53 protein-coding genes, 9 tRNA genes and 2 pseudogenes (1 of these 64 running past the window's edge) are annotated in these 57,671 nt (G+C 36.2%); 48 read left to right on the plus strand and 16 right to left on the minus strand.

Features of this window, described 5'->3' with window-relative positions; genetic code table 11:
* Positions 1–48 precede the first annotated feature (48 nt).
* The 9 genes from AAIE21_RS24240 to AAIE21_RS24280 all read left to right on the plus strand — a co-directional run bounded on the left by AAIE21_RS24240 (position 49) and on the right by AAIE21_RS24280 (position 836).
* Positions 49–124, plus strand: a tRNA-Asp gene (locus AAIE21_RS24240).
* A 12-nt stretch (positions 125–136) separates the two neighbouring features.
* Positions 137–212, plus strand: a tRNA-Phe gene (locus AAIE21_RS24245).
* Between the two features lie 11 nt (positions 213–223).
* Positions 224–296, plus strand: a tRNA-Thr gene (locus AAIE21_RS24250).
* 38 nt (positions 297–334) lie between these two features.
* A tRNA-Lys gene (locus AAIE21_RS24255) sits at positions 335–410 on the plus strand.
* Between the two features lie 13 nt (positions 411–423).
* Positions 424–494, plus strand: a tRNA-Gly gene (locus AAIE21_RS24260).
* A gap of 9 nt (positions 495–503) precedes the next feature.
* Positions 504–580: transfer RNA gene (locus AAIE21_RS24265), tRNA-Ile, on the plus strand.
* Between the two features lie 8 nt (positions 581–588).
* Positions 589–663 (plus strand) — tRNA-Asn (locus AAIE21_RS24270).
* Positions 664–667: 4 nt separating this feature from the next.
* Positions 668–758: transfer RNA gene (locus tag AAIE21_RS24275), tRNA-Ser, on the plus strand.
* A 6-nt stretch (positions 759–764) separates the two neighbouring features.
* A tRNA-Glu gene (locus AAIE21_RS24280) sits at positions 765–836 on the plus strand.
* A gap of 42 nt (positions 837–878) precedes the next feature.
* On the opposite strand, the gene AAIE21_RS24285 is transcribed toward AAIE21_RS24280, so the two are convergent.
* Positions 879–1,181 (minus strand): hypothetical protein, encoded by a 303-nt coding sequence (locus AAIE21_RS24285; RefSeq protein ID WP_343269112.1) that lies wholly within the window; start codon positions 1,179–1,181, stop codon positions 879–881.
* A 120-nt stretch (positions 1,182–1,301) separates the two neighbouring features.
* Between AAIE21_RS24285 and AAIE21_RS24290 the strand changes: the two genes are divergently transcribed.
* Together AAIE21_RS24290 and AAIE21_RS24295 are read left to right on the plus strand one after the other, a co-directional pair.
* Complete coding sequence (locus AAIE21_RS24290; protein ID WP_343269113.1) at positions 1,302–2,174, plus strand: RNA polymerase sigma-70 factor; 873 nt, start codon at positions 1,302–1,304, stop codon at positions 2,172–2,174.
* Positions 2,175–2,412: 238 nt separating this feature from the next.
* A complete protein-coding gene (locus AAIE21_RS24295; protein ID WP_343269182.1) occupies positions 2,413–2,856 on the plus strand; it encodes a carboxymuconolactone decarboxylase family protein in 444 nt (147 codons plus the stop codon).
* Positions 2,857–3,168: 312 nt separating this feature from the next.
* On the opposite strand, the gene AAIE21_RS24300 is transcribed toward AAIE21_RS24295, so the two are convergent.
* Together AAIE21_RS24300 and AAIE21_RS24305 are read right to left on the minus strand one after the other, a co-directional pair.
* The gene (locus AAIE21_RS24300; protein WP_343269114.1) at positions 3,169–4,167 is read right to left on the minus strand and encodes an NADP-dependent oxidoreductase; all 999 of its coding nucleotides are present in this window, start codon (positions 4,165–4,167) and stop codon (positions 3,169–3,171) included.
* Between the two features lie 41 nt (positions 4,168–4,208).
* Positions 4,209–4,544 carry an ArsR/SmtB family transcription factor gene (locus tag AAIE21_RS24305; RefSeq protein WP_343269115.1) on the minus strand — a complete coding sequence of 112 codons (336 nt, stop codon included), beginning with the start codon at positions 4,542–4,544 and terminating at the stop codon, positions 4,209–4,211.
* Between the two features lie 657 nt (positions 4,545–5,201).
* On the opposite strand from AAIE21_RS24305, the gene AAIE21_RS24310 reads away from it, so the two are divergent.
* The 7 genes from AAIE21_RS24310 (at position 5,202) to AAIE21_RS24340 (ending at position 15,655) form a co-directional block, all read left to right on the plus strand.
* Positions 5,202–6,146 (plus strand): L-lactate dehydrogenase, encoded by a 945-nt coding sequence (locus AAIE21_RS24310; RefSeq protein WP_343269116.1) that lies wholly within the window; start codon positions 5,202–5,204, stop codon positions 6,144–6,146.
* A gap of 386 nt (positions 6,147–6,532) precedes the next feature.
* Positions 6,533–8,470 carry a 1,4-alpha-glucan branching protein GlgB gene (gene glgB, locus AAIE21_RS24315; protein ID WP_343269117.1) on the plus strand — a complete coding sequence of 646 codons (1,938 nt, stop codon included), beginning with the start codon at positions 6,533–6,535 and terminating at the stop codon, positions 8,468–8,470.
* Positions 8,418–9,548 carry a glucose-1-phosphate adenylyltransferase gene (locus tag AAIE21_RS24320; RefSeq protein ID WP_336450610.1) on the plus strand — a complete coding sequence of 377 codons (1,131 nt, stop codon included), beginning with the start codon at positions 8,418–8,420 and terminating at the stop codon, positions 9,546–9,548. Before glgB ends, AAIE21_RS24320 begins: the two co-directional genes overlap by 53 nt.
* 19 nt (positions 9,549–9,567) lie before the next feature.
* Complete coding sequence (locus tag AAIE21_RS24325) at positions 9,568–10,602, plus strand: GlgC family sugar phosphate nucleotidyltransferase (protein WP_343269118.1); 1,035 nt, start codon at positions 9,568–9,570, stop codon at positions 10,600–10,602.
* A 310-nt stretch (positions 10,603–10,912) separates the two neighbouring features.
* Positions 10,913–12,349 carry a glycogen synthase GlgA gene (gene glgA / locus AAIE21_RS24330; protein ID WP_343269119.1) on the plus strand — a complete coding sequence of 479 codons (1,437 nt, stop codon included), beginning with the start codon at positions 10,913–10,915 and terminating at the stop codon, positions 12,347–12,349.
* Positions 12,350–12,360: 11 nt separating this feature from the next.
* A complete protein-coding gene (locus AAIE21_RS24335; RefSeq protein ID WP_343269120.1) occupies positions 12,361–14,769 on the plus strand; it encodes a glycogen/starch/alpha-glucan phosphorylase in 2,409 nt (802 codons plus the stop codon).
* A gap of 331 nt (positions 14,770–15,100) precedes the next feature.
* A complete protein-coding gene (locus AAIE21_RS24340) occupies positions 15,101–15,655 on the plus strand; it encodes a GNAT family N-acetyltransferase (RefSeq protein ID WP_343269121.1) in 555 nt (184 codons plus the stop codon).
* A 41-nt stretch (positions 15,656–15,696) separates the two neighbouring features.
* Here the strand turns inward: AAIE21_RS24340 and AAIE21_RS24345 are convergent, their stop codons facing one another.
* The 3 genes from AAIE21_RS24345 to AAIE21_RS24355 form a co-directional block, all read right to left on the minus strand.
* On the minus strand, positions 15,697–15,840 hold the full coding sequence (locus AAIE21_RS24345; protein ID WP_343269122.1) for a hypothetical protein: 144 nt from the start codon (positions 15,838–15,840) through the stop codon (positions 15,697–15,699).
* 269 nt (positions 15,841–16,109) lie between these two features.
* Positions 16,110–16,832: a lipase family protein gene (locus AAIE21_RS24350; RefSeq protein WP_343269123.1), complete on the minus strand. Its 723-nt coding sequence runs from the start codon at positions 16,830–16,832 to the stop codon at positions 16,110–16,112.
* Positions 16,833–17,074: 242 nt separating this feature from the next.
* Complete coding sequence (locus AAIE21_RS24355; protein ID WP_343269124.1) at positions 17,075–17,857, minus strand: TIGR00266 family protein; 783 nt, start codon at positions 17,855–17,857, stop codon at positions 17,075–17,077.
* Between the two features lie 344 nt (positions 17,858–18,201).
* On the opposite strand from AAIE21_RS24355, the gene cspD reads away from it, so the two are divergent.
* The 6 genes from cspD to AAIE21_RS24385 all read left to right on the plus strand — a co-directional run bounded on the left by cspD (position 18,202) and on the right by AAIE21_RS24385 (position 23,796).
* Positions 18,202–18,402 (plus strand): cold-shock protein CspD, encoded by a 201-nt coding sequence (cspD, locus tag AAIE21_RS24360; protein ID WP_001193050.1) that lies wholly within the window; start codon positions 18,202–18,204, stop codon positions 18,400–18,402.
* Positions 18,403–18,691: 289 nt separating this feature from the next.
* Positions 18,692–20,290, plus strand: a complete 1,599-nt coding sequence (locus AAIE21_RS24365) for an alpha-glucoside-specific PTS transporter subunit IIBC (RefSeq protein WP_343269125.1) — start codon at positions 18,692–18,694, stop codon at positions 20,288–20,290.
* A gap of 229 nt (positions 20,291–20,519) precedes the next feature.
* A complete protein-coding gene (locus AAIE21_RS24370; RefSeq protein WP_343269183.1) occupies positions 20,520–21,854 on the plus strand; it encodes a 6-phospho-alpha-glucosidase in 1,335 nt (444 codons plus the stop codon).
* Between the two features lie 118 nt (positions 21,855–21,972).
* Positions 21,973–22,752 carry a MurR/RpiR family transcriptional regulator gene (locus AAIE21_RS24375; protein ID WP_343269126.1) on the plus strand — a complete coding sequence of 260 codons (780 nt, stop codon included), beginning with the start codon at positions 21,973–21,975 and terminating at the stop codon, positions 22,750–22,752.
* A gap of 2 nt (positions 22,753–22,754) precedes the next feature.
* Complete coding sequence (locus tag AAIE21_RS24380) at positions 22,755–23,273, plus strand: hypothetical protein (RefSeq protein WP_343269127.1); 519 nt, start codon at positions 22,755–22,757, stop codon at positions 23,271–23,273.
* A gap of 25 nt (positions 23,274–23,298) precedes the next feature.
* Positions 23,299–23,796 carry a PTS sugar transporter subunit IIA gene (locus AAIE21_RS24385; protein ID WP_343269128.1) on the plus strand — a complete coding sequence of 166 codons (498 nt, stop codon included), beginning with the start codon at positions 23,299–23,301 and terminating at the stop codon, positions 23,794–23,796.
* Between the two features lie 48 nt (positions 23,797–23,844).
* Here the strand turns inward: AAIE21_RS24385 and AAIE21_RS24390 are convergent, their stop codons facing one another.
* Both AAIE21_RS24390 and AAIE21_RS24395 read right to left on the minus strand, forming a co-directional pair.
* On the minus strand, positions 23,845–24,576 hold the full coding sequence (locus AAIE21_RS24390; protein ID WP_343269129.1) for a yteA family sporulation protein: 732 nt from the start codon (positions 24,574–24,576) through the stop codon (positions 23,845–23,847).
* 195 nt (positions 24,577–24,771) lie between these two features.
* Positions 24,772–25,725 (minus strand): 1,4-dihydroxy-2-naphthoate polyprenyltransferase, encoded by a 954-nt coding sequence (locus AAIE21_RS24395; RefSeq protein WP_343269130.1) that lies wholly within the window; start codon positions 25,723–25,725, stop codon positions 24,772–24,774.
* Positions 25,726–25,916: 191 nt separating this feature from the next.
* Here AAIE21_RS24395 and AAIE21_RS24400 point away from each other — a divergent pair, with 191 nt between their 5' ends.
* From AAIE21_RS24400 to AAIE21_RS24470, 15 genes and pseudogenes are all read left to right on the plus strand, one after another.
* On the plus strand, positions 25,917–27,311 hold the full coding sequence (locus AAIE21_RS24400; protein ID WP_343269131.1) for an isochorismate synthase: 1,395 nt from the start codon (positions 25,917–25,919) through the stop codon (positions 27,309–27,311).
* Positions 27,308–29,068: a 2-succinyl-5-enolpyruvyl-6-hydroxy-3-cyclohexene-1-carboxylic-acid synthase gene (menD, locus tag AAIE21_RS24405; protein WP_343269132.1), complete on the plus strand. Its 1,761-nt coding sequence runs from the start codon at positions 27,308–27,310 to the stop codon at positions 29,066–29,068. The genes AAIE21_RS24400 and menD overlap by 4 nt, the downstream gene beginning before the upstream one ends.
* Positions 29,059–29,871, plus strand: coding sequence for a 2-succinyl-6-hydroxy-2,4-cyclohexadiene-1-carboxylate synthase (menH, locus tag AAIE21_RS24410; protein ID WP_343269133.1), 813 nt, complete (start codon positions 29,059–29,061; stop codon positions 29,869–29,871). Before menD ends, menH begins: the two co-directional genes overlap by 10 nt.
* A gap of 81 nt (positions 29,872–29,952) precedes the next feature.
* On the plus strand, positions 29,953–30,771 hold the full coding sequence (menB, locus tag AAIE21_RS24415) for a 1,4-dihydroxy-2-naphthoyl-CoA synthase (protein ID WP_000963889.1): 819 nt from the start codon (positions 29,953–29,955) through the stop codon (positions 30,769–30,771).
* Between the two features lie 315 nt (positions 30,772–31,086).
* Positions 31,087–32,532 (plus strand): o-succinylbenzoate--CoA ligase, encoded by a 1,446-nt coding sequence (locus tag AAIE21_RS24420; RefSeq protein WP_343269134.1) that lies wholly within the window; start codon positions 31,087–31,089, stop codon positions 32,530–32,532.
* Complete coding sequence (gene menC, locus AAIE21_RS24425) at positions 32,533–33,639, plus strand: o-succinylbenzoate synthase (protein WP_343269135.1); 1,107 nt, start codon at positions 32,533–32,535, stop codon at positions 33,637–33,639.
* A gap of 104 nt (positions 33,640–33,743) precedes the next feature.
* Entirely contained in the window at positions 33,744–34,442 is a 699-nt protein-coding gene (locus AAIE21_RS24430; RefSeq protein ID WP_343269136.1) for a response regulator transcription factor, read from the plus strand.
* Positions 34,435–35,553 carry a sensor histidine kinase gene (locus AAIE21_RS24435; RefSeq protein WP_343269137.1) on the plus strand — a complete coding sequence of 373 codons (1,119 nt, stop codon included), beginning with the start codon at positions 34,435–34,437 and terminating at the stop codon, positions 35,551–35,553. Before AAIE21_RS24430 ends, AAIE21_RS24435 begins: the two co-directional genes overlap by 8 nt.
* 82 nt (positions 35,554–35,635) lie before the next feature.
* Positions 35,636–36,496, plus strand: a complete 861-nt coding sequence (gene vanY / locus AAIE21_RS24440; protein ID WP_343269138.1) for a VanY-A/VanY-F/VanY-M family D-Ala-D-Ala carboxypeptidase — start codon at positions 35,636–35,638, stop codon at positions 36,494–36,496.
* Between the two features lie 39 nt (positions 36,497–36,535).
* Positions 36,536–36,894: pseudogene (locus AAIE21_RS24445) on the plus strand (enolase C-terminal domain-like protein); the annotation flags it as partial.
* A 4-nt stretch (positions 36,895–36,898) separates the two neighbouring features.
* Positions 36,899–37,180, plus strand: a complete 282-nt coding sequence (locus tag AAIE21_RS24450) for a hypothetical protein (protein ID WP_343269139.1) — start codon at positions 36,899–36,901, stop codon at positions 37,178–37,180.
* Positions 37,181–37,791: 611 nt separating this feature from the next.
* A complete protein-coding gene (locus AAIE21_RS24455) occupies positions 37,792–38,409 on the plus strand; it encodes a DUF47 domain-containing protein (protein WP_343269140.1) in 618 nt (205 codons plus the stop codon).
* A 71-nt stretch (positions 38,410–38,480) separates the two neighbouring features.
* On the plus strand, positions 38,481–39,467 hold the full coding sequence (locus tag AAIE21_RS24460) for an inorganic phosphate transporter (protein WP_343269141.1): 987 nt from the start codon (positions 38,481–38,483) through the stop codon (positions 39,465–39,467).
* A 62-nt stretch (positions 39,468–39,529) separates the two neighbouring features.
* Positions 39,530–39,697 (plus strand): annotated as a pseudogene (locus AAIE21_RS24465) (GntT/GntP/DsdX family permease); the annotation flags it as partial.
* Between the two features lie 195 nt (positions 39,698–39,892).
* Positions 39,893–40,069: a YjcZ family sporulation protein gene (locus tag AAIE21_RS24470; protein WP_343269142.1), complete on the plus strand. Its 177-nt coding sequence runs from the start codon at positions 39,893–39,895 to the stop codon at positions 40,067–40,069.
* Between the two features lie 51 nt (positions 40,070–40,120).
* Here AAIE21_RS24470 and AAIE21_RS24475 read toward each other — a convergent pair whose 3' ends face one another.
* The 5 genes from AAIE21_RS24475 to AAIE21_RS24495 form a co-directional block, all read right to left on the minus strand.
* On the minus strand, positions 40,121–42,097 hold the full coding sequence (locus tag AAIE21_RS24475; RefSeq protein WP_343269143.1) for an FtsX-like permease family protein: 1,977 nt from the start codon (positions 42,095–42,097) through the stop codon (positions 40,121–40,123).
* Positions 42,094–42,846 (minus strand): ABC transporter ATP-binding protein, encoded by a 753-nt coding sequence (locus AAIE21_RS24480; RefSeq protein WP_343269144.1) that lies wholly within the window; start codon positions 42,844–42,846, stop codon positions 42,094–42,096. Before AAIE21_RS24480 ends, AAIE21_RS24475 begins: the two co-directional genes overlap by 4 nt.
* 21 nt (positions 42,847–42,867) lie before the next feature.
* Positions 42,868–44,838 carry an FtsX-like permease family protein gene (locus tag AAIE21_RS24485; protein ID WP_343269145.1) on the minus strand — a complete coding sequence of 657 codons (1,971 nt, stop codon included), beginning with the start codon at positions 44,836–44,838 and terminating at the stop codon, positions 42,868–42,870.
* 94 nt (positions 44,839–44,932) lie between these two features.
* On the minus strand, positions 44,933–45,955 hold the full coding sequence (locus AAIE21_RS24490) for a sensor histidine kinase (RefSeq protein ID WP_343269146.1): 1,023 nt from the start codon (positions 45,953–45,955) through the stop codon (positions 44,933–44,935).
* 2 nt (positions 45,956–45,957) lie between these two features.
* Positions 45,958–46,653 carry a response regulator transcription factor gene (locus AAIE21_RS24495; RefSeq protein ID WP_343269147.1) on the minus strand — a complete coding sequence of 232 codons (696 nt, stop codon included), beginning with the start codon at positions 46,651–46,653 and terminating at the stop codon, positions 45,958–45,960.
* Positions 46,654–46,859: 206 nt separating this feature from the next.
* Between AAIE21_RS24495 and AAIE21_RS24500 the strand changes: the two genes are divergently transcribed.
* The 4 genes from AAIE21_RS24500 (at position 46,860) to AAIE21_RS24515 (ending at position 50,254) form a co-directional block, all read left to right on the plus strand.
* Entirely contained in the window at positions 46,860–47,132 is a 273-nt protein-coding gene (locus AAIE21_RS24500) for an autorepressor SdpR family transcription factor (protein ID WP_097836188.1), read from the plus strand.
* The gene (locus AAIE21_RS24505; RefSeq protein ID WP_343269148.1) at positions 47,129–47,764 is read left to right on the plus strand and encodes an SdpI family protein; all 636 of its coding nucleotides are present in this window, start codon (positions 47,129–47,131) and stop codon (positions 47,762–47,764) included. Before AAIE21_RS24500 ends, AAIE21_RS24505 begins: the two co-directional genes overlap by 4 nt.
* A 209-nt stretch (positions 47,765–47,973) precedes the next feature.
* Positions 47,974–48,690 carry an ABC transporter ATP-binding protein gene (locus AAIE21_RS24510; protein ID WP_336450581.1) on the plus strand — a complete coding sequence of 239 codons (717 nt, stop codon included), beginning with the start codon at positions 47,974–47,976 and terminating at the stop codon, positions 48,688–48,690.
* Positions 48,680–50,254, plus strand: a complete 1,575-nt coding sequence (locus AAIE21_RS24515; RefSeq protein WP_343269149.1) for a putative ABC transporter permease subunit — start codon at positions 48,680–48,682, stop codon at positions 50,252–50,254. The genes AAIE21_RS24510 and AAIE21_RS24515 overlap by 11 nt, the downstream gene beginning before the upstream one ends.
* Before the next feature lie 84 nt (positions 50,255–50,338).
* Here the strand turns inward: AAIE21_RS24515 and AAIE21_RS24520 are convergent, their stop codons facing one another.
* The gene (locus AAIE21_RS24520) at positions 50,339–51,211 is read right to left on the minus strand and encodes an AraC family transcriptional regulator (protein WP_343269150.1); all 873 of its coding nucleotides are present in this window, start codon (positions 51,209–51,211) and stop codon (positions 50,339–50,341) included.
* Positions 51,212–51,710: 499 nt separating this feature from the next.
* Here AAIE21_RS24520 and AAIE21_RS24525 point away from each other — a divergent pair, with 499 nt between their 5' ends.
* From AAIE21_RS24525 to AAIE21_RS24545, 5 genes are all read left to right on the plus strand, one after another.
* Positions 51,711–52,481, plus strand: a complete 771-nt coding sequence (locus AAIE21_RS24525; protein ID WP_343269151.1) for an ABC transporter ATP-binding protein — start codon at positions 51,711–51,713, stop codon at positions 52,479–52,481.
* The gene (locus tag AAIE21_RS24530) at positions 52,468–54,417 is read left to right on the plus strand and encodes an ABC transporter permease (RefSeq protein ID WP_343269152.1); all 1,950 of its coding nucleotides are present in this window, start codon (positions 52,468–52,470) and stop codon (positions 54,415–54,417) included. The genes AAIE21_RS24525 and AAIE21_RS24530 overlap by 14 nt, the downstream gene beginning before the upstream one ends.
* 149 nt (positions 54,418–54,566) lie before the next feature.
* Entirely contained in the window at positions 54,567–55,277 is a 711-nt protein-coding gene (locus AAIE21_RS24535) for a TraX family protein (RefSeq protein WP_343269153.1), read from the plus strand.
* Positions 55,278–55,416: 139 nt separating this feature from the next.
* The gene (locus tag AAIE21_RS24540; protein ID WP_343269154.1) at positions 55,417–55,983 is read left to right on the plus strand and encodes a class I SAM-dependent methyltransferase; all 567 of its coding nucleotides are present in this window, start codon (positions 55,417–55,419) and stop codon (positions 55,981–55,983) included.
* The gene (locus AAIE21_RS24545) at positions 55,983–56,600 is read left to right on the plus strand and encodes a DedA family protein (RefSeq protein ID WP_343269155.1); all 618 of its coding nucleotides are present in this window, start codon (positions 55,983–55,985) and stop codon (positions 56,598–56,600) included. The genes AAIE21_RS24540 and AAIE21_RS24545 overlap by 1 nt, the downstream gene beginning before the upstream one ends.
* Before the next feature lie 360 nt (positions 56,601–56,960).
* On the opposite strand, the gene AAIE21_RS24550 is transcribed toward AAIE21_RS24545, so the two are convergent.
* Together AAIE21_RS24550 and AAIE21_RS24555 are read right to left on the minus strand one after the other, a co-directional pair.
* A complete protein-coding gene (locus AAIE21_RS24550; RefSeq protein ID WP_343269156.1) occupies positions 56,961–57,140 on the minus strand; it encodes a cold-shock protein in 180 nt (59 codons plus the stop codon).
* Between the two features lie 149 nt (positions 57,141–57,289).
* On the minus strand, positions 57,290–57,671 hold the final stretch of the coding sequence (locus AAIE21_RS24555) for a diacylglycerol/lipid kinase family protein (RefSeq protein ID WP_343269157.1). The gene runs 521 nt beyond the window's last position; the window shows 382 of its 903 coding nt (coding positions 522–903); its start codon lies beyond the right edge, outside the window — the gene reads right to left on this strand; the stop codon is at positions 57,290–57,292.

Genomic DNA, 57,671 nt, shown 5'->3' on the forward strand with positions numbered 1-57,671 from the left:
CTCATAACCCGAAGGTCGCAGGTTCAAATCCTGTCCCCGCAACCAAATGGTCCCGTGGTGTAGTGGTTAACATGCCTGCCTGTCACGCAGGAGATCGCCGGTTCGACCCCGGTCGGGACCGCCATTTTTACATAAAGGCTCGGTAGCTCAGTCGGTAGAGCAGAGGACTGAAAATCCTCGTGTCGGCGGTTCGATTCCGTCCCGAGCCACCATTTTTATGCAAGCCGGCTTAGCTCAATTGGTAGAGCAACTGACTTGTAATCAGTAGGTTGGGGGTTCAAGTCCTCTAGCCGGCATCACATTTCACTTTGGTGAGTGCTTGTTTATTATAAATGAGCCATTAGCTCAGTTGGTAGAGCATCTGACTTTTAATCAGAGGGTCGAAGGTTCGAATCCTTCATGGCTCACCATTTTTAGTTTCATGCGGGTGTAGTTTAGTGGTAAAACAAGAGCCTTCCAAGCTCTGGTCGAGAGTTCGATTCTCTTCACCCGCTTTTGATTAGGGGCCTATAGCTCAGCTGGTTAGAGCGCACGCCTGATAAGCGTGAGGTCGATGGTTCGAGTCCATTTAGGCCCACCATGTATTATTCCGCAGTAGCTCAGTGGTAGAGCTATCGGCTGTTAACCGATCGGTCGTAGGTTCGAGTCCTACCTGCGGAGCCATTATAGAGAAGTACCCAAGTGGCTCAAGGGGCTCCCCTGCTAAGGGAGTAGATCGCTAACGCGGTGCGAGGGTTCGAATCCCTTCTTCTCTGCCAGAAATTGGCCCGTTGGTCAAGTGGTTAAGACACCGCCCTTTCACGGCGGTAACACGGGTTCGAATCCCGTACGGGTCATACTTAAAGAGATAGCAGATTCTGCTATCTCTTTTTTCGTTTTTAAGATTCTGAAATTCCATTAGCGACTAATAGTAAAAAAATATAAATGGATAGCAGTATGAAAAATATGCCATTAGATATAACACTGAAGATCATTATACTAGCGTTTTTTGTCTTAATTCCCAAAATTAAAGCGACTATAAATCCAATGTCAATTACAGTTAATAAAACAATGCTAATTCGCAAATCAGTATTTGGGTATAATCTTGAGGTTACAAAAACGAATAGTGTAGCGATAAGTAAAGAAATAGTCCAAAGAATGGGTTTAGCTATTGTTTTGCTTTCCCGCATGTTATTCTCCATAGTATCACCTCTTTCCACTTTCTTAAATTATACAAGCCTTTCGTAACAGAAAGATAATCTTTTAATTATAACAAATCATATATTTTTATATTGAAACACGCTATAGAATGGAGTGATAATATGGATTTTGAAACTTTGTATCGAACATATCAACCTTTAGTTTACTCTGTTGCATATCGCCTGCTTGGCTCTGTTAGTGACGCGGAGGATGTTGCTCAGGATATACTTATTAAAAGTCAACATGTGAACCAAGAATCAATTAAAAATATGAAGGCATATTTAATTAAAATGACGACAAACCATTGTTTGAATATACTACAATCGGCTCAGAAAAAGAGAGAAGTATATACAGGAGAATGGCTTCCTGAGCCGGAAATAGATACGATGAAACTAAATCCTATGGAAACTATAATTCAAAACGAAAGAGTATCCTATGCATTTCTTGTACTGCTAGAGAATTTAACACCTATTGAAAGAGCGGTATTTGTCTTAAGGGAAGCTCTCAGATACGATTATCGAGAAGTAGCGGAGATTCTAAACAAATCAGAGGCAAATTGCCGAAAGATTTACAGCCGTTGCAAAGAGAAGATACAGCATGAAGTGTCAGTACATCCACAACAATCGAGTCATACAGAAAAGATGGTACATACCTTTATTCAAGGTTCAGAAACAGGAAATTTTGAGGCGTTTATTAATTTGTTGAGAGAGGATGTAGCCCTTGTCACTGATGGAGGCGGTAAAGTGCGTGCAGCCATATTTCCGATTTTGGGCAAACAGCGTATCCAGACATTTCTGGAGGCAATTGTTTCAAGGGGATTCTTTCAAGTCGAACTTTTTCCAACTATCATAAATGGTCAAATTGGTATCTTAGCAAGGAATAAAGGCCGTGCAGAAAAAGTCATATGTTTTGAGTGGAATGAAAGTGGAGAATCAATTAGAAGAATCTACATTATAGTCAATCCTGATAAATTAAAGCATATTCCAGTTCTATAGTATTTATTAAAAAGAGATTTTTTAAATCTCTTTTTTACTTTGTCACAAAACAAAAAGCTAATTTGTCTTATAAGTGACAGGATATAAAAGGGATGCTATATATGTTTCTTATTAGAGCTTCTGTCATGAATTAAAATATTTTACGGCAGATAGTGATTTTAAATCATTTATGAAAGACCCTGTTAAATATCCTGGTGTCAAAGTACAAACTAATTTTATTTTATGGAGGGAATATATGATGGAAACAAGATTCTTAATGGGAAAAGTAAATCCAGAAGGTTACAAGGCAATGGCAGGATTAGAAAAATATTTGATGACTACAAGTATTGATGAGATATTGAAAGAGCTAATTAAGATCCGGGCTTCTCAAATCAATGGATGTGCGTATTGCATTGATCTCCATACGAAAGATGCACGAAAACTAGGGGAGACAGAGCAGCGTATTTATGCTCTTAATGCTTGGCGTGAGACACCATTTTTTACGCAGGAAGAACGTGCTGTGCTTGCTTTGACAGAGGCGATTACACTAGTAGCGGAAACGCACGTTCCTGATGAAGTATATGAAGAAGTAAGAAAATACTTTGAAGAAAAACAAATTGCTGAAATCATTATGCAGATTGTCGCTATTAATGCATGGAATCGAATTGGAGTTTCTACCCGTTTAATGCCAGAAGTAAGATAAGGCCTTGCATAAAAAGCTATTCTCGTAGCTTTAGAATAAAGATTGATTGAAAAATTACCTTCACCCCTTATTTAACATCAAATACAAAAACTCCATTTTGAAAAAAAATTGATCAAAATGGAGTTCCTTTTATAACTAAGTACGAGTTTTCTATAAAAAAATTTGAATATTTCAAGGAGCATCATTGAGCTAACTTTTAGGGTAGAGTCAAAATACGGGTTTACAACATTAAGGAAATTTCAATATAAAAATACCAATTACACAGAATTAAATGAAAATGAGCGAAAATAGTAATTTTGCTTCGTTTGATAACTATCTGATTTTTAAAATTATTTTTCCTTTAGCCCTTCCCGACTCCGAATATTCCATCGCCTTTTGAGCATCTTTAAAAGAAAAAACTCTATCAATTATAGGTTTGATTTTACCAGACTCAATAAAGTTTGCAATAATACGTAATTGATCTCCACTTGGCTTCATAAACAAAAACGTATATTGAGCACTATGCTTTTTTTCAAGTGCAGTAAGTTTATTACTTGCTGCTGAAAACAACAACGTTTTAAAAAAACCTGAACCATATTCTTTAGCAAAACGAGCATTCGGTATTCCCGAAATGGAAACAATTTTTCCACCGCTTTTTATAATATCGAATGATTTTTCGAGTATCTTGCCCCCAATTGTATCAAATACTACATCATAATTTTTCAGTATATCTTCAAATTTTTCTGTCTTGTAATTAATAATTTCATCTGCACCAAGAGATTTTACTAAATTCGTACCAGCTTCACTGGTAGTCGTTGCAACAGTGGCACCCATTACTTTTGCCAGTTGAATAGCAAAGGTACCGACACCACCAGCGCCAGCTTGAATCAAAATCTTTTGTCCTTTTTGTAATTGTATTATGTCATGTAAGGCTTGATATGAGGTTAACCCAACCAATGGGATCGAAGCTGCTTCCTCAAAGCTCAAATTTTTAGGTTTTAAGGCTATGTCATTTTCATGAATTGAGATATATTCCGCAAAAGTACCGATGTTACTCTTCCGTGGACGGGCATATATTGCATCACCAACTTTAAAACGAGTCACTTTTGCTCCAACCTTCATCACGACACCAGAAAAGTCATTACCAAGGATAAGGGGCATTTTATATTTAACTAACAATTTCACTTTCCCATCGCGTATCTTAAAATCAATAGGATTAATACTAGCTGCATGAATTTCTGCGAGTACCTCATATTCATTAATTTCAGGTATGGGCATTTCTGCCATACGCATGGGGACTTTCCCATACTTATCAATAACCATTGCTCTCATTTTATATACCTCCAAATAATCTATGTTTATATTCCATAATTTCAATAAAATTTTTGCATTAACTTCTCAATATCCAACACAAGAGTTTTTAATAAACCTAATTTTGTTCGTACATTAATATAATAAAAGTTTTTTGTACCTTCTTTACGCATTAAAATAATACCGGCATCTCGCAAAATCTTAAGATGATGTGACACAGCAGGTCGAGAAAGATGTGTTTGTTCAGTGATTTCCCCTACACGCAATCCTGTTTGACAATCCGTTCCCATTAGAACTAACAAGATAGATTGACGTGTTTCATCACCAATTGCCAATAGTACTTTTTGACAATTAATAAAATCTTCTTTAATAACATTTAGTTGGTCATGTTTATTCATTCAATCAAATACCTCCAATAATCAGTTGAACAGTTTAAGTTGACGAACCATATCACCGAATCCAACAATATACTATTGTTGGATTCGGTGCAATATTGAGAAAGCAAATCGAGACGAATCATATCTTAAAAGTGGAACATCATTAACTTTTAATGTTCAGCAACTTAAAAAAGGAGACTATGTTTGATGATTTGTTCTCCGAAATGAAACAAATTTATTATTTCACTAATCTGATCCGTTAATGTTGCTTTGAAATAAAATTTGATTAAAAGTATTACCCAAATCTATTTTTACGACAAATAAAAAGGAATAAAACAGTACAACTTTTTTATAAACAGTTAATCTTTTTTCAAAATGATTAAACTTTATTTTAAATTCACAACTCTTTCTAGAAACGCTATCGAAAATGTAGTACTACATGAAAATAAGTTTTCACAATCTAAAGAAAAGGTTTACATTGAGATTGATTCCATACCTAGTATGATAACTTTCTCCTATCTGTGAAAAAGTTCACAAATAGGTCATAATTTGTGAATTAATTCACAATGATTCATGCTACAATATGTGTGTAAGGAAGTTAAACAACATTAAATTAGTACTTTAATTAATTACTTAAACAATCATAATAAATGTGAACAATAGAGAGGGGAAATTACCATGAAAAAAGGTATCAATCGGGTAGTATTAGTAGGAACAGGAGCTGTAGGTTGTAGTTATGCTTACTCAATGATCAACCAAGGTGTAGCTGAAGAATTTGTACTTGTAGATGTAAATGAAGCAAAAGCAGAAGGGGAAGCAATGGACTTAAGCCATGCGGTACCATTCTCTCCAGCACCAACAAAAGTTTGGAGCGGTAGTTATGCAGATTGCAAAGATGCAGATCTTGTTGTTATCACTGCTGGATTACCACAAAAACCAGGTGAAACTCGTTTAGACTTAGTTGAGAAAAATACAAAAATCTTTAAGCAAATCGTTCGCGGTATTATGGATAGCGGATTTGATGGTATTTTCCTAATTGCAACTAACCCAGTTGACATCTTAACTTACGTAACTTGGAAAGAATCTGGATTACCAAAAGAGCGCGTAATTGGTTCTGGTACAACTTTAGACTCTGCTCGTTTCCGCTATATGTTAGGTGACTACTTAGATGTAGATCCACGTAACGTTCATGCATACATCGTTGGTGAGCACGGTGATACTGAACTTCCAGTATGGAGCCACGCTACTGTAGGGGTACAAAAACTAGAAACAATCTTAGCGAACAACGAACAGTATAACCAAGATGATTTAGATAAAATCTTCGAAAATGTACGTGATGCAGCTTACCATATCATCGAGCGTAAAGGTGCAACTTACTACGGAATCGGTATGTCACTACTGCGTGTAACTAAAGCGATCTTAAACAATGAGAACAGTGTACTAACTGTATCTGCATACCTTGAAGGCCAATACGGCGAAAAAGACGCTTATGTAGGTGTTCCAGCAGTTATTAACCGCGAAGGTGTACGTGAAATCGTTGAGCTTGAGCTAAATGAAGAAGAAAAAGCGAAATTCGCTCACTCTGTAAAAGTTTTAAAAGAAACAATGGCACCAGTACTTTAATATAACTGATAAATGATTCAGAGGCGGGAAACTGCTTCCAGCTTCTGGATTTTTATATAAAATAATATAAATTCCTTTTCCAGTTTCCCTGTATATCCCCCAAATATACCCCTTTTGCTGGAAAAGGGTTGTTTATAGAAGAAGCACTCTATTTAAAAATAGGGTGCTTTTTATTATATTATTACAAGTAAAATGATTATATAAAAAATAAAACGCTTTCAATGAATATTCGTCAAAATTCGATATATTTTATCAAAAATTAAAATATTACCTTTAATTCCCACGAAAAAACGTATATTTATTTAAAAATGCACAAGGATATTTCAGTTTTTTAGCGAATGTTTATAAAGTAATAAAAATTCTGTCATCTTAGTGAGGTGAACATATTGAGTGTAACAAATTGTATAGAAGAGAGTTTGTATGAATTTCATACAAAGAAGTGTTATGAGAGCTATAACATATTTGGCGCGCATCTTGCAGTAGAGGGTGAAATACAAGGCGTACGATTTACAGTATGGGCTCCTCATGCAAAAGCTTTGAGCGTAGTTGGAGATTTTAATGATTGGGATGTTGAAGGGCATCGGATGATACAAATGACAGAACAGGGTATTTGGTCATTGTTTATACCACATTTGGAGGAAAACGAAATATATAAGTATGCGATTGAAACCAAAGGTGGCGAAACAATTTTAAAAGCAGATCCCTATGCAAATTATGCAGAAGTAAGACCAAATACGGCATCTGTTATTTTTGATATAAGGGGATACGAATGGAACGATAAAAATTGGTTCCGTAAGAAAAAGCGAAAATCAACTTATAAGGAAGCAATGGCAGTTTATGAATTGCATTTTGGATCATGGAAAAAGAAAGAAAATGGCTCGCTGTACTCGTATCGAGAAATGGCAGCGGAACTCATTCCTTATGTGGTGGAACATCAATTTACCCACATTGAAATTATGCCGCTTGTTGAACATCCATATGATCGATCCTGGGGGTATCAGGGAACTGGATATTATGCGGTGACAAGTCGGTTTGGTACACCTCATGATTTCATGTATTTTGTCGATGAATGTCATAAATATGGAATCGGTGTCATTTTAGATTGGGTACCAGGTCATTTTTGTAAGGATGCCCATGGTTTGTATTTATTTGATGGGGCACCAACCTATGAATATAAAGATTTAGACGTGCAGGAGAATGAAGTTTGGGGAACAGTAAATTTTGATTTAGGAAAACAAGAAGTGCGAAATTTTTTGATTTCAAATGCATTGTTTTGGATGAAATATTACCATATTGACGGCTTTCGCGTCGATGCGGTTGCAAATATGTTGTATTGGGAAAAGGAAGGGAAAGAGCAAAGTAATGAATATGCCGTTTCCTTTTTACGAGAGTTAAATGAGGCAGTGTTTGCAGAGGACGAAGAATTTCTGATGACTGCAGAAGATTCGACAGCTTGGCCACTTGTGACTGCGCCAACTTATGAAGGCGGACTAGGGTTTAATTATAAGTGGAATATGGGCTGGATGAATGATGTGCTGAAATATATGGAGTGTGCACCGGAATACCGGAAATATATTCATGAGAAAATGACATTTTCTTTGCTATATGCTTACTCCGAAAATTTCATATTGCCGCTTTCTCACGATGAAGTTGTTCACGGGAAAAAATCATTGTTAAATAAAATGCCGGGAGACTACTGGGAAAAGTTTGCACAGCTTCGTTTATTATACGGGTATTTCTTTACGCACCCCGGGAAGAAATTGCTCTTTATGGGCGGGGAATTCGGCCAGTTTGATGAGTGGAAAGATCTTGAGGATCTAGATTGGAATTTGCATGATTTTGAAATGCATCGTTCTATGCATGATTACTTTAAAGTGCTCATAGCATTGTATAAGCGCTCTAAGCCACTTTGGCAGCTTGATCATTCGCAGGAAGGGTTTCAATGGATTGATGCTGATAATAGAGAACAAAGTATTTTTTCATTTATTCGTAAAGGGGATAAGGATGAGGATATCCTTGTCGTTGTATGTAATTTTACTAACATTGTGTACGAAAACTATAAAGTGGGCGTACCAGAATTCCAATATTATAACGAGATTTTAAATAGTGATGATGTAATATATGGCGGTTCAGGACAGGTGAATAAAAAACGGCTGAAGGTAATAGAGGAGCCGTATCATAACCAGTCTGCTCATGTAGAAATAACAATTCCACCACTTGGGGTATCTATTTTACGACCAGTGAAAACGAGAAAGGGGAGCAAAAAACAAGATGGTTCAAAAGCAGACGTGCGTAGCAATGTTACTAGCAGGAGGAAAGGGTAGCCGTTTAAGTGCCTTAACAAAAAATTTAGCAAAGCCAGCTGTTCCATTTGGCGGCAAATATCGAATCATTGATTTCACTTTAAGTAATTGTGCAAACTCTGGTATTGAAACGGTTGGAATTTTAACGCAGTATCAGCCACTTGAACTTCATAGCTATATTGGAATCGGTAATGCTTGGGATTTAGACCGTGTGAATGGCGGCGTGACTGTATTGCCCCCGTACTCGGAATCTTCAGGAGTGAAATGGTATACAGGAACAGCTAGTGCGATTTATCAAAACTTAAACTACTTGCATCAGTACGATCCTGAATATGTTCTGATTTTATCAGGGGATCATATTTATAAAATGGATTACAGCAAAATGTTAGATTACCATATTGAAAAAGAAGCAGATGTTTCGATTTCTGTTATTGAGGTACCTTGGGACGAAGCAAGTAGATTTGGAATTATGAATACGAATGAAGAGATGGAGATTGTTGAGTTTGAGGAAAAACCACAGTTCCCAAAAAGCAATCTTGCCTCGATGGGAATTTACATTTTTAATTGGGCGATCTTAAAAGAATATTTAGAGATGGATGCAAGAAATCCAGATTCTACGAATGACTTCGGAAAAGATGTTCTTCCTCTTTTACTAGATGAAGGAAAGAAATTAATTGCTTATCCGTTCCAAGGGTATTGGAAAGATGTTGGAACTGTTAAAAGTTTATGGGAAGCCAATATGGACTTGCTTCGTGATGAATCTTTATTGCACCTAAATGATCGTGATTGGCGCGTTTACTCAGTTAACCCCAACGAACCACCACAATTTATAGCTGAGAATGCCAAAGTAGAAGAGTCATTGATAAATGAAGGATGCGTTATTGAGGGAGATGTAAAGCATTCTGTTTTATTCCAAGGTGTAACGGTAGGAGAAGGTAGCCTAGTTATTGATTCCGTTGTTATGCCAGGGGCTCGAATTGGAAAAAATGTTGTGATTGAAAAGGCGATTGTTGGCTCAGGTATGGTAATTGAGGATAATACCGTGATTCGATCAGAAAAAAATGTAGATGAGATTGTATTAATCGCAGAAGGAAAATAGACAAAAGGGGATGAGATACATGGGAGAATCAATGTTAGGAATTATTAATGCAACAGGGAGCTTTCCTTCTTTAAAGAAAGTAACAGAACACCGTTCACTAGCTGCGCTACCATTTGGAGGGCGTTATCGTCTCATTGATTTTATGCTTTCAAATATGGTTAATTCCCATATTCATAGCGTAGCGATTTTTACGAGTCATAAAAATCGTTCCTTGATGGATCATCTTGGATCAGGAAAACAATGGGACTTAGATAGAAAACGCGACGGCTTATTTTTATTTCCTCCGAATTGCCAATGTGATCAAGATGAGTTTGGTTCCTTCGCTCATTTTAGAAGACATATTGATTATTTTCTACGTAGTAGACAAGAGTATGTTGTCATTACAAATAGTCACCTTGTCACAGCAATAAATTTTCAAGCAGTGTTAGAGAGACATATACATACGGAAGCAGATATTACGGAAGTGTGCCATGAAGGAGTTCCCTTGCAAACCTATGTGCTTAAGAAACAGTTATTATTAGAGTTATTTGAAACGTATAAAGATATGGAGCATTATAGTTTATTTGATGTTGTTAGAGAAAAGCGGGGAGAATCATTGTACATTGGCACATATGAACATACGGGATATGTAGCGGTGATCGATTCGATTGAAAGTTATTATAAACATAGTTTAGAAATTTTGCAGCCTTCGATTTGGAAACAGTTATTTACGAAAGAAGCACCGATTTTTACAAAAGTAAAAGATGAACCACCAACACGTTATATGAAAGATGCTAAGGTGAAAAATACAATGATTGCAAATGGAAGTATTATTGCAGGGAAAGTTGAGAATAGTGTTGTATTTCGTTCGGTTAAGGTTGGAAAAGGTTCGGTAATTCGAAATAGTATTATTATGCAAAAGAGCCAAATTGGAGATAACTGTATATTAGACGGTGTTATTATTGATAAAGATGTTAAGATTGAGGATGGTGTAGTTTTAACAGGAACACCTGATAATCCATATGTTGTGGAAAAGGGGAGTATCCAAAGTCAAAATGTTACTAGTTATTCTTGAAAGCTCAATATAAATGAAAATATGGATTAAAACCTTCTTTTTTAGGTGGAAGAGAGGATCCAGCGATGGATAGAAGCGGTCAGAGCCTTTTGTGGCCCCATGCCGAGTTAAAACCAAAAGGAGAAAGTAAGTAGAAGTCTTCTTTTTCTCTCATAGCCGTAATTTCTATGTAGGAAAATCGAAATAGAGCTATATAGCCAGTGGACTGGGATTCACTGGCTCATCATGATATAAATTTAAAATCCGAAGGGAGGAAGCTGTAAGAAGGGCGGCTCAAGGTGTACACGCTTTTCAGGCAGTGGAACAACACGTGAATATTTTATTTGCAGTATCAGAATGCGTACCGTTTATTAAATCAGGAGGCTTAGCAGATGTTGCGGGTGCACTTCCAAAAGAATTGAAAAAATTAGGGGTAAACGTCCGCATTATACTTCCAAACTACAGTCTTATTCCTAAGCATTTACGAGAAGCATGTACGCTTCATAAGGTAATCAATGTTCAGCTTGGTTGGCGAAACCAATATTGCGGTATTTTAAAAGGGGAGCAAGACGGGATTACGTATTATTTAATCGACAATGAATATTATTTTAAAAGGGATTCTCTATACGGACATTATGATGATGGAGAACGTTTTTCTTTCTTTTCTAAAGCAGTGTTAGAGTGTATGCCGCACTTAGATTTTGAAGTGGATATCCTTCATAGTCACGATTGGCATACAGCGATGGCGAATTTTTTACTACGTGAAAAGTATGGGGACAACCCGTCATATCAACATATTAAAACCGTTTATACGATTCATAATTTGCAGTTCCAAGGTGTATTTCCACGTGAAGTTATGCATGATTTACTGGAGCTTGGCGATGAATATTTTCATAGTGAACAGCTTGAATTTTATGGGAACGTTAACTTTATGAAAGGCGGCATTATCGCTTCAGATCGTATTACAGCGGTTAGTCCGACATATAAGGAAGAGATTCAATACGAATTTTTTGGAGAAAAACTAGATGGTTTGCTGCGTAAATATAATGATAAGCTGAGCGGGATTGTAAATGGTATTGATACGAGTGTATATAATCCAAAAACGGATTCATTTATTACTGCACAGTATGATGCTGAGTCGCTATATGATAAGCAAGACAATAAACGTGCACTGCAGCGTTACTTTGGTTTGCCAGAAAAAGAAGATACGCCAATTATTTCAATGGTAACGCGATTAACAAAGCAAAAAGGTCTTGATTTAGTACGTACTGTCTTTCATGAAATGATGGAAGACGATGTACAATGTATCATTTTAGGGTCAGGGGATTCTGAGTATGAGCAGTTTTTCGAGTGGATGGCATATGAGTATCCAGAAAAAGTGAAAGTGTATGTTGGGTTTAATGAAGAGTTAGCACATCAAGTATATGCAGGCAGTGATTTATTTTTAATGCCATCATTATTTGAACCATGTGGACTTGGACAACTTATCGCACTCTCATATGGTGTAATCCCAATTGTAAGAGAAACGGGAGGATTGAACGATACAGTTCACTCTTATAATGAGAAAACGGAGGCTGGAAATGGCTTCAGTTTTAGAAACTTTAACGCTCATGACATGTTACACACAGTTCGTCGTGCATTGAAGTATTATCATAATAAACCGGTATGGAATCAGCTTGTAAAGCAGGCGATGACAGAAGATTATAGCTGGAAAAAATCTGCTTTTGCATACAAGGAACTATATAAAAGTTTGTTGAAACACTCTTAGGTGGTGAAAAAATGTTTGCTCATGTTGAAAGTTTTAAAGCAGCTTTTTTAGAAAAACTAGAAACGATGTATGGAAAAAGTTTCAAAGATTCTACCAGTCGTGACCAGTATAATACACTCGGTCATATGGTACGTGAGTATATGAATCAACATTGGATTGCAACAAATGAAAGGTACCGGACAGGGAGTCAAAAGCAAGTGTATTACTTATCTATTGAGTTTTTACTTGGCCGTTTGCTCGGTAGTAATTTACTAAATTTAGGAATACATGATGTATGTGAACAAGGTCTTTCAGAGCTTGGAATTTCATTGAAAGAATTAGAAGAAAGTGAAGCGGATGCAGGACTTGGTAACGGAGGACTTGGCCGCCTTGCAGCCTGTTTTCTTGATTCATTGGCATCTTTAAATCTTCCGGGACACGGATGTGGTATTCGTTATAAGCATGGTTTATTTGATCAGAAAATTGTCGATGGGTATCAGGTGGAATTGCCTGAACAGTGGCTTCGTCATGAAAATGTATGGGAAGTAAGAAGGCATGATCAAGCAGTGGAAGTAAGTTACTTTGGACGAGTGGAAGCTGTACAAATCAATGGCCGTTTAGAATTTCGTCATACTGATGCAGAAGTTATTATGGCGGTTCCGTATGATGTTCCAGTCGTTGGGTATGAAACAAATACTGTGAATACACTTCGGCTTTGGAATGCAGAGCCAGTTCCTTTTCCTCAAAATTGCAAAGATATTTTGAAATATAAACGTGAAACAGAAGCGGTATCGGAATTTTTATATCCAGATGATACACATGATGAAGGGAAAATATTACGGTTAAAACAACAGTATTTTCTTGTATCGGCAAGCTTACAAAACATTATTCGCATGCATAGAGAGAGAAATGGAACGCTTCGCAATTTGCATGAGAAAATTGCAATTCACATCAATGATACACACCCAGTCCTTGCGATTCCAGAACTCATGCGTATTTTACTAGATGAAGAAAAACTCTCTTGGGAAGAAGCATGGGATATTACGACTCAGACGATTTCTTATACGAACCATACGACATTGTCAGAAGCGCTTGAGAAATGGCCGATCCACATCTTTAAACCGTTATTACCGCGTATTTACATGATTATTGAAGAAATCAATGAACGCTTTTGTCATGAACTATGGGAGCGATATCCATATGATTGGAAGCGAATTGAAGATATGGCGATTATCGCGCATGATCTTGTAAAAATGGCGCATTTAGCAATTGTCGGGAGTTATAGTGTAAATGGCGTTGCAAAAATTCATACGGAAATTTTAAAACAACGTGAAATGCGATTGTTTTATGAGTTTTACCCGGAGAAATTTAACAATAAGACAAATGGAATCGCGCATAGGCGCTGGCTTCTAAAAGCAAACCCTCAGCTTACAAATCTCATTTCAGAAGCGATTGGAACGGAATGGAAGAAACGCCCTGAAGCGTTACAATTACTGCAGGATTATCGGTATGACACTGCTTTTCAAGATAAGTTACATGAGGTAAAGCAAGAGCGTAAACATATTTTAGCAGAACGAATTCACAACAAAATGGGAATTATCGTTGACCCGAATTCTATTTTTGATGTACAAGTGAAACGATTGCACGCTTACAAAAGGCAATTATTAAACGTGTTACACATTTTATATTTGTACAATCGTTTGAAAGAAGATTCTAGTTTTTCGTTTTATCCGCGCACGTTTATTTTTGGAGCGAAAGCATCGCCAGGCTATTATTATGCGAAAAAGATTATTAAATTAATAAATGAACTTGCTCGAAAGGTAAATGAAGATCCGTATGTAAGTCAATATATGAAAGTTATCTTTCTAGAAAACTATCGTGTTTCCTTAGCGGAAGATATTTTCCCAGCGGCAGATGTAAGTGAACAAATCTCAACGGCGAGTAAAGAAGCATCAGGAACAGGGAATATGAAGTTTATGATGAATGGTGCAATTACGCTCGGAACGCTGGATGGAGCTAATATTGAAATAAGAGAAAGAGTAGGGGATGAAGCCTGTTTTATCTTTGGCTTAACAGCGGAAGAAGTGCTTCATTATTACCAAAACGGTGGTTATCGTGCAAATGATTACTACCACCACAATATGCACATTAAAAAAATTGTGGATCAGTTAACAAATGGCTTTTTCCAAAATGCTGGTGCCGAATTTGAAGCAATTTACGATTCGCTTGTCATTCAAAACGACGAGTACTTTGTCCTTCGTGATTTTAGTCCATATGCAGAGCGTCAAGAAGATGTAGGAAGAGCATATGAAAAAAGAAGAAAGTGGCTCGAGATGTCGATTATCAATATTGCACAATCTGGGCATTTTGCGAGTGATCGAACGATTTTGGAGTATAGTAATGAGATTTGGGGTATTGGTGATAGGGTTAAGCTTTCATGAGTTGAAGATATAAATTAAAAACCTTTCTTTTTAGTTGGGAGAGAGGATCCGGCCTTGTGTAGAAGCGGTCAGATCCTTTTTTAGCCTCATGCCACGTGAAAACAGAAGGAGAAAAAAGAGTGGAGGTCACTTTTGTTCTTCATAGCAGCGACTTATATGCCTAAAAATCAAAATGAATATATAGGAATAATATAGGGTCCCTTGTGAAGATTTGAAGGGGCTTTTGTTTATGGGATTGAAGAATATAAAAATAAGTACGGTATATTTTAGTATGGGATTCTTTTTATTATGAAAAAAAGTGGATAAACCAATTATGGAATGAGGTGGAAGTATGCAAAATAGCTATGAACTTCAGAAATTAGAAACAAAGCGTCTTATACTAACAAAATTAGAAGTTTCTCATTTAGACGATTTGTTTGAAGTTTATTCAGATCCCCAAACGACTACATATGTACCTCGAAATGTACATGAAGATAAAGAAGAGACTCGTAGTTTATTGGAAAAAATGATGGAAACAACAAAGGAAGGTAAATCTTTTGTTTGGTCCGTTATTTTTCAGGAGAACCAAAAAGCGATAGGAACCTGTGGTATTTGGCTATTACCGCACAGTAGTGCTTCTTTAGGAGCAGTTATCAGTCCGTTGTATTGGGGAAAGGGCATTATTGTTGAAGCTTCAGAAGAGCTGATAAAGTTTGGTTTTCAGGAGTTAAGTTTGAATCGTATTGAGGGAAGATGTGATGTGAAAAATATAGCGTCTGAACGAGTGATGCAAAAGTTAAAGATGACCTATGAAGGAATATTGAGACAAAGTGTAAGAATTAATGATGTGTACAGAGATTCTAAGGTATATTCTCTGTTGAAAGAAGAATATAATAGTGCCTGGTAAAATCAAAACAGCTTGGAAGTTTCCAAGCTGTTTTGATTTTTTTAGCTTGCTACTGAAATACAAGGATTCACTGAATAAAGCATACCAGTTCCCCCATACTCCTCTGTAGCAAAGTATGAGAATGTAAAGAAACCTGTAACTGCAAATAATAGAACAAGAAAAAGTGCAAATAAATATTTTAGCATGTATGGTCCCCTCATCCGAAGTTAGTTACATATATAAATCCAAATTAAAAAACGAACATCAAACCATTCTTTTCAGATGGGTGAGAGCATCCGGCCATGCATAGAAGCGGTCAGTGTCTTTTTTAGCCCCATGCCATGTGAAAACAGAAGGAGAAAATGAGTAAAAGTCTCTTTCTGTTCTTCATAGCCATAATTTATATGTTAGAAAATCAAATTGGATTCATATATTATTATAATATACTATCATTCCATTTCCAAATGTTTCCGGTTTAAAAGTGAGAAGTCAGACATGTTTTGTATGTTGCCATGGCGTGATTGTTGGCAATGGATTTTGTGTTTTTCGTAAATGTCAAGTTGTGATGAACATGTGCATATTCCCAATCGTGGTCATTAAAATGCACTTTGCGCGGGGGAAGAAGCGGGACGACATCGAATAAATTAACGAAGCGAAAGCTGCTTGCTACTTGCATTTTATAGTAGTTTCGAAAAGTAATATCGCCAACTTTTGGAGAAGCGAAGTTATAGAGACCGTATTGTGCAAATGCAGTATTAACGCGTGCATCTAAAATGTGCAGTGTGGCAAGGGCTCCGCCTAGACTATGTCCTGTGGCGAGCAATTTTTTATGGGATGGCAAAGATACGAGCATATCCATAATTGTATCACGGCACGATTCATAAATAGAGAGAAAACCGTTATGGACATTTCCACTGTTTAAAGCGTATGGATACGGTTTTTGGTTCATAAGTGAATCAATAAGCCACTCTGGATCCGTTTGTGTTCCCCGAAAGGCAACGATGATAGTATCTTCAGATTCTAATATGAAGCCAAACCATTCTGTTGTTTGAATTACTTTTGCTTGAAAACCTTGTACATATTGAAAATTATCAGGTATTTGAAAAACGCCATTTTGTTTATATTGATCATATGTTAACTCGCAGCAAGAAGCTAACAGTATGGCAGTATCTTTATCAAAAGATAAAGGAGTACGCATCAAGGAAGCCCTCCCTAAGAAGAAGTAATAGTTCAATATATGAGTGGGGATGAGGATTCATTCTTTGAGCGATTTGCAAATAAAGTGCAATGAAAAGTGAATATGTTTTACAAAGTAACACTTGAACCTCCAGTTAAATGAGGCGATGGAGTATTATATGATTCAAAATGGTATGTACAGTCCTACAGCAGAAAAAGATAAATGAAAAAATCGCTACGTTTTATGACGTAGCGATTTGGATTTTACTCTTTTCCATCAAGAAGACGACCAAGTCCTCCTAAAACGCTACCTTCACCGCTGCTTTGAGCGGCAGGGTTTGTAAGACGTGCTGCTAAACGGCTTAATGTTAAGGATTGAAGCCAAACCGTTCCTGGTCCTTCTAACGTCGCGAAGAATAAACCTTCACCGCCAAATAGAGCAGTTTTTACGTTGCCTACGAATTGAATATCGTAGTTAATATCTTTCGTCATCGCAACAAGACACCCTGTATCAATGCGGAGTTTTTCACCAGGCTTAAGCTCACGTTTGTATACTGTGCCACCTGCGTGCATGAAAGCAAGTCCATCACCTTCAAGTTTTTGCATAATGAAGCCTTCACCGCCGAAGAAGCCGCTACCAATTTTTTTTGTGAATTCAATTCCGATAGAAACACCTTTTGCAGCACAAAGGAATGCATCTTTTTGACAAATTACTTTGCCTTGATACTCTCTTAAATCAACTGGGACGATTTTCCCAGGATACGGTGCAGCAAATGATACGTGACGTTTGCCATGACCTGTGTTTGTAAATACAGTCATAAACATACTTTCACCTGTAACGAGACGCTTTCCAGCACCCATTAGTTTTCCGAATAGGCCGCTAGACTTTCCACCCCCGTCACCGAAGATTGTTTCCATTTCAATATAGTCTTCCATCATCATCATCGCGCCAGCTTCTGCGATAACACTTTCCTCTGGATCTAATTCAATTTCAACAAACTGCATATCATCGCCGTATAGTTTATACTCGATTTCATGTGCCTTCATTATTTTCACCTCTTATGTAGTGGATACTAATATTGTATAGAAATTAAAGAGATTAGAAAACTGTAGTTTTGTTAATTTTCAAATAAAAATTATTAGAGAGTCAATTATTTTACATATTTTGTGAAGTTTTAAAAAAAATATGAGGAAAATACTGAAATGAAAGTGTTCTCATTTGACGTTTTTGATAGAGCGTGATATAGTGAAGTCACTATTGAGCTACATAATGTGGTACGGAAATAAAGCGTGTTTAATTCAAGGCATTAGGTCTGAGATACATTCATGTCCTTTATATCCACCTTTTCATGTGGATTCATAGTTTCATTTTTATTTAGGAGGTACATGACATGCAAACAGGTAAAGTTAAATGGTTTAACGGCGAAAAAGGTTTTGGTTTCATCGAAGTTGAAGGTGGAGACGATGTATTCGTTCACTTCTCAGCTATCCAAGGTGAAGGTTTCAAAACTTTAGAAGAAGGTCAAGAAGTTTCTTTCGAAATCGTTGAAGGCAACCGCGGACCACAAGCTGCTAACGTTACAAAAAACTAATTAGCTAGCGAGAAAAGGAACATTCCTATATAAGGGATGTTCCTTTTTTTTGTTTAGGAACCTTTTGGGAATATTCTTACTTCATGGAAAATATCACAGAAAAGGTGATTGAGGGCAAAGTGTATGGGAACCGTTGTTGGGAAAAGAGTTGGTGTGATATAAATTTAATGAAAGCGTTAACAAAGGGAGGGTAGAGCGTTTATATAAACTTTAGTTGAGATAGGAATAGCTACAGCCTTTTTAGAGAAAATGTGAGTTTTATAAAAAGTGAAGCGGGAGGCGTTTTACTATGATGCAAAAAATTCAGCGTTTTGGCGGGGCAATATTCGTACCGGTGTTACTTTTTCCGTTCGCCGGTATTATAGTCGGATTAACCATCTTATTTAAAAATCCAGATATAATGGGTTCCTTAGCGGATCCCAATGGGATGTGGTATAAATTTTGGTATGTCATTGAGGAAGGGGGCTGGGCTGTTTTTAGACAAATGCCATTATTATTTGTAATAGGGATTCCGATTGGTTTAGCGAAAAAGGCACATGCACGTGCTTGTATGGAAGCAATTATTACCTATCTCACTTTCAATTATTTTATTAATGCTATTTTGACATTATGGGGTAGTCATTTCGGGGTGGATTTTGATGCAGAAATTGGAGGGACTAGTGGACTAACAACAATTGCGGGTATTAAAACTTTGGACACGAATATTATAGGTGCTATTTTCATTGCAGCTATTGTTGTTTCTTTACATAATCGTTACTTTGATAAAAAGTTACCAGAGTTTTTAGGGATTTTTCAAGGATCGTCATTTGTTGTCATTATAGCATTTTTCGTTATGCTACCAGTCGCATTACTTACGTCATATGGATGGCCAATGGTACAGCACGGAATTTCATCTTTACAAGTTTTTCTATCTACGTCTGGTATTGTAGGCGTTTGGCTATATACATTTTTAGAACGTATTTTAATTCCAACTGGATTACATCATTTTATTTATGGTCCATTTATTTTTGGCCCTGCAGCAGTAGAAGGAGGAATTACAAAATATTGGGCAGAGCATTTAACAACCTTTGCTACATCTACGCAATCATTAAAAGACATGTTTCCGCAAGGGGGATTTGCTCTACATGGTAACTCGAAAATTTTTGGTATTCCAGGTATAGCGGCTGCTATATATGTAACGGCGAAAGCTAAAAATAAGAAGATGGTATCAGGGTTACTCATTTCTGCTACATTAACATCTGTTATTGCAGGAGTGACGGAGCCAATTGAATTTACATTTTTATTTGTTGCACCTATTTTATTTGCTGTACATGCTTTCTTAGCAGCTACTATGGCAGCGACAATGTATGCATTTGGTGTAGTTGGAAACATGGGAGGCGGTATTATTGAAGTTGCCACTGCTAACTGGATTCCATTGTTTAAATACCATGGATGGACTTTTGTAACACAGTGGGTTATTGGATTTATATTTATGGCTATTTATTTCTTGGTATTCCGTTTCCTAATTTTAAAGCTTGATATCGCTACACCAGGAAGAGAAAAAGAAGAAAATGAGGAAATTAAGCTATATACAAAAGCTGATTATAAAGCTAAAAAGCAGGATCATTCGTTGAGAAAGGAAGAAGTCTCAGGCGATGATCAACAGGCGAAGCGAATTTTAATTGCACTGGGTGGAAAAGAGAATATAGAAGATGTTACAAACTGTGCAACACGTCTTCGCGTAAGTGTAAAGGATGAAACGTTATTAAGTGCGGACAAGGATTTTAAATCCGCGGGTGCGCATGGTATTGTGAGGAATGGTAAAGCGATTCAAGTCATTATTGGATTATCAGTTCCACAAGTGCGAGAGCAATTTGAAAGATTATTGGAAAATGAGAATGCTAGCTAATAGAATCATGTTGAAAAACACCTTCTTTATCATAAAAGAAGGTGTTTTTTTTATTTTAAAATAGTAATTGGAGGTGTGTTACATATGAAATAAACATGCTGGGAAATTTCTTGCGAATTGTGAAAAAGAACAGAAAATGTGATTGAGATCTAGTTATGCTATCTCTATTGTTGGAGAGTTTTTCCCGTGATATAACATAACTGTAAGCGTTAACAATAGTATAGGGGGAATCAAAATGAAAAAGTTTTCTATTGTAATTGCTGGTGGAGGTAGTACTTTTACTCCAGGTATTGTTTTAATGTTGTTAGATCATTTAGATACATTTCCTATTCGTAAATTAAAATTCTATGATAATGATAAAGAGAGACAAGACACTGTAGCTGGTGCTTGTGAAATTATTTTAAAAGAGAAAGCACCTGAAATTGAATTTGTTTCTACAACAGATCCAGAAGAGGCATTTACTGATGTCGATTTCGTTATGGCACACATTCGTGTTGGAAAATATGCGATGCGTGAACTAGATGAGAAAATTCCATTGAAACACGGTGTAGTTGGTCAAGAAACATGTGGACCAGGTGGAATTGCTTACGGCATGCGTTCAATTGGCGGAGTAATTGAATTAATTGACTACATGGAGAAATATTCACCGGATGCTTGGATGCTAAATTATTCAAATCCAGCTGCGATTGTAGCTGAGGCAACACGTCGCTTACGTCCGAACTCTAAAGTATTAAATATTTGTGATATGCCAGTAGGGATTGAAGTACGCATGGCACAAATATTAGGCTTAGAATCTAGAAAAGATTTAAATATTCGTTACTATGGTTTAAATCATTTCGGATGGTGGACAGAAATTCGTGATAAAGACGGTAAAGATTTAATGCCTGGGTTAAAAGAGCATGTTGCTAAATATGGATATGTAGTACAAAGTGGTGGCGATAGTCAGCATGTAGAAGCGAGTTGGAATGATACGTTCTTAAAAGCTCGGGATGTATATGCAACTGATCCTGATACACTACCAAATACGTATTTAAAATATTATTTATACCCAGATTATGTCGTAGAGCATTCTAATTTAGAATATACTCGTGCAAACGAAGTAATGGATGGAAGAGAAAAATTTGTATTTACTGAATGTCAAAAAGTAATTGATAATCAAGCTACGGTAGGATGTGAGTTACATATTGATGAGCACGCTTCTTATATTGTAGATTTAGCTCGTGCGATTGCATATAATACGCATGAAAGAATGTTACTCATTGTAGAAAATAAAGGATCTATTTCTAACTTTGACCATACAGCAATGGTGGAGGTTCCTTGCATCGTCGGAAGCAATGGACCAGAACCATTAGCGATTGGTGAAATTCCACAATTCCAAAAAGGATTGATGGAGCAACAAGTATCAGTTGAGAAGTTAGTCGTAGAAGCTTGGGAGAAAAAATCATATCAAAAATTATGGCAAGCTTTAATATTATCTAAGACAGTTCCAAGTGCTAAAGTGGCAAAAGATATTTTAGATGATTTATTGGAAGTAAACAAAGCTTACTGGCCAGAATTAAGCTAAATGATAGGAACAAAAAGTACATAAGTAAAATTTGTACTTTTTGTTCCATTTTCATAATCAATCTATATTACGAATAATTTCCCTGGTATAATTTTTAGAAAGTTTAGGAGGGAATATTATGAAGATTGAAGAGCTAATTAACGAATACTACAGTAAGTTAAATGAAAATGATCACTATATTTTAAAATATGTTTTAAATAATAAAAGTTCATGTTATGAACTAGGAATAAATGATTTAGCGAGTAAATGCAATGTATCGCGCTCATCTATTTTACGGTTAGCTCAGAAATTGGGGTTTAGTGGATATAGTGAATTTCGTGTGTTTTTAAAATGGCAAGATCAAGAAAAAAGTGAGAAAAATGTAAATTGTATTGAAACGTTTAATAGCGATTTACAAGAAACACTCAAATATGCCCAAAATAGAGATTTTGAAGATATATGTCAGCTTCTAAATAGTGCGAAACGAATATTTGTATATGGTACAGGGACAGCACAATTAAATTGTGCGTTTGAATTACAAAGGATGTTTTTGGCAATTGGTTGTCATCTACATGTGATTCAAGCGAATCGTGAACTTGAAATGGTTTTACCGAATCTGACGAAAGATGATGTTGTCATTATGATTTCGTTATCTGGTGATACACCAACATTATTTTTTACTGTACAAGCTTTAGTAGCTAAAGGTGTACCAATCGTATCTGTAACAAATTTAAATAATAACAAGCTAGCGAGGATGACACCATATAATTTATATGCGAATAGCTCTACGACACGTTTAAGTAATGGAATAAAAATTGATACATTCGCGTCATTTTTTATTATCGCAGAAACTTTGTTTAGACATTATTCCAATTATTGCTCGAATAAGGAGATGCATATACAAGAGACGGAGGAATAAGGATGAAGTTATATAAGCAAGAGTTAAAGCTTAGTTATATAAAAGTAGCTCATGATGGAATCCGTTTTCTACAGATCGCTACTTATTTCTTTTATATAGTTCCTATCCTATTTACCATCTATTTATACATAATGTCATTAGCATCTGGCACCTCGTTCTTTGCTCCGATTGTACAAGAACCAATGGTGACAGTTATGTTTGTAATAGCAATGCTAAATCCATTCTTTGGTGCGTTAATACATGTTACGATACAAGATTTAAAAAAAGCTACATATGTTAAAGAATCATTGGTTGTATTAAGTATGATAGCGACAGCGCAAATATTGATTGGAAATATTTTTGGTAGTGCAATCGTTTGGTTAGGTGTTTATAGACAATGGAAATATAATAGAACGAAATATGAAAGTACTCTGGAATATGCAAGTGATAGAGGAGGATTCTTTAAAATTATAGGTGGCATCCTTCTATTCTCTTTATCTTTAATATGCTTAGTTCTTCTTATAAAAATATCTCTTCATTAGTAGATTATAAAAGGGGATGATACATATGTTTAAAAAACTATTTCAAACAAAAGTTGAAGCAGACGTGGAAAAAGTATATTCACCGCTTAGTGGGGAAACAATTGCATTAAGTGAAGTGCCTGATCCCGTATTTGCTCAGAAGATGATGGGAGATGGTATTGCGATTATCCCAACAAAGGGAGAAATTTATTCACCAGTGGACGGAACGATAGTGCAAATATTTCCATCTAAACACGCGATAGGAATTCAATCCAAAAAAGGATTAGAATTGTTGATCCATATTGGATTAGAGACTGTAGCATTAAATGGAGAAGGTTTTGATGTGTTTGTAGAAGAGGGGCAAGTTGTAAAAGCTGGGGAACATTTGTTGAACTTTGATATAGATTTTCTAGAAAGCCATAATAAAGAAATTGTTACACCTATTATTGTTACAAATATGCTTGAAAAAGTAGAGAGTATAGAACCTGTTATAAGTTCGGAAGTATCACATGGTGATTTAATTGTAAAATGTAGTATGAAATGAAAAGAAGAAAAGGGGCTGATATAATGTTTAAATCAGCTCCTTTTCTTTTTATGCCTTCGAGCCAGACTCATCAGAAGATAATTCTCCTTTATAAGTCCGTGCTTCAAAATCATCTAGCATTTGTTCATATTCCTCATGTTCTTCTGTAGCATAGACTTGCGGGTTCTTGCCATACATATCTGTTCCGATGAAGTTCTCGAAATCTTCTACATAACCACGTGGCTCTTCAGCATCTACATACATTTCATCGAAGTTTTTAGAGTCGCGGCGTTCTAAATCGGATGGCGTTTCTGATGTTCCGTATAAAGCGACGTCTTGCCAAGCATCCTCTGCATCGTATCCTACGGCACTGTCCATATCATATTTGCCAAACGGTGGCTCTACTAATTCTTCTTCAACGGGACGTGCGTCTAGATTTAACTTATTCGTCGTATGTTCAATACAAGTTGTAGCAGTTGGCATTGCTTCTAATCGTTCTAGCGGAATTTCTTCGCCGGAAACTTCACAAACTCCGTATGTGCCAGCTTCGATTTTTTGCAGGGCATGCTTTGTATCTTGCAGTTGCTTATGCCAAAATTCAATAAGTCCAAAGTCTTTTTCGCGTTCATATAATTCGGTAGCCATATCGCCAGGGTGATTGTCATAAGCAGACAATTCTCCCACAGATTCCCGTTCAGAAGCGCGGTCTTCACCCTCATGATTTTGCAGCGTTTGTTCTAGTTCTTGTTTTTGCTTTTCTAACACTGATTTAAAATGATTGATTTGTTGTGGAGTTAACATTGTATCCACCTTCCTACAATTCGGTTTCTTTATGTAGTATGAGCCCGATTACGGGAAATATGAGGAGGAATTTAGGGAGATAGCGGTGTCGCGTTTTGTCGAGTGATCGATATGTTGTGTCGAATCGCTGATATATTCGAAAAACCGCCGATATATTTTGGAAATGAAAAAGGAGCTGCTCAGCAGCTCCTTTTCTTATAGGAAATACCCAAGTAATAGGCCGATTCCCATTAAAAATCCGAAGATTGTATTTGTTTTTGCAGTTGCAATCATTGCAGGTGCCATTTCCATTGGAATGCTTTTGCCGATAAATCCTTTTGTCGCTTTAAATGCTTTCGGTGCACTTAGGAAGACAATTAGCATCCATGGAGATACGATTCCAACAATGATTAGGGAAATCGTCCAAATGTAGGAAACGATAAACATAGAAGCAAGGACACCAATTGCATTTTCACGTCCAACGATAATTGCTAATGTGTTACGGCCGTTTTCTTTGTCTCCATCTAAATCACGAATATTATTGGAAAGTAAAATTGCTCCAATTAAAATCGAATTTGGAATAGATACTAAAATAATTTCTGATGTTACAGTTCCTGTCTGGATGAAAAATGAAATACCAATAATAATAACACCCATAAATAATCCTGCTGTAAACTCACCAAAAGGTGTATAAGCAATTGGAAGTGGACCACCTGTATAAAGGTAAGCAACGGCCATACAAACAAGGCCGATTGCAGCAAGCCACCAACTAGAGTTCATACAAATATAAACGCCTAATAGCATCGCGATACCGAAAAATCCAAATGCTAAGTTCAGTACTGTTTTTGGTTTAATGCCGTCGCGGACAATTGCGCCCCCAATGCCAACTGAACCTTCATGATCTAATCCTCTTTTATAATCAAAGTATTCGTTAAACATGTTTGTTGCTGCTTGAATGAGAAGGCAAGCAAGAAGCATGATAAAGAAAAGAGGGAGATGTATTTGATTAATACCCCCTACTTGCATTGCATAAGCTGTTCCAATAAAAACAGGAACAAAAGCTGCTGTTAATGTATGAGGACGTAATAAACTCCACCAAATGCGCCAGCCTGTTTGCTTACTTGGCTTTGGCGACATAGGAGAGGAATTCGTTTCGACTTTCATTTCCATGTTGAATCCTCCTTGTCACATAATATACACAATTAAGTGTAGGAAAAGCATCATTTAGTGTCAACTTTTATTTTCTAGGAAGAGAAGGTGAATTTCTCAGAAATGCTAAACGTTGACAGGGCTTTCGTTTGAGGTGTATCTTAAAATCAAGCGTATTTATGACTATTTTTCGCCCATAGGGGGGAGACTTTGTGATTCAGACGAAACAAAAAGATTTACAAGAAATACTTACTGCAGCGATTGAATCTGCGACTGATGAAAAAACATTGGTCAGTTTTGTAAAACAAATAGATTGGATGGATCCGCTTCTTTTTTATGCAGCAGGAAAAAGGGTTGCATCCGAAAATAGATGTTATTTTGCAGACCCAGTTCAGCATGTTATATTTGCTGGCATTGGCTCTGTTTTCACTATAGCAAAATCTTCTGACAAGCGCTTTCAAAATGCAAAAGAAGAGTGGAATAAAGTGCAGGAGAAAGCAATTGTTCACAGGGAAGAGTATGAATTTGGAACGGGCCCACTTTTATTTGGTGGCTTTTCCTTTGATCCAGAAAAAGAGCAGATGGATTTATGGAAAGAATTTAAAGATACAACATTATCGTTACCGGCTCTTCTTTTAACAGTTAAAAATGAAAAAGCATGGTTAACTATAAATACATTTATTTCAGCTGGGGACTCTGTACAGATGGTTTATGAAGAAATTGTTTCTTTAGAAGAGAGAATTTTACAAGAATGTAAAGGGCCGCTTACAGAAGAAAAATTAACAGTAACTTCTAAAGTAGAAGTTGATCCAAAGGGTTGGATGAATGCGATTGTAACAGTGCAAGAAGAAATGAAAAAAGGAAGCGTACAGAAGGTTGTATTAGCAAGAGAGCTAAAACTAGTGATGAATCGAAATATTGACTCTGCTCGTGTTTTAGAAGCGCTCCGCATCGGTCAGCCGGATTGTTACGTATTTTCCTTTGATTATAAAGGTGCGTGCTTCTTAGGAGCAACGCCTGAAAGATTAATTCGTAAAGAAGACGAGAAATTTACATCGATGTGTCTTGCCGGCTCAATTGGTCATGGTAACTCTATAGAAGAAAGTAAGCAAAATGGCGAGATGCTTCTTCATGATGAAAAGAATTTAGCAGAGCATGGCTATGTAGTAAATATGATTCGTGGCGTATTAAATGAACATTGTAAGTCTGTTAATATTCCAGAGCGTCCAGGATTATTAACAACAAAAAATTTACTACATTTATATACACCAGTGGAAGCGAAAGGTGATGCATCCCTTCTGACAATGGTAGAAGAACTGCATCCGACGCCAGCTCTTGGCGGCACACCTCGCCACGCGGCGATGAAATTGATTCGTGATGTAGAGTTATTAGACCGTGGATTGTACGGAGCACCAATCGGCTGGATAGATGACAAAGGGAACGGTGAATTTGCAGTAGCATTGCGCTGCGGATTATTAAATGGTGAAAAGGCATCCTTATTTGCCGGTTGCGGTATTGTGATTGATTCTGTTCCGCAGCTTGAATATGAAGAAACAAGTTTGAAGTTTAGACCGATGCTTGGTGCTTTGGAGGAATTAATGAAATGAATAATCATATAGAAGCATTATCATATTATTTAGGCGCGTTTGTGGACGAACTGGCGCGTCTAAATGTATATGATGTTGTTATTAGTCCAGGTTCACGGTCAACGCCGCTAGCCTTGCTAATGGAGCAACATGAACAAATCAAAACGTATTTACATGTAGATGAACGATCTGCTGCCTTTTTCGCGCTTGGTATTGCAAAAGCGAAGAAGCGGCCTGTAGCGATTTTATGTACATCAGGAACAGCGGCAGCAAACTATTATCCAGCAATTTGTGAAGCTTTTCATTCACGTGTACCGCTGCTTGTTTTCACAGCAGATAGACCGCATGAACTAAGAGATGTTGGTGCACCACAGGCAATGAATCAATTGAATTTATATGGTTCTTTTGTGAAACAGTTTATGGAGATGGCACTGCCGGAAGCTAGAGAACCGATGTATCATTATGCCCGTATGACAGCCGGGCGTGCTGTTGCAAGTGCATTGCTTGCGCCAAAGGGACCTGTCCATATTAACTTTCCTCTTCGGGAGCCACTCATTCCTGATTTCTCTTTAGAGAATGTATGGGAAAAAGGTCGTGGTGAGTATACAGGAGCAGTTCATCAAGGAAATATGACGATGACGAGTGAATATGTAAGTTCTCTCACAGAGCGCCTTTTGGGTATGGAAAAGGGGCTTATTGTTTGTGGAGACGATAGTCATCCAGAGGTTGCTGAAGCTATCACGCAGCTTGCTAAGCAAACTGGATATCCGATTGTAGCAGATCCGCTTTCAGGTCTCAGAAGCGGCGCGCATGATAAATCAATGGTAATCGATTGCTACGATACATTTTTACGAAATGAATTGTTAAAGGATACATGGAAGCCAGAAGTAATCATTCGTTTCGGTGGTATGCCTGTATCAAAAGCATTAACGCAATATATAAAGAAACAAGAGGCTGCTGTCCATATCGTTGTAGAGGAATCAGGAAAATGGAGAGATCCAGCCCTTGTAGCGACAGAAGTTGTATGTGCAAGTGATGTCTCGTTCTGTAACGCAATGATAGATAATATGCAAAAGCGAGAAAAGAATGATTGGTACGGGATGTGGAAACATATAAACGATGCAGCGAAGGAACAGCTTCATGAAATCGAAACATATGAAACAGCATTTGAAGGAAAAGTGATTACAGACATCGTGCATGTACTGCCAGAGGAAGCAACTTTATTTGTCAGCAACAGTATGCCAATTCGTGATACAGATACGTTCTTCTTTACAACAGATAAAAGAATCAATGTAATGGCAAACCGTGGTGTGAATGGAATTGATGGGATTATTTCAACAGCTCTAGGAGCAAGTACTGTTTGTGAGCCGCTTGTATTAGTAATCGGTGACTTATCATTTTATCATGATCTAAACGGACTACTAGCAGCAAAATTACATGATTTAAACGTAACAATTGTTGTTGTAAATAATGATGGTGGTGGTATTTTTTCATTCCTGCCACAATATGAGTCAAAAGAACATTTCGAATCATTATTCGGAACGCCACTTGGACTTGATTATGAACATGTTGTCAAAATGTACGGTGGTTCATTTGCGCGTGTAAATGACTGGAAAGTGTTTCGTGAGGAAGTACAAAAAGGAACGACTGAGAAAGGTTTACACGTTGTGGAAATTTGTACGAATCGTGACGAGAACTTAAAGCTGCACCGTGATTTATGGGCAAGTACATCGAAAGTTGTTACGGAAATTTTGCAAGGTGAAGCGGAATGGGAGTAACGCTGCAAGGTGTAACGTATGAATATGAAGTAGCTGGGAGCGGGGAACCACTTCTACTTCTTCATGGTTTTACGGGGAGCATGGAGACGTGGCGTTCGTTTATTCCTTCATGGAGCGAGCGATTTCAAGTTATTGTAGTTGATCTTGTTGGACATGGGAAAACAGAAAGTCCCAAGGAAATGACGTATTATAATATTCAAAATGTGGCACTTCAAATGACGACACTACTCGATCATTTACATATTGAAAAAGCACATATACTTGGCTATTCGATGGGCGGAAGACTAGCGATTACGATGGCATGCCTATATCCAAACCGCGTAAAATCTCTTTTATTAGAGAATTGTACAGCTGGGCTTGAGAAGGAATCGGACCGGAAAGAACGCTGCGCGCGCGATGAACAGCTTGCAGATCGAATTGAATTAGAAGGAATAGAAGCTTTCGTAAATAGGTGGGAAAATATCCCTCTATTTGCAACGCAGAAAAAATTACCACAAGATGTGAAAGAAGCAGTTCGAAAAGAGAGACTTACAAATAACTCAAGAGGACTTGCAAATAGTCTTAGGGGCATGGGAACAGGTGCTCAGCCTTCATGGTGGAATCAACTAGAAGGATTAAAAATGCCTGTCCTATTAATGAATGGAGAGCATGATCAAAAGTTTTTTCAAGTCCTTACAAACATGAAAGAACGCATTCCTCACGCGAAATTTGTCAAAATTGATGGGGCTGGCCATGCAATTCATGTGGAACAACCGCAAAAGTTTGGTACAATAGTAGAGGGATTTCTAAAAACCATACAGTGACACCTTTTTCTTTTGAAGAGAGTGACGCTTATAGAGGGGCTAGTGGACAACCATTAGCATAATAAAAAGGAGGTAAGAGTAATGGCTATTGAATGGGTAAAAGAAGGCAATTACGAGGATATTATTTATTCCACATACAATGGTATCGCAAAGATTTCGATTAACCGCCCTGAAGTACATAATGCATTCCGTCCTAAAACGGTAATGGAGTTAATCAATGCTTTTGCACACGCACGTGATGATGCAAATGTTGGCGTTATCATTTTAACTGGGGAAGGTGGACGTGCATTCTGTTCTGGCGGCGACCAAAAAGTTCGCGGTCATGGCGGATATGTAGGTGAAGACCAAATCCCACGCTTAAACGTATTAGACTTACAACGTTTAATTCGCGCAATCCCTAAACCAGTTATTGCAATGGTAGCAGGTTATGCAATCGGTGGTGGACACGTACTTCATATCGTATGTGACTTAACAATCGCAGCAGACAACGCTGTATTCGGACAAACTGGTCCTAAAGTAGGTAGCTTTGATGGCGGATACGGAGCTGGTTATTTAGCTCGTATGGTAGGTCATAAGAAAGCTCGTGAAATTTGGTACCTATGCCGTCAATACAGTGCACAAGAAGCACTTGATATGGGCTTAGTAAACACAGTTGTACCATTAGATCAATTAGAAGCAGAAACAGTACAATGGGCAGAAGAAATCTTAGCAAACAGCCCAATGGCACTTCGTTTCTTAAAAGCTGCATTCAATGCAGATACAGACGGTTTAGCTGGTATCCAACAACTAGCGGGAGACGCAACGTTATTGTACTACACAACTGACGAAGCAAAAGAAGGCCGCGACGCGTTCAAAGAAAAACGCCGTCCGGACTTCGGACAATTCCCTCGTTTCCCTTGATCAAAAGCGAAGCCGACTGTTTAGACCCGTCGGCTAAGGTTCTTTCGTACAGAAAGTGATTTTTACTTTCTCGTGCGGAAGGTTCTTAGACACAAGGGTCTAGGAGGCGTAGCTGGATGAAATCAAAAGCGAAGGTGGCTTGCTCAGAACAAGAGGGCGTTGGAACTCCTGACGAAGAGGCGTAGTTTGCCTCGCAGGAAGGAGTGAAACGACCGACTGTTCTAGCAACCGCAGCTGGATGAGATCAAAAGCGGAAACAAAAAAGAGACTTGATTCTATATCAAGTCTCTTTCTTTCATGAAAGGAGACTACGTAATGGAGACGATGCCCAATTGGTTAATGCAACGTGCATTTTTAACGTCAGAGCGCACTGCAATTGAAACGAAAGAAGAGAAGATTACATTTTTAGAACTGCATGAAAAAGTAGGATCTGTTTGTGAGCACCTTTCCTATTTACAGATAGAAAAAGGTCAAAAAGTGGCTGTTCTGATGAAAAATGGTACGGAGATGATTACGGTAATTCATGCCCTGTCTTATATAGGGGCAGTAGCTGTACTTCTGAATACACGTCTTTCAAGAGAAGAGCTACTTTGGCAAATGGAAGATGCGGAAGTTGTTTGCTTAGTAACGGACCGAGAATTTGAAACGGAGCAGGTACCTGTCTACATATTTGAAGAAGTAATGAACGGACCTAAGAAAGCAGCAATGATTCAAGATGAGTTTTCCTTAGAAGAGGCGATGACAATTATATATACGTCAGGAACCACTGGGAAGCCGAAAGGGGTTATTTTAACATATGGTAATCACTGGGCGAGTGCTGTTGGATCATCACTGAACTTAGGGCTTCGTGATGACGATTGTTGGTTAGCGTGTATGCCAATGTTTCATGTGGGAGGCCTATCTCTGTTAATGAAGAATATTATGTACGGTATGCGTATTTTACTTGTTCCAAAATATGACCCTGAGTTTATTCATGAGGCAATAAAAACTCGGGGAGTAACAATCATATCGGTCGTTTCTAAGATGTTGACAGACCTATTAGAAAGACTTAGAGAGGGAACATATCCTAACTCTTTACGCTGCATGTTATTAGGCGGAGGGCCAGCACCGAAGCCCCTCTTAGAAACATGTGTAGCAAAAGGGATTCCTGTATATCAAACCTATGGAATGACGGAAACTTCTTCTCAAATTTGTACACTATCAGCTGATTATATGTTAACGAAAGTGGGTTCAGCAGGAAAACCTCTTTTCCCATGCCAACTTCGAATTGAGAAGGAGGGCAAGGTTGTACCGGCGAATGTTGAAGGAGAAATTGTTGTAAAAGGGCCGAATGTAACACAGGGTTACTTTAAGCGTAAAGACGCAACGCGTGAAACGATAACAAATGGATGGCTTCATACTGGTGATCTTGGCTATTTGGATGAAGAAGGGTTTCTATATGTATTAGATCGCCGCAGTGACTTAATTATTTCGGGCGGAGAAAATATTTATCCAGCGCAAATTGAGGAAGTATTGCTTGCGCATCCTATGGTTGCGGAAGCTGGTGTTGTTGGGAAAGCGGATGAACAATGGGGACAAGTACCGGCTGCATTTCTTGTAAAAGCAGGTCATGTAACAGAAGAAGAAATCATTTGTTTTTGTGAAGAAAAATTAGCAAAGTATAAAGTACCAAAAAAAGTGCATTTCTTATCAGAATTACCACGTAATGCTTCGAAAAAATTGTTAAGAAGGGAACTAAGGCAGCTTTTGGAGGAGATGTAGATGAAAATAAAAAAGGCAACACTTTATGTAACGGAAATGCCTCTTGTCATCCCTTTTACCGCAAGCTATGGAACGTATAAAACGCGTGAAAGTATCGTTATTGAACTTGAGGATACAGATGGGTATATCGGGTTTGGGGAAGTCGTTGCTTTTTCAGAACCGTGGTATACGGAAGAAACAGTAACAACAGCGCTTCATATACTTCAAGATTTTTTATTGCCAGATTTATTGAAGGCTGAAGTTATGCACCCAAATGAAATTCCGAGTCTCTTTCAGTATATAAAACGAAACCGTATGGCGAAAGCGGGAATAGAAGGTGCTGTATGGGATTTGTATGCGAAACGTCAAAACAAATCGTTAGCGACTTTACTTGGAGGAACACAGTCAGAAATTGAAGTCGGTGTTGTAATTGGTTTAGATACGATTCCTAATATGTTAAAACAAATTGAAATGTATGCAGAAGAAGGATACCAGCGATTTAAAGTGAAAATCAAGCCGGAACTTGATTATGAGCTATTGAAGGAAATACGAAAAGCATTTCCAAAGATACCGTTAATGGCAGATGCAAATTCAGCGTATACGTTAGCGGATACTGAGCAATTAAAGAGGTTAGATGAGTTTCAGTTAATGATGATTGAACAGCCTTTAGCGGATAACGATTTTCTCGATCATGCTAAGCTTCAAAAGCAAATTGAGACACCTATTTGTTTGGACGAGAGTATTCATAGCTTAGAAGATGCACGAGTAGCGATTACACTTGGAAGCTGCCGCATCGTAAATATTAAACCTGGGCGAGTTAGCGGACTAACTGAATCGATTCAAATTCATGATTATTGCAAGGAACATGCTATTCCTGTTTGGTGCGGTGGTATGGTGGAAATGGGAATTTCACGTGCACAAAATATTGCGTTAGCATCACTCCCGAACTTTACAATTCCAGGTGATATATCAGCTTCGAGTAGACATTGGGAGCAAGATATTATTTCACCTGAAGTGATGCTCAAAGACGGGAAGGTAATGGTTCCGCAACATACTGAATGCAGTTATGAAGTAAATCGTGGAAGATTAGAAGAAATAACGAAGCAACGGATTGTGTATGGAAGATGAAATAGAAAAGGTTACTCTTGAGAGTAGCCTTTTCTTATTGTACAAATAGGGTAGACTAGTTTAAAATCGAGCGTGTGAAAATGGAATGATGTAGGGGGGATAAAATGAAGCGTATTTCAATTTTGATAGCTGATGATGAGGCTGAAATTGCGGATTTAATTACAATACATTTAGAAAAAGAGGGCTATCATATTATTAAAGTAGCTGATGGAGAAGAAGCTATTCGTGTTATTCACTCTCAACCAATTGATTTAGTAATTTTGGATATTATGATGCCTAAAATGGACGGGTATGAAGTAACGCGGCAAATTCGCGCGCAATATTATATGCCTATCATTTTCTTAAGTGCGAAAACATCTGATTTTGATAAGGTGACTGGGCTCGTAATAGGTGCAGATGATTATATGACGAAGCCGTTCACTCCGATTGAATTAGTTGCTCGTGTAAATGCACAATTACGCCGATTTTTCATGTTAAATCAACCGAGGAAAGAGGAAAGTAAATCAATTTTAGAAATTGGTGGGGTCGTTATTTATCCAGAGCAACGGAATGTGAGTGTGTACGGAGAACGAATTGAATTAACTCCAAAAGAGTTTGATATTTTATATTTATTAGCGAGTCATCCGAAGAAAGTTTACAGTGTGGAAAATATCTTTCAACAAGTGTGGGCAGAAGATTATTATGAAGGTGGAAACACGGTTATGGTACATATTCGCACCTTACGAAAAAAGCTTGGAGAAGATAAAAGGAAGAATAAATTAATAAAAACTGTTTGGGGGGTCGGCTATACATTCAATGGCTAAAATCATAAGAAGCTTTCGTTCAAAAATGATAGCACTATTTGCTTTAAGCATTATACTAGCTGGTAGTGTGACGTATATAATTTATAAAGGGTTGCAGCTTTATTATAAAACTATGGTTCGTTATGAAGATCCTTTAGCACAATTTCGGTCAACAATAAGAGATATTGGAGATATTAATTTCTTTTTAATTATATTTACTCCTTTATCTATTTTGTTTTTTTTCTTTCTCACCAGACCGTATTCAAAGTATTTCAGTGAAATTTCTAATGGAATTCATCATCTTGCTAATGGTGATTTTACAAATCGAGTGCATGTTTCATCCAATGATGAGTTTAGAGATATCGCACACGAAATCAATCTAGCGAGTGAAAAGTTAAAAGAAGCTGTTGAAAGAGGCGATTTTGCAGAAAGCAGTAAAGATCAGCTAGTCGTAAATTTGGCTCATGATTTAAGAACGCCATTAACATCTGTTTTAGGTTATTTAGATTTAATTCTTAAAGACGAGAATTTGACAAAGGAACAAATTAAACACTTTTCCACTATTGCTTTTACGAAGTCTCAAAAATTAGAGAATTTAATTGATGAACTATTTGAAATAACGAGAATGAATTATGGCATGTTAAAGGTTGAGAAAAGGCTGATTGATTTAAGTGAATTACTTATACAGTTAGATGAGGAGTTATATCCTTTATTAGAGAAATATAATTTAGTAGCTAGAATGAATATTGCCCCCTATTTAAATATTTATGGTGACGGAAAATTGTTGGCAAGAGTATTTGAAAATCTTTTAATGAATGCGATTCGTTATGGATATGATGGACAATTTGTTGATATGAATGGACATATTGATAATGGAGAAGTTGTCGTACAAATTATTAATTATGGAGATAGCATTCCGAAAGAAGAGTTACCGTATCTTTTTGATATGTTTTATACAGGCAATAAAGCAAGAACGCAGCAGCAAAATAGTACAGGGCTTGGTTTATTTATTGCGAAAAACATTGTGGAGCAACATAATGGAACGATTTCTGTGGAAAGTAGTGTAATACGGACAATATTTGAAGTGAGATTACCGAAAAGTGATGGTAACGAATCTCATTTAATAATTTAATAAAAATTTTAAGTTTACCCCACTTTTTATTTAAATAGTTTTTTCTATTCTATACGTAAGTAAGATTAAGGAGGAACTAGAAATGAAAAAGTGGGTATTTATTTTGTTTTTTATATTGTGCACAGTATGTGTTGGTATTTATATAGCGCCATTATTCCTAAATGTGGTAGATGTTAAGATTGTAGAAAAAGAGGATAAGGTAAATTCGACGAATACTGAAAAGAAAGAGATAACAAAAGAGCAAATTTATAAAGGTGATTTATTATTAGTCAATAAAAATTATCCCGTTCAGAAAGGTAGTATAAGGCCTGATATTATAAATATACTTCAAAATCAAGAATTGGTAAAAGGTTATGGAGTGCTTGATAGAAACCTTCGTTTATCAAAGGATATTGTGAAAAAATTTTTAAAGATCGTAGATGCAGCAGAAAAAGAAGGTATCCGTCATTTTTTAATCAGCAGTGGGTATCGAGATTTTGAAGAGCAAAGGAAGCTATATCAAAAAATGGGTTCTGATTATGCGTTACCAGCAGGGTATAGTGAGCATAATTTAGGGTTATCACTTGATGTCGGGTCTACTCAAATGAAAATGGAGAAAGCTCCTGAAGGAAAATGGATTGAAGAAGAGGTGTGGAAATACGGTTTTGTTTTACGCTATCCCAAAAATAAAAGCAACATTACAGGAATTCAATATGAGCCGTGGCATATACGTTATGTCGGTTTACCTCATAGTGCTATTATGCAGAAGAAGAACTTTACTTTAGAAGAATATTTAGATTTCTTGAAAGAAAAAAAAGTGATTTCAACTAATATTGAAGGAAAAAAATATACGGTTTCTTATTATAAAATTTCAAAGAGTATCAGTGTTAATGTTCCGGTAAATAAGCATTATGAAATTTCAGGGAACAATATGGATGGAGTAATTTTGACCGTACATGAATAATAGATATACACGTTTTTTGTGAATTCCTTATGTAAATAAGAAAGAGCCAGAATAGCAATTACACCTGGAAGCTGCCGCATCGTAAATATTAAACCAGGGCGAGTTGGTGGGCTAAACGAATCGATTCAAATTCATGATTATTGCCAAGAGCACGGTATACCTGTTTGGTGCGGTGGTATGGTTTCACGTGCACAAAATATTGCGTTAGCATCCCTTCCAAATTTTACGATTCTAGGTGATATATCAGCTTCTAGTAGGCACTGGGAGCTGATATATCACCAGAAGTAACATTGCAAGGCGGAAAAGTGATTGTCCCAACTGGTCCTGGGTTTGGATATGATGTAAACCGGGAAAGATTAGAAGAGATTGCGAAAAAACGGATTGTATGCGAGAGGTGAATGCATGAGGGACGATATATTGCAGGTTATACAGGCATATTTATTAAAAGTGTCATTTGTAAAAGTTGCATATATTTTTGGGTCTCATGAAAGGAAAGAGGTAACCACTATTGCGATTGAAACAAGGAATGCTTCATATAAACAATTTCAATGGCTATATTTTGAGTTGACAGAAGGACTAAAAGGAAGAGAGAAATTTGATGTGGTACATGTAAATACGCTCTCTGATCCACAAGTAAAAAAGCGTATACTGCAAGAAGGAAAATTGTTTGTACAGCGTATATAAGGAGCCCACGATGATTCGGTTATCGTAGGCTTTTTTGTATTGATATATATTTATTTTGAATTTCCGACATATCAGTCATGGCTATGAAAATAAAAAGAATTCTTCAATCGCTTGCTCCTTTTGGTTTTACATGGCAAAAGGCACTGACCGCCTCTATGCAAGGATGGCCACTTCTCTCCCGTCTGTAAAAAAGGTTTATCCCGCTATTTTAGGGCAGTAATACTCCCACCTCAAAATTCGGCGGGAGCAATGTCCAGCTCTAGCGGCTAGAATCTCCGGTCGTTTCGCCCCCTCGGACGAGGCAAAAAGTGCCTCTCTGCCTGAGGCCTCCAACGTCCTGCGATTCTGAGCGCTTTTCTAAAAAAGTTAGGTGGGAGATAAACTGACAGTAAAAGCCCGATTGGTGAGTGCTGATTAAAGTTTCACTTTATGTCAAACATTTCTTATTTCAGTAAACCTCCCTGTTAGTGAAATAAGGGAATTTGAAATCCTTTCAATTATTAAGATTTGGTTCATCATTTTTATGGATTGGATTGTGCCAAAGGGAAATATTAAGGTTGTATGATTCACGCTTGATATTTAAACTCATTGGACAAAGTGGAGGTAATAGTATGGCTGTAAGGAAAAAAGACAAGTTTACAAATCATTTAAGTAATATTTCTTTAAATTTAAAAGAAAGTGCTAATTATTTCGCTGATTATAAACTAAAAAATGTTAATGACCTTAAAATTTTTGCTGAAAAAATGAAGGAATATGAATCAGAGGGGGATTCTTTGGTTCATGAAGTTACCAAAGACTTACACAATGCTTTCATCACTTCCATTGAACGAGAAGATATTTTATCTCTTACCTTGAGCATGGATGATGTTTTAGATGGATTAGAACATACTGCTGCTCTATTTGAAATGTATTCTATAGTAAATGCTGATAATTATATGCTTGAGTTTGTCGATGCTATCCGTAATTGCACTGCTGAAATTGTGGCAGCGGTTGACATGTTGGCAACAAAGAAATTACTAAACATGAGGGAGCATGCCATTAAAATTAAAGAATTGGAATCAAAATGTGATGGGATTTTACGGGAATCCATTAAAAATCTGTTTGCTAATGAAAAAGACCCTATTCGTATTATTCAATATAAAGAAATCTATGAAGAGCTCGAAAACATTGCGGATTTCTGTCAGAATGTAGCCAACACATTAGAAAGTATTATCATGAAGAATGCTTAACCGTATTCAAGTAGTATTAATACAGTTCTGGAGTAAAAATTAGTATAGTCAAAAAATATGTGGAGGCTCTAATGACAACAATAATTATTATCGTTATTCTTGGTTTAATTTTCGAATTCATTAATGGGTTTCATGATACGGCTAACGCAATTGCGATGTCAGTTTCTACAAAGGCTTTATCACCACGATTCGCGGTTATTTATGCCGGTGTATTAAATTTTATAGGTGCTTTAATATCAGAAGCCGTAGCAAAATCGATTGGCGGTAAAATTGCTGATCCTTTTCAGGTTGATAACGGCTTGTTAATCGTCATTGCAGCTCTTATTGCAGCTATATTTTGGAATCTGTTTACATGGTATTATGGGATTCCTTCTTCATCGTCACACACTTTAATCGGATCTGTTGCTGGAGCTGTTATTTTTGGATCAGGAATACATTCTATAAACTGGGAAGGTTTCACAGATATTATAAAAGCCCTAATCATTTCTCCTTTTTTAGCTTTTATAGTAGGATTTATTCTAATGAAAATATTAGCAATTGTTTTTAAAAACGTAAATCCTCGCCGGGCGACTCGTGGTTTTCGAGGGTTTCAAGTTGTAGCTTCTGGTTTAGCTGCATTTTCTCATGGAGGAAATGATGGACAAAAAACAATGGGAATTATTGTTTTTGCTTTAGTAGCAGGTGGTTACCAAACCACATTAGATGTACCACTTTGGGTACAAGTTACTTGTGCAGCAACAATTGGTCTAGGAACAATGATGGGTGGAATGCGGATTATTAAAACGGTTGCTAAAAAAATATTTAAAGTTCAACCTATCAATGGATTTGCTGCAGATTTAACATCATTTGTAGTATTACAAGGTGCTACTATGTTAGGGCTACCAGTATCAACCACACATGTATCTTCATCTGCCATTCTAGGCGTTGGTTCCGCTAAACGTGTTCGGGGTGTAAATTGGGGAGTCGCTACAAGAATTGTGATGACTTGGGTTATTACACTGCCAATATCGGCATTAATAGCTGGTTTAGTAATGATGATAATGAAAATTTTTATATAAGGATATTAAATGAAAAAACAATGAATGTTTAAGTGTCTAATAATAGTTGGAAAAACATTGTAGGGTCAAGATTATTAATGTTTTTACATGTAAATGATGCTGGATTTTGGCTCGTAAAAGAGTATTTAGGATTAACAGTAAAAGAGACGTTTAAGACGTGGACTGTACTGGAAACATTACTATCATTTATCGCATTTGGACTTGTACTATTACTTGATAAGCTTATTTAAAGTAGAGAGGATGCTCGTTTTAAGGGCATCTTTTTTTTGTAATTCAGGTATTATATAGTGGTCATTCTTGTGAAACAAGCCTGTTTTTAGGCAAAACAAGCTCCCGATTTCCCATGTAAACATAATATAAATGGAATCCCCTCATTTAGAACAAGATGATCTTGTTACGAATGATACTAAAGGAGGAATAGAGTAATGAGTGAAAAGTGCGATCACAATCATGGAAGGCACGGATGTGGCGGCGGTTTTGCGCTTTTAATTGTATTGTTTATCCTGTTAATCATTATCGGTGCTAGCTGCTTCGGTGGCGGTGGCGGCGGTTACTGTGGTTATGGAGGCGGTTTTGGCGGCGGCTATGGTGGATTTTGCTAACATCTAAAAACTATTGAAATAGCCTTGTGCACATGCACAAGGCTATTTTATTCACAATTTAATATGTTGTGATAATTTTTTTATATACAGGGAACGGATGAGGAAAAAGAAAATAATCTCAATGATCCCAAATAGGGTAAGTACAAACAAAAACTCTTTGAATAAAGAAATGGTGAGCATATTTTGTAAAAACTGAACTGCAAATATTGTATGGATAGTAGCAACAATATAAGGGACGAAAAATAAAATAGCCAATTGTATTGTTGCGGAACGAAACATTTCAGATTCTGTTAATCCAATTTTAGTAATGGTAATATACTTCTGTTCTTCCCGCGTTAAATCATTATACATACGGAAATATAACACGCTTGCTGCACCGATAAAGAAGATAATACCAAGAAATGTTCCGATAAAGAAACTAGAGACATTATCTTTTTTACTGTATGCTAGTGCGTCACTAGATGTATAAAGACTGAATGGGATAGTAATGTGTTGTTCTTCAGGCTTTGTTTTCTCCAATAAATCGTTTCGATCTTTATCTATGCTATTTACCATATTTGTAGTAGGAGCTAGAGTGTCTTCCCAATTTTCAACAAGATAGTTATAGATGGTAATGGTTTCAATATGCGGAATCATATTGTCAATTACGTGATCTTGCAACACAATTGTATGCGGAAGAGCGTATTGTGGCTCTACACTATGTTTTAAAAATCCTTTAATGTGAAACTCTTTTTTGTTAGATTCCAAAGTTATTGTTTCTTGTTTTGCAAATGGATTTGCAATTAAATTTAATAGCGTTGGTGAATATTTAGAAATTATATATGCTTCGTCTGGACCTAACTGAATTTCTGGTTTTTGTAACAGTTTAGCTAGTGTATTATAATCACTCATTTTCATAAGCACAATAGCTTCTTCGTGAGCTGTATCTTTTAAAAGTGTAAATGCATATTTTTGATATTGAAATGCGTGATTTGTAAGCTCTTGTTCTATTGTTGAAATATGTTTTTGTTCGAATGAATTTCCAGGCTTAGATGTATACGTAAACGGAACAGGATAGCGTTTTAAAATAGATGCTTTTGTGTAATTATTCATAGCAAAGAGCGGTGTAATAATTGTGAAAGCAAGTGCAGATAACATAGTAACAATAAAGAGCATATTGATATTACCACGCGTGCGAGCAACTAAATCTGAAATCCATAACATATTTATTTGTTTCATATAAAATTTTCTTCTCTTTCTTAAAATAGATATAAAGAGAAGAATCGTTTGAGAAAAGAATAAATATGTTCCAATGGTTACAAGTGGCAAAATCGATAAAATGATAAAGATTACAGAGCCATCCTGTACGTTTTTTTCGGTGACATATCCTTTTGGATATCCAGCGATATAATAACATAGACCTAAACAAGCTAAAGCAAATAAAGAAATGAGAAGAGAAGGTCGTTTTTCTTTTTTTAACTTTTGGTCGTTCTTTATGAGACGAATTGTTTTACGTGTACGAACGAACATAGGTGTGAATGTAGAAACGATCAAAAACAGAACGATAAAAGTTATGGTTGTTGCGATAATTGCTTTTGTTGGCCAATGCCAATATAAATAGATTCCTGTTGCACCTGTTAATTTAGAAGTAACGAGTAGGAAAAAGTTAGAAAAAACAAGACCGACTTGAATACCAGCAAAAATTGCTAAGAGCCCAATTATCATATTTTCCATAAAAATAAGGCGTTTTAACTGTTTCTTAGAAATACCAAGAATGGTTAAAATCCCAAATTGTTCTTTACGTACATTTAAAAATGTTCCAAGCGAATATAGTAAAAAAAAGAACGAGAACATAACGATGACAAATTGAGCCATTCCAATTAAGTTCATTAGAGGTCCTTGTTCCTTTATGTCTTGTAAGCGTGGATGATACGAATATACAGTAAATGAAAAGAAAACTGTAATCGAAAATACACTGCTTATAAAATAGGCAAAATACGCCTGTGAATTCCGAGAGACATTTTTAAAAGCAAACTGCCAAAATGTCATCCACGTCTTCCTCCTAGTAACGCCAATACATCTAATATTTCTTGATAAAACTTTTCGCGATATAATCCGCGGTGCAATTCATTGTAAAGCTCGCCATCTTTAATAAAAATAACGCGGTTGCAGTAACTCGCAGCGAATGGATCATGGGTAACCATTAAAATGGTCGCGTCTTCTTCTTTATTTAATTTTGTAAATAATTCCATTACATCAATGGCAGCTTTAGAGTCTAGGTTCCCTGTAGGTTCATCAGCAAGCAAGAGTGATGGGTTATGAATAACTGCACGAGCTACGGCGGTACGCTGCGCTTGTCCACCAGAAACTTCAAAAATCCGCTTATTTAAAATATGATCAATTCCAAGCTTCTTTGAGATGTTGTCGAGTTTTTCATCCATTTCTTTCAGAGGAACATTATCTAATGTTAATGGCAATACAATATTCTCACCAATTGTTAACGTATCTAATAAGTTAAAGTTTTGAAAAACAAATCCTAATTCTTGACGGCGGAAAACGGCTAATTTTTCCCGACGGAATGTGTGCGGCTGTTTTCCATTAATAAACACTTCTCCAGCAGTAGGAGAATCAATCGTTGAAATGACATTTAAAAAAGTAGATTTTCCGCTCCCTGAAGGGCCCATAATTGCGACAAACTCACCTTTATCTACATGTAAATTTATATTTTTTAAAGCAGTATGAGGGACTTTGCCCTCATACACTTTGGAGACATTTTTAATGTGTAATACTTCTTCCATAAAAACTCACCTTTCTATTTCTTAAAACTTAATATGCTGTGATAATTTTTGCATATATAGGGAACGAATTAACAAGAAAAAGATGATTTCAACCGTTCCAAAAATCATAAGAACAACAGTTACTTCAGCAAATAAAGAGAGATCCATGATCTCTTGTAACATTTTTGCGGCAAACATCGTATGAATAGATGCCATAATATAGGGAACAAAGAATAAAATCGCAAGCTGAATGGTTGCTGAACGCTTCATCTCTGATTCTGTTAAACCAATTTTTGTAACGGTAATATATTTTTCTTGTTCGTTTGTTAAATCCGTATACATTCGGAAGTAAAGGACACTTCCCGCTCCAATGAAGAAAATGACACCTAGGAACGTACCGATTAAGAAGAATGAAGCGGCACCTAATTTAATCTCGTATAGCGTGTTACTCGCTTCGTTCATGATAAATAATGGTTCTTCAGATGGGATGTTTCTTCGATCTTTTGCAAATTTATCAAGATACTCCGCAGCGATTTCATTTGTCTTTTCCCAGTCGTTTACTTGAAAATTATAAAGCGTCATATGTTTCATATTATTTGATAAAGCATGTACTGTATCATCAGATAAAATCAGTACTTGTGATGTCCAGCCAGTTGGTATCACGTTAATGGTTTCGTAACTTTTTACATGTAATGTAAGTGCATTTTGAGATAGTGTGACGCTTGTTCGTTTAAATTCTTCTTGCATTGGACTCAATATGTTTTGATATCCATATCCAGGTAATATATATGTTTCATTCTTTTTTACAAAAAGTTGTTTATGATGTAAAGCAGTCGCCAGTTTGTTATAATCACTTTCTTTTAATACATATGCTTCTTGTTCATAGGGAGTGAATTCATCCTTTTGTAATGAAACTGCATATACATCTGTTTTGAACTTCTTATATGAAAATTGTTCTTCACTAAGCCGTTTTTCGAACCAGTCCATATGCTGCGTGACAAGGGGATTGGCGTCGTATGAAAGATAGGTGAATGGAAATGGACTATTGTTGGTAACATCAAATTTCATAAACTTTCCAAATCCATATATGAATGTAATCATTGTAAATGCAAGGGTAGATAGCATCGCGACAATAAATAACATATTAATATTTGTCCGAATGCGGCTTGCTAAATCTGAAATCCAAAGCATATTAATTCGTTTCATATAAAATTTTCTTCGCTTTTTTAATATGCGAATGAGCAGAAAACTAATTTGAGAAAAGAAAAGATAAGTTCCGATCGCAACGAGTGATGGAATAACGAAAACACTAGAAACCATGTATAGAGCTCCTATGTCTGAACCGAGTGATAAAAAGTATTTAGGGTTTCCAGCTAGTACATAACCTGATATTAAACATATGGCACCAAACAGAGAAATGAGAATCGATGGCTTTCGTTCTTTTTGTTTCACATTTCCTTCTTTTAGAAGGCGCACTGCTTTTCTTGTTCGAATGAGCGTAGGCGTGAAAGCTGACACAATGATAAAGAGTCCGAGAAAGATTGTTGCTGTTAAAATAATCGCTTTTGTTGGCCAATATAAATAGAGTCCAGGAGCATATGTAATTTTCGCTGTTACCAATAAGAAAAATTGTGAAAATACAAGTCCAAATTGAATGCCAAAGAAGATGGATAGTAATCCAATTAACATATTTTCCATAAAAACAAGGCGTTTCAATTGTTTTCTTGATATTCCTAAAACGGTTAACACGCCAAATTGTTTTTTTCGAACTTTTAAAAAGGTGCCGATGGAATAAAGCAAGAAGAAAAATGAGAAGAACACAATGACTACTTCTGAAAATATCATTAATCCTGAAATTCCATCAACTACGCTAGAATTCTGTAACCGGGGATGAAATAAATACACTGCAAATGAAAAGAATACAGCAATGGAAAACGCGCTGCTTACAAAGTAGGCGAAATAAGCTCTTGAGTTTCGCGTTACGTTTTTAAATGCAAACTGCCAAAATGTCATGATGTATACCTCCAGATAGAAGATATCATTTGAGTCATGCTGCAAAAAATGTATGAGATTGAGTTCTCATACATTTTGCTGAAATGTGTTATGTTCATTGCTCTGTCACCTTCCTAGGTTCATCTGCTTGATTATTTACAGCGTTATGGAAGATGATTTTAATACTTGTTCCTTTACCGACCTCGGAATCTAATTTGACAGAATGACCTAAATAAGAGCAGATTTTACTCACAATATAAAGTCCCATACCAGTTGATTCTCCGAATGTACGGCCATTTTTCCCAGTATAAAATGGCTCAAATACTCTTCGAATATCTTCTTGCGGTATACCAACACCTTCATCACGAACTTCTAGAATAATATCTTTTCCGTTTCGATAGCCAGACAAGAAGACTTTCTTTCCGCGTTCACCAGAATAACGAACGGCATTCGTCATTAATTGATAAATGATGAATTTCAGCCACTTTGCATCAGAAGCAACCTTAAGATCAGAATGAACTTCTAGAACTGGAAATACACCGTTACGAATAAAGAGTTCCTTTAAGCCATTAATGTTTTTCGTTACAGCATCTTTTAGTGAAAGAGTTTCTACATGAAAATCCTCATGGAAGTTATTAAGTCTTGCCATATATAATGCCATATCTAGCCCTTGATTTAATCTTTCTAGTTCCTTTTTAAACTTAGGAATGAGATGTTCATCTTCCATTTCGAGAACCATAAGCTGCATAACAGAAACCGGTGTTTTCATTTGATGCACCCAGTGGTTAATGAATAATTGATGTTCTTGTTGCTTTACTTCATATGTTTGTAGTTCTTTTTGGAATAGACGATACTGCGCCCTAACAAGTTCGTTGACGCCGTGCGGCATAGGAGCAGTCGCTCTTTCAATAAACGCATCTTCCATTTTTTCTGGGGGCTCACTCAACCTATGATACATTCTGCGATTACGAACATAACGATAAGCGAGGAAGCAAATAAATAAATATAAGCTCAATACAATAAAGTAGAACTTATTGTTTTGGAATCCATCTACTGCATCATAGAGAATAAAAATGATACCGAAGTTTAATGCATATAATAGAAAAAATGCAAAATGATCACGCAAAAATAACTTCATGCTTATTCACTCCAAGTTGCGTTAAAACGATACCCTAATCCGCGTACTGTTTCAATTGCATTTTCAATACCAAGCTCATTAAATTTTTTACGAAGACGTGTAATGTTTACGTTTAATGTATTTTCTTCAACGAAACTTTCATCGTCCCAAAGTGCAGCTAATAAATCTTCACGGCTCGCAGTACGTGGGAATTTAGATAAAAGCATTTCAGCTAAGATTGCTTCTTTTTTTGTAAGGAGAACTTGCTGTGTTCCAAAATGAATTTCTGGTCGTTCAGGGAATAATTTTAATCCTTCCACTTCAACAATTCGCTCTGAAATATTTGGTGCATAGTCACCGTAAATACGGCGTAATTGACCTTTAATTTTCGCCATAACAACATCGTAGTGGAACGGTTTTGTAATATAATCATCCGCACCGCTTTCAATCGCCATAATTTGTTCCATTTCACCAGCACGAGCGGAAATGAAAATAATTGGGCAAGTAGATTCATGACGAATTTGACGGCACCAGTAGAATCCATCGAATTTCGGTAAGTTTACATCTAATAAAACAAGGTGTGGCTTAACTGCGTTAAACGATTCCATAATATCATCAAAGTTCTCCGCAACAACTGCTTCGTAACCGTATTTTTGAATATGAGATTGTAGTAAAGATGAGATATTTGGATCGTCTTCAACGATTAAAATTTTATACATGAATATATTCCTCCTAAAAAACAATTGTAGCTATAGTGTACCATGTGTTTCTTGTCTTTTCATTACCTTGAAACGAGAGCTAGTAAACAGTATAGGCAAAAGTGGAAAAAGTAAAAAGGACTATGGATATAATTGACAATATGTAGTTTTTGATTTAATATTTAGATAAATATCTAAATGTCTAATTGTTGAAAGGAAGAAAGACATTGAATCAAGCATTTAAAGCATTAGCAGATCCAACAAGGCGAAAAATATTAGATTTATTAAAAGAAGGCGATTTAACAGCAGGGGAAATTGCCGAACAGTTCAATATGACAAAGCCAAGTATTTCGCATCATTTAAATGCGCTCAAAAACGCTGAACTCATTCAAGATGAGAAAAGAGGGCAATTTGTTGTGTATTCATTAAACACAACTGTTTTTCAAGATTTATTAACATGGGTGTTTACGTTTACGAATAAAGGGGGAGAGGGGAAATGAAGAAACATCTTTTTGCAATCATATTAATTCTTACGACATGTTTAGCATGGGCAATTTCTTGGCCTCATTTACCAAATACAATTGCAACGCATTGGAATGGCGGTACTGCTGATGGATTTTCATCGAAATTAACGGGAATGATGTCTATGGTTGGTATCATGATTGGTTGTTATGTGTTTCTAAATGTTTTACAGAAGATTGATCCTAAGAAAGAAAACTATGAAAAGTTTTCTAAAGCTTTGATGATGATTAATAATGGATTGCTAGTTGTTTTATTTATAGGAAACATAGATATCATCACAAATGGTTTAGGGCATAATTTATTCATTAATCAAGTACCAGAATTGATTGTAGGTATATTATTTTTGGTCATCGGTAACTATTTACCACAATGTAAACCGAACTTCTTCGTTGGCATGCGTAATCCATGGACACTCAGTAATGAAGAAGTTTGGCGGAAAACACACCGCTTTAGCGGCAAAGTATTTGTAGCTTTAGGACTTATGATGATCGTAAGTATCGCCCTGCCAGCTGATTGGAGATCATATATGATGCTTACAATGATATTAATTGCTGTAGTGCTGACGAATTTATACTCTTACATTTTATATAAAAGGGGAATGCAATTGTAAACGAAAGGTACTACTCTTTAAGGGAGTTTGTAATCGATTATACGTAGTAGGAATGTAGTCTTACTACGTATAATTCTTGTTTTTGTTTCTGAATATTTAAAAAATAATAGTATTGATATTGGATTATTAGTTAGGGGTGCTAGGGGAATAGCGTACAAGAAAAGGTTACGCCAATTTTATATGAATCAAGATCGTTTGGGGGAGAGAGTATGTTAGAAATTATAAATTTCAGCAAAACCTACAAAGGTGGCAAAAAAGCAGTAGATGATTTGAGTTTAACTGTTCAAGCAGGAGATATTTTCGGTTTTATCGGACATAACGGTGCTGGGAAAAGTACGACAATTAAGTCACTAGTAGGTGTTATAGATTTCGAAGAGGGAGAAATTTTTGTTGATGGGCATTCAGTAAAAAAGGACCCGATTGCATGTAAGAAAATCATGGCGTACATTCCTGATAATCCAGATTTATATGAACAATTAACAGGAATTCAATATTTGAACTTTGTTGCGGATGTTTTTGGGGTATCGGCAAAAGACAGAGAAGAACGGATACAAAAATATGGGGATGCTTTTGAGATTACACCATATTTGGGCGATTTAATATCTTCCTATTCACACGGTATGAAACAAAAAGTAGCGATTATATCAGCAGTTGTGCATCATCCAAAATTATTAGTTTTAGATGAGCCTTTTGTTGGTCTTGATCCCAAGGCGGCTGTTGTACTTAAGGGGATTATGAAGAAGCTTTGCGAATCAGGTAGTGCCATTTTCTTTTCTACTCATGTACTAGATGTGGCAGAAAAGTTATGCAATAAGATAGCGATAATCAATAAAGGAAAACTAGCAATCTCAGGGGAAGTAAAGTCTCTCATAAAGGAACATTCATTGGAAGAGCTCTTTATGAAGGTGCTTGCTGATGAAAAATAATACGATAGCCCTTTTAAAAATCCGTCTCATAACGCAGCTTGGCCTTAATACTTTTAAGTATGAAAAAGATAAGAAAAAGAAGCAGAATAAAATTTTAATTTCAGTATCAATTGCTTTAGTTGCTGTTATGTTGATGTTGTATTGTGGCAGCGCGGCATATGGATTGATAAAACTTGGGATAGGAGAAGTCATTCCGGTTTATGCATTTGTTATTAGCAGTATATTAGTTTTATTTTTTACTATGTTTAAGGCAAATGGCGAGATTTTTGCTTTTAAGGATTATGATTTTGTGATGTCTTTACCGATTCATGTAGATACAATTATAGCTAGTAGATTTTTGTATTTATACGTGCTAAATACGCTCTTTTCAATGATTATTATGCTGCCGATGGGCGTTGTTTATTGCATATATGAGAAGCCATCAGTTTCTTTCTACTTGATGTGGTTCATTACGTTATTTACAGTATCTTTAATCCCAACAACAATTGCAGCAATTTTTGGAGCATGTATTACGGCAATTGCCTCTAAATTTAGACATGCAAATAAAGTCACTACCATTCTAAGTTTTATAGCAATGATTAGCTTTGGTTACTTTATGTTCAAGCAGGGAAATACGAAATATAGTTTTACTGATTTAGAAGGGATTGGAGCAATTGTTTCAGAGGGATTAGCTAAAGTGTATCCGTTAGCTAACATTTTTCAAAAAGCAATTGTTGATGCAAATATTGTAGCTTTTATCTTTTTTGTTGGCATATCAGTTATTTGGTATTATCTTTTTGTGAAAATACTCTCTTTCAAATATAAGCAAATCAATACAGGTATCTCTACGTACCATACGCGTTCCAATTACAAGATTGATCGGATGAAGAAAGAAAAAGTATTAATTGCATTATATAAAAAAGAACGGAAGCGTTTCTTTTCTTCTACAGTATATGTGATAAATATTGGTATGGGAGTTGTTATGGCAGTTATCTTCTCACTTGCAGTGGTTATAGTAGGACCAAGCAAATTAATTGGGTATCCTGGAATCGAAACGCTTTTACAAAAGATTGCTCCATTTGTTGTCTCGGCAATGATTGCAATGACGTGTACAACGTGTGTGTCATTGTCGCTCGAGGGGAAAAACGTATGGATTATCAAGTCACTCCCTATTACACCGAAAATGATTTATGACAGTAAAATTCTCATGAATCTTTCGCTAAGCATACCTACATCCATTATTAGTGCTATTCTTATGATGATCGGTTTAAAGTCGGATATTTGGACATCTATTTTAATCTTCATTACTCCAATCACATATTCATTTTTTTCAGCAGTATGGGGAATTTTTATAAATAATCGAGTTGGTTATTATGACTGGGTTTCAGAAACACAAGTGGTGAAACAAAGTATGGGATCAGTTCTTGGTATGTTTGGAGGCATGATTGTGGCTGTCATACCTGCCTTGTTAGTAGGTACTGGTACGATATCGAACTATAGGATGTTTACTTTTATAGTTGTTGTAATGATTTTGATTATGACTGCAGTATTGTATAACAATGAGTCTAAAAGAAGGATAAAGTGAAACGTTAGTCTAAAAAAGCTGTCTCCAAAAGGTAGTTCAAAACGACCTTTTGGGATAGCTTCTTTTATTAATCTTATGCATGATTTACTTTTTCAAAACGGGAATCCAGATTTCACTTTTAAAAGTTGGCGAGGTTACATCTTTATTTTCATTCCAGAGAATTTCGGGGCCTTCCATTTGTTCATAGTTTGAAGATGGAAACCATTCAGAATAAATACGTCCCCATACATTTTGCAGTGCATCAGGAAACAGTCCGATTGCTTCGAATACGGCCCATGTTGAGGCAGGGACTTCAAGTTGCTTGAATTGGTCTGGGCAATCTTTTGTTGTTGCCACTCCAATATAATGATCAAGTTCTCCTTTTTCCTCCATCCTACCTTCAGAAAAATTTGTAGAAGCACTAATGAGTCCAGTAGGCTCAACATTCGAAAGTGTCTTTAATGTGTGGATCGATTGACTGTCTAAACTTTTCCACATAGAAGCGATTGCTGGATTTACACCGCTAAAAATAATTGGTACTCGTTTTTGTATGCCAACGATGCGAAATGCCTCTTTTTCTTCGATTCGATAGTTCATTTCATTTCCTCCTTTAATGGATAACTGGAAGGTCATTTGTGAGTAAGCTTTAAGAGAATGACCACTATTTTTAGCTTCTGATGGCGTTATCCCATGCAGATTTTGAAAGGCACGTGAAAAAGAATCTGGTGAGTTATATCCATATTTCATAGCGATATCAATGACTTTTACACTGCTATCTCTTAGCTCAAATGCTGCAAGAGTAAGGCGTCTACAGCGGATATATTCTGAGAGTGACATACCTGCAAGGAAGGAAAACATCCTTTTAAAATGATATTCAGAGCAAAAAGCTAGCCTCGCTACTTCTTTAAAGTCAATATCGTTAGTAAGGTTGTCTTCAATATACTGTATGGCTGCATTCATATTTTTAAGCGATTCCATGTTATGACCTCCTTTGTAAATAGAATAGCAAGAATGAAATTATCTCATCCGACATTTCGTGCACAATTATGTAGGGGAGATTTTTTTACCTTACAGAAATGTAATGTTCATGTAAGGAGAATGAATGGATGGTATGATATCCCGGTGCTATAGTAACAAAGTAGTTATTTCATAAAGTTAAATGTATGTTTTTCTACTATATATATTCATTTTGATTTATCAACATATAAACTGCGGCTATGCATAACACAAGCAGATCTTCACTCATTTTCTCCTTTTGTTTTTACAGGGGATGGGGTTAAAAAAAGCACTGACCGCTTCTATGCATGGCCGGATACTCCCTCCCATTTAAAGATTAGATTTTATATGGGTGTTTCAATTTGTAATTATATAAGTAGCCTTACATAACTGTCATGTTTGTGTAAGAAACATCGATAGTGGCAAGAGTAGAAGTTAGATATAGTGAAAATAGAGAATAGAAGAAGAGAGGGATATAGTGATGAAAACAGTATTAGAAGCGAAAAATATTAAAAAAGTTTATGATACAGGTGGAAATAAATTTGAAGCGTTAAAAGGCATTAACTTACAAGTACAAGAGGGTGAGTTTGTTGGCATTATGGGACCTTCTGGGTCTGGTAAAACGACTCTTTTAAATGTTCTTTCTACGATTGATAATGCAACGAACGGTGAAATCTTAATTGATGGAAAAGACATTGTGAAAATGAATGATGATAAATTAGCATTGTTCCGCCGTGATCATTTAGGGTTCATTTTCCAAGATTATAACTTATTAGATACGTTAACGGTGAAAGAAAATATTGCCTTACCACTTGCGTTATCAAAAGTGAAAGCAAATGAAATTGATCGCCGCGTTCTTGAGATTGCGAAGAAGTTTGGCATTGATCATATTCTAAGTCAATTCCCATACCAAGTATCTGGTGGACAGAAGCAGCGCTGCGCAGCATCGCGTGCCATTGTTACAAATCCAAGTATGATTTTTGGGGACGAACCAACAGGAGCACTTGACTCTAAATCAGCAACAGATTTATTAGAAAGTATGAAGTCATTAAATGAATACGATAATTCAACTATTTTAATGGTAACGCACGATGCCTTTGCGGCAAGTTATTGTAAACGAGTTATCTTCATTAAAGATGGGGAGTTATATAAAGAATTGCACCGCGGGGAATTAACACGTAAACAATTCTTCCAACAAGTAGTCGACATGATGTCCACAATTTCCGGGGGTGCAATGGATGACGTTATCTAGCATTGCCCTCCGCAACATACAGCGGAACTTTAAAGATTACTTTTTATATTTTGCATCGATGATCTTTAGTATCGTCATTTATTTTACATTTAAGGCACTTCAGTACAATTCACAAATGGAAAAAGCAGCGGAAGGTTCTAAGAAAATTAGCGGTGCATTCCAGGTTTCCAGTGTGATGCTTATTATTTTCGTAGCAGTATTCATTATATACTCTAACGGATTTTTCACACGGAAACGTAAAAAAGAAGTTGGATTATATTCACTGCTTGGCATTCGGAAAAAACAAATTGGTAAAATGTTATTTTATGAAAACATGCTAATGGGATTCATATCATTAGTTATCGGGATTGCGATTGGTAGTGTACTTTCAAAGCTATTCCTTGAATTATTGGTAAGCATGATGGGATTAAACTTAAATGTGCACTTTGAAGTACCAATGGCTGCGATTATTGATACAGCTATTATCTTTTTTGTGATCATCCTTTATACATCACTTCAAGGATATCGTTTAATCTATCGCTTTAAGCTAATTGAACTTTTCCATGCGGAGCGTGAAGGAGAAGCGATACCTAAAGGTTCAATGATTATGGCATTGATTTCAGTTTTCTTAATTGGTTCTGGTTATTTCTTGTCGCTGACATTTATGAAGGCGGCGCAGTATGCTGACTTTATGATGGTTGCATTTTATATTTTACTTGCCACTGTACTTGGTACGTACTTATTATTTATGTTCTTTACGGTGTTCGTATTAAAACGAGCAAGACATAAGAAATCATCCTTCTATAACGGTATGAACATGGTAACAACGTCTCAGTTATTGTATCGTATTAAAGGAAATGCAAAATCACTCGCAACAATTGCAGTATTAAGTGCGGTAACATTAACAGCGGTTGGTACATCTGTAACGATGTATTACAACACATTTAAACAAACGAAAGATTATGCGCCGTACAGTTATTCTTACGAGAAAAAGGATGCGGCACTTGATAATAAAGTAAATGCAATTTTGAATGAAGAGAAGCAAAATCATTCGGTAACGAATCAATTTGAAATCGAGATGGTTCCTGTTAAAGGGAAGTTTGAAGGCGAAAAAGCAGATATGGGCATGAATACGAATTATTTAGTTACCGAGAAATATCAGCTTGTATCGCAATCGGCATTTAATAAAATTGCAAAACAAATGGATGTTGAAGCAGTAAATTTAGCTGCTAATGAAGCTTTTGTATATGATGGCATGTATATCGAAGGACATGAATTTAGTGCGATATATAAAGGGAATAAAGCAGTATTCCCAATTGGAAATGAGACGAAGACATTAACGATTCAAGGTGCTGAAGGGCGTAATATAACGAACTTAGGAGAACTATTCGTTGTTGTACCAGATGAAGTATATAACAGTGTGAAGGCAGTCTCTAGTACTCGTATCGTTAAAAATATAGATGTAAAAGACGAGAACAATAGTAAAGTACTGACAGAGAAATTAAAGAAAGTAATGCCGGCTGGAGAGTCAGAAGTTGCATTACCTTTCAATGATTTCTATACTGGCTTCCACGGTATGCTAGAAGCAACAGGGTTAATGATGTTTATCGGTCTATTCTTAGGTCTAGTGTTCTTACTCGCAACAGGTTCTATCATTTACTTCAAGCAGTTAACAGAAGCAAATGCAGACCGTGATCGTTATATCGTACTTCGTAAAGTCGGAGTGACAAAACAAGAAATGAAAAAGGCAATTGCAAAACAAGTAAGCTTTATCTTTGCGATTCCATTAGTAGTCGGGATTTGCCACAGCTTATTTGCATTAAAAGGATTATCAACATTAATGCCATATGAAATCTTGATTCCATTATTGATGAGCATCGGTGTATATAGTGTGATTTATATTGGGTATTACTTCTTAACAGTTCGCTCTTATTATAAGATTGTGAGTGCGAAATAATGAAAGGGACAGCTATCGCTAGGAGCGATGGCTGTTTTTTTATGGAAATCTTACAAAAGTGTAATGTTAATGTAAGAGAAGTCGATAGTCCTCCTAATAGGAAATCGTTATAGTAAGAAAGTATTAAAAAAAGGAGGACTTATACTTTTATGAGGTTAAATGCTTTTCAATTAAAGATTTTTGCAATGATCTTAATGGTCATTGACCACGTGTATACGTACATTCCGGGTATGCCAATGTGGATGCATCATCCTGGACGCATTGTAGCGCCGATTTTCTTCTATTTTGTCGTGGAAGGATTCTTCTATACGCGTAATCGTACAAAATATGCGACTCGTGTATTTATGTGGGCAGCGATTATGTTCGCAGGTTCAGCACTTATTCAATATGTATTCCCAACGGAAACAGGACTATCCAATAATATTTTCTTATCATTAGGACTTGGAATTGTTTTACTATGTGCAATTGATTATACAAAACGTACAAAAAACTATTTAGTAGGGATTCCAGTTGCGATTATTGCTGCTGCACTTGGAGTGTTTACAGAAGCAAGTGTATTTGGTGTAGTAATGACTTTAATTTTCTATTTCTTTAGAGAGAAAAAAGTTTGGTTAGTTGTAGCATATGTATTACTTTCATTATTTGAAGTTCCGACTTTAATTATGGAAGGAGAAATCTTCACAGATATGGGGCTATTTGGCTTCAATAACCAATGGATGATGGTATTTGCTTTACCATTTATTCTCCTATATAACGGAGAGCGTGGTTTAAATAATGCGTTCACGAAATATATGTTTTATATTTTCTACCCTGTTCATTTATGGATTATTTATACAATTGGATATTTTGTTAGTAAATAGAGAGAAGGCTTTGCGTATGTGCGCAAGGCCTTTTTATTTCTTCATAAAATCTTAAGAAATTTCCATGCTATTTTTTAAAAAATGATCGTTATACTTGGAGCTATATTAAACAATACCGAATGAATGGGAGAGGTTAGAAATGCAACTTATTACATTCTTAACCGAATTTGTGAAGCATCCAAAGAATACTGGGGCAATCGCACCTAGTTCGAATAGATTAGCCAAAAAGATGGTAGGCGCGATTAATTTTGAAGAAGCGAAGTACATTTTAGAATTAGGACCTGGAACAGGGTCATTCACGAAAGAGATTATAAAGAGAAAAAAAGAATATACAATATTTATCTTGATTGAAATTAATGAAGTGTTTTTCAAAAAGTTACAGAAGCAGTTTAAGGACGATCCTAATATTTTAGTTATACATGGATCAGCTGAGAACATAAAGAAATATATCAAGGAGTTACAAATAGAAAAGGTTGATTATGTATTATCAGGATTACCCTTTACGTCTTTACCAAGGGATGTATCATCCCGCATTTTATCCAGCGTCATGGAGTCATTAAGTGAGGATGGTGAATTCATTACATTTCAATATTCACTTGCAAAGAAAGCATTTATTCAAAACTTTTTTCAGGAAATTTCACTAAAAAAAGTTTGGCTGAATCTTCCTCCAGCACATATTCTTAGTTGTAGAAAGGCATGTACGTAATGGAATTACATGAATTGTTATCCTATATTGAGACGTATGGTTACGGGGCATTATTTTTTTGTTTGTGGCTCGGGATTGTAGGCATGCCCATTCCAGATGAAATGATCGTAATGAGCGGTGGATTTGTATCATCGATGGGCATATTAAGTGTAATTCCAGCCTTTTTGTTAACCTATTTAGGTGTGGTGTCAGGCCTTTCTTTAGGGTATATACTTGGAAAGATGTTTGGTACAAAAGTACTTAATAGATTGATGAAAAGGAAAAAGGCAAAGTATTTGCTGCGATCAAAAGAAATGATTAGTAGATATGGACATTATGCATTAGTAACAAGTTACTTTATACCAGTCGTTAGACATATTGTACCTTATTTAGTGGGAATGAATAACATGCGATTTCAAACATATGCTTTGTATTCATATACGACAGGATTTGTCTGGACGTTGGTTTTTTTTATACTTGGTTCTCTGTTTGGACAACATATCGAGACGATTGTAGAACTTGCGACGAAGTATGGTATATATTTTGGTGGTGTAATTGTCGTTATAGTAAGTGTTTCTTATTTATATATGCAAAAGAAAAATCCATTAGTAATTGCAGATAGAGAAATGAATGAATAATTAAGAAATGAGATAGATAATCCGGATTATTTATGTTAGTGAAACTATGATGGAGAAAATCGCGTGAGTACATGATGAAGTAGTTGAAAGAATTAAAGCATAAATAAAATCACCTATGTATAATCAAGAGAGGCAGAACTTATATTGAGTATTACTTCTTAACAGTTTGTTCTTATTACAAGATTGTGAGCGCGAAGTAATGAAAAAAGCAGCTTATTGTAAGCAATAGCTGCTTTTCTTTGATTATCTATTTTCGATTTACATTTAGACAAGGTAGTTATAGCGGAGATAAGGAGAAAGAGGGTTTTCTCTTTAGTTGACTTCATAATTGAGGAAGATAGGGGAAAGGGAACATAGTCTCTACAATTTTTGCAGTAAGCGTATGCCGCTCTTCATGTCCCCTTTACATAAAGGACATTTTGGTTCTTCTTCTAAAGAAAAGTTTTTACGCATCCATCCACGGCAGCTTTCTGCTTGGCATTCCCATACAGCGATTTCTTCTGGATCTTCGACAGGCTTATTATTTCTTTTCCAATACATATAATCACTCCTCTAAAGTGGAAAGTTTTTCTAAAAAAATAAAAAGGTTGTTAACGTTTTTTGTTAACAACCTTTTATACTTTTAATTATAATCTTTATTTTATAAAAATGCGAACTTTATAAATTACCAAAGTATAACAAGGAATCTATTATACTAGTTCTGGATTATAAATCATCGTAAAATGTCCTGGCAATAATTCAATTTGGCACGGTGTATGAAGTGAGCTTTCTCCGTCTGTATCTACTTCTTTTTCTTCTTTCGTTTCAATATGAATGGACTTTGCTTTCACGTGGAATATGTCGTTGTTATTAGTATCTTCAAATAGTTTCTTTCCGATATAATCTTTGAATGCTTGGATTCCTGTTGACTTCACAACAAAGATATCAAGTGCCCCATCATCACACTTTACATTTGGAATGAAGGAAGGGATGCCACCAAGATATTCACCGTTTCCAACCATAACAAGGACAGCCTCATCTTCATATACTTCCTGATCATACGTAATTTTCACAGGGAAGGTTTCAGCATTT

This window comes from Paenibacillus sp. 102 (genome assembly GCF_039549175.1).
GTDB lineage: Bacteria > Bacillota > Bacilli > Bacillales > Bacillaceae_G > Bacillus_A.

Excerpts from the sequence above, each read along its gene's own strand:
- AAIE21_RS24285 (WP_343269112.1), bottom strand. The coding sequence starts at position 1,181 with ATGGAGAATAACATGCGGGAAAGCAAAACAATAGCTAAACCCATTCTT.
- AAIE21_RS24290 (WP_343269113.1), top strand. The coding sequence starts at position 1,302 with ATGGATTTTGAAACTTTGTATCGAACATATCAACCTTTAGTTTACTCT.
- AAIE21_RS24295 (WP_343269182.1), top strand. The coding sequence starts at position 2,413 with ATGGAAACAAGATTCTTAATGGGAAAAGTAAATCCAGAAGGTTACAAG.
- AAIE21_RS24300 (WP_343269114.1), bottom strand. The coding sequence starts at position 4,167 with ATGAGAGCAATGGTTATTGATAAGTATGGGAAAGTCCCCATGCGTATG.
- AAIE21_RS24305 (WP_343269115.1), bottom strand. The coding sequence starts at position 4,544 with ATGAATAAACATGACCAACTAAATGTTATTAAAGAAGATTTTATTAAT.
- AAIE21_RS24310 (WP_343269116.1), top strand. The coding sequence starts at position 5,202 with ATGAAAAAAGGTATCAATCGGGTAGTATTAGTAGGAACAGGAGCTGTA.
- AAIE21_RS24320 (WP_336450610.1), top strand. The coding sequence starts at position 8,418 with ATGGTTCAAAAGCAGACGTGCGTAGCAATGTTACTAGCAGGAGGAAAG.
- AAIE21_RS24325 (WP_343269118.1), top strand. The coding sequence starts at position 9,568 with ATGGGAGAATCAATGTTAGGAATTATTAATGCAACAGGGAGCTTTCCT.
- AAIE21_RS24335 (WP_343269120.1), top strand. The coding sequence starts at position 12,361 with ATGTTTGCTCATGTTGAAAGTTTTAAAGCAGCTTTTTTAGAAAAACTA.
- AAIE21_RS24340 (WP_343269121.1), top strand. The coding sequence starts at position 15,101 with ATGCAAAATAGCTATGAACTTCAGAAATTAGAAACAAAGCGTCTTATA.
- AAIE21_RS24345 (WP_343269122.1), bottom strand. The coding sequence starts at position 15,840 with ATGCTAAAATATTTATTTGCACTTTTTCTTGTTCTATTATTTGCAGTT.
- AAIE21_RS24350 (WP_343269123.1), bottom strand. The coding sequence starts at position 16,832 with ATGCGTACTCCTTTATCTTTTGATAAAGATACTGCCATACTGTTAGCT.
- AAIE21_RS24355 (WP_343269124.1), bottom strand. The coding sequence starts at position 17,857 with ATGAAGGCACATGAAATCGAGTATAAACTATACGGCGATGATATGCAG.
- cspD (WP_001193050.1), top strand. The coding sequence starts at position 18,202 with ATGCAAACAGGTAAAGTTAAATGGTTTAACGGCGAAAAAGGTTTTGGT.
- AAIE21_RS24365 (WP_343269125.1), top strand. The coding sequence starts at position 18,692 with ATGATGCAAAAAATTCAGCGTTTTGGCGGGGCAATATTCGTACCGGTG.
- AAIE21_RS24375 (WP_343269126.1), top strand. The coding sequence starts at position 21,973 with ATGAAGATTGAAGAGCTAATTAACGAATACTACAGTAAGTTAAATGAA.
- AAIE21_RS24380 (WP_343269127.1), top strand. The coding sequence starts at position 22,755 with ATGAAGTTATATAAGCAAGAGTTAAAGCTTAGTTATATAAAAGTAGCT.
- AAIE21_RS24385 (WP_343269128.1), top strand. The coding sequence starts at position 23,299 with ATGTTTAAAAAACTATTTCAAACAAAAGTTGAAGCAGACGTGGAAAAA.
- AAIE21_RS24390 (WP_343269129.1), bottom strand. The coding sequence starts at position 24,576 with ATGTTAACTCCACAACAAATCAATCATTTTAAATCAGTGTTAGAAAAG.
- AAIE21_RS24395 (WP_343269130.1), bottom strand. The coding sequence starts at position 25,725 with ATGGAAATGAAAGTCGAAACGAATTCCTCTCCTATGTCGCCAAAGCCA.
- menD (WP_343269132.1), top strand. The coding sequence starts at position 27,308 with ATGAATAATCATATAGAAGCATTATCATATTATTTAGGCGCGTTTGTG.
- menH (WP_343269133.1), top strand. The coding sequence starts at position 29,059 with ATGGGAGTAACGCTGCAAGGTGTAACGTATGAATATGAAGTAGCTGGG.
- menB (WP_000963889.1), top strand. The coding sequence starts at position 29,953 with ATGGCTATTGAATGGGTAAAAGAAGGCAATTACGAGGATATTATTTAT.
- AAIE21_RS24420 (WP_343269134.1), top strand. The coding sequence starts at position 31,087 with ATGGAGACGATGCCCAATTGGTTAATGCAACGTGCATTTTTAACGTCA.
- menC (WP_343269135.1), top strand. The coding sequence starts at position 32,533 with ATGAAAATAAAAAAGGCAACACTTTATGTAACGGAAATGCCTCTTGTC.
- AAIE21_RS24430 (WP_343269136.1), top strand. The coding sequence starts at position 33,744 with ATGAAGCGTATTTCAATTTTGATAGCTGATGATGAGGCTGAAATTGCG.
- AAIE21_RS24435 (WP_343269137.1), top strand. The coding sequence starts at position 34,435 with ATGGCTAAAATCATAAGAAGCTTTCGTTCAAAAATGATAGCACTATTT.
- vanY (WP_343269138.1), top strand. The coding sequence starts at position 35,636 with ATGAAAAAGTGGGTATTTATTTTGTTTTTTATATTGTGCACAGTATGT.
- AAIE21_RS24450 (WP_343269139.1), top strand. The coding sequence starts at position 36,899 with ATGAGGGACGATATATTGCAGGTTATACAGGCATATTTATTAAAAGTG.
- AAIE21_RS24455 (WP_343269140.1), top strand. The coding sequence starts at position 37,792 with ATGGCTGTAAGGAAAAAAGACAAGTTTACAAATCATTTAAGTAATATT.
- AAIE21_RS24460 (WP_343269141.1), top strand. The coding sequence starts at position 38,481 with ATGACAACAATAATTATTATCGTTATTCTTGGTTTAATTTTCGAATTC.
- AAIE21_RS24470 (WP_343269142.1), top strand. The coding sequence starts at position 39,893 with ATGAGTGAAAAGTGCGATCACAATCATGGAAGGCACGGATGTGGCGGC.
- AAIE21_RS24475 (WP_343269143.1), bottom strand. The coding sequence starts at position 42,097 with ATGACATTTTGGCAGTTTGCTTTTAAAAATGTCTCTCGGAATTCACAG.
- AAIE21_RS24480 (WP_343269144.1), bottom strand. The coding sequence starts at position 42,846 with ATGGAAGAAGTATTACACATTAAAAATGTCTCCAAAGTGTATGAGGGC.
- AAIE21_RS24485 (WP_343269145.1), bottom strand. The coding sequence starts at position 44,838 with ATGACATTTTGGCAGTTTGCATTTAAAAACGTAACGCGAAACTCAAGA.
- AAIE21_RS24490 (WP_343269146.1), bottom strand. The coding sequence starts at position 45,955 with ATGAAGTTATTTTTGCGTGATCATTTTGCATTTTTTCTATTATATGCA.
- AAIE21_RS24495 (WP_343269147.1), bottom strand. The coding sequence starts at position 46,653 with ATGTATAAAATTTTAATCGTTGAAGACGATCCAAATATCTCATCTTTA.
- AAIE21_RS24505 (WP_343269148.1), top strand. The coding sequence starts at position 47,129 with ATGAAGAAACATCTTTTTGCAATCATATTAATTCTTACGACATGTTTA.
- AAIE21_RS24510 (WP_336450581.1), top strand. The coding sequence starts at position 47,974 with ATGTTAGAAATTATAAATTTCAGCAAAACCTACAAAGGTGGCAAAAAA.
- AAIE21_RS24515 (WP_343269149.1), top strand. The coding sequence starts at position 48,680 with ATGAAAAATAATACGATAGCCCTTTTAAAAATCCGTCTCATAACGCAG.
- AAIE21_RS24520 (WP_343269150.1), bottom strand. The coding sequence starts at position 51,211 with ATGGAATCGCTTAAAAATATGAATGCAGCCATACAGTATATTGAAGAC.
- AAIE21_RS24525 (WP_343269151.1), top strand. The coding sequence starts at position 51,711 with ATGAAAACAGTATTAGAAGCGAAAAATATTAAAAAAGTTTATGATACA.
- AAIE21_RS24530 (WP_343269152.1), top strand. The coding sequence starts at position 52,468 with ATGACGTTATCTAGCATTGCCCTCCGCAACATACAGCGGAACTTTAAA.
- AAIE21_RS24535 (WP_343269153.1), top strand. The coding sequence starts at position 54,567 with ATGAGGTTAAATGCTTTTCAATTAAAGATTTTTGCAATGATCTTAATG.
- AAIE21_RS24540 (WP_343269154.1), top strand. The coding sequence starts at position 55,417 with ATGCAACTTATTACATTCTTAACCGAATTTGTGAAGCATCCAAAGAAT.
- AAIE21_RS24545 (WP_343269155.1), top strand. The coding sequence starts at position 55,983 with ATGGAATTACATGAATTGTTATCCTATATTGAGACGTATGGTTACGGG.
- AAIE21_RS24550 (WP_343269156.1), bottom strand. The coding sequence starts at position 57,140 with ATGTATTGGAAAAGAAATAATAAGCCTGTCGAAGATCCAGAAGAAATC.